General features: G+C 72.4%; 58 protein-coding genes, 1 tRNA gene and 2 pseudogenes (2 of these 61 only partly in view). 35 read left to right on the forward strand and 26 right to left on the reverse strand.

The window, feature by feature from the left end:
- The 5 genes in view from pgl to tkt are tightly spaced (each overlapping or abutting the next) and all read right to left on the reverse strand, a layout consistent with a single transcriptional unit that may run on beyond the window.
- On the reverse strand, window positions 1-1,355 hold the 5' portion of the coding sequence (pgl, locus tag FJR00_RS10885) for a 6-phosphogluconolactonase (RefSeq protein ID WP_141338752.1). 505 nt of this gene lie to the left of the window's left edge; the window shows 1,355 of its 1,860 coding nt (coding positions 1-1,355); the start codon lies at window positions 1,353-1,355; its stop codon lies off the left edge, out of view.
- Window positions 1,352-2,902: a glucose-6-phosphate dehydrogenase gene (gene zwf, locus FJR00_RS10890; RefSeq protein WP_141338753.1), complete on the reverse strand. Its 1,551-nt coding sequence runs from the start codon at window positions 2,900-2,902 to the stop codon at window positions 1,352-1,354. Before zwf ends, pgl begins: the two co-directional genes overlap by 4 nt.
- Window positions 2,902-4,605 carry a glucose-6-phosphate isomerase gene (locus FJR00_RS10895; RefSeq protein ID WP_141338754.1) on the reverse strand — a complete coding sequence of 568 codons (1,704 nt, stop codon included), beginning with the start codon at window positions 4,603-4,605 and terminating at the stop codon, window positions 2,902-2,904. The genes zwf and FJR00_RS10895 overlap by 1 nt, the downstream gene beginning before the upstream one ends.
- On the reverse strand, window positions 4,602-5,792 hold the full coding sequence (tal, locus tag FJR00_RS10900; protein WP_238330440.1) for a transaldolase: 1,191 nt from the start codon (window positions 5,790-5,792) through the stop codon (window positions 4,602-4,604). Before tal ends, FJR00_RS10895 begins: the two co-directional genes overlap by 4 nt.
- The gene (tkt, locus tag FJR00_RS10905) at window positions 5,789-8,143 is read right to left on the reverse strand and encodes a transketolase (RefSeq protein WP_141338755.1); all 2,355 of its coding nucleotides are present in this window, start codon (window positions 8,141-8,143) and stop codon (window positions 5,789-5,791) included. Before tkt ends, tal begins: the two co-directional genes overlap by 4 nt.
- 170 nt (window positions 8,144-8,313) lie before the next feature.
- On the opposite strand from tkt, the gene FJR00_RS10910 reads away from it, so the two are divergent.
- The gene (locus tag FJR00_RS10910) at window positions 8,314-9,285 is read left to right on the forward strand and encodes a heme o synthase (protein ID WP_141338756.1); all 972 of its coding nucleotides are present in this window, start codon (window positions 8,314-8,316) and stop codon (window positions 9,283-9,285) included.
- Between the two features lie 60 nt (window positions 9,286-9,345).
- The gene (locus FJR00_RS10915) at window positions 9,346-10,368 is read left to right on the forward strand and encodes a COX15/CtaA family protein (RefSeq protein ID WP_141338757.1); all 1,023 of its coding nucleotides are present in this window, start codon (window positions 9,346-9,348) and stop codon (window positions 10,366-10,368) included.
- A 155-nt stretch (window positions 10,369-10,523) separates the two neighbouring features.
- Here the strand turns inward: FJR00_RS10915 and FJR00_RS10920 are convergent, their stop codons facing one another.
- A complete protein-coding gene (locus FJR00_RS10920) occupies window positions 10,524-11,342 on the reverse strand; it encodes an ABC transporter permease (protein WP_181409598.1) in 819 nt (272 codons plus the stop codon).
- A complete protein-coding gene (locus FJR00_RS10925) occupies window positions 11,339-12,034 on the reverse strand; it encodes an ABC transporter ATP-binding protein (protein WP_238330453.1) in 696 nt (231 codons plus the stop codon). Before FJR00_RS10925 ends, FJR00_RS10920 begins: the two co-directional genes overlap by 4 nt.
- Window positions 12,035-12,131: 97 nt before the next feature.
- On the opposite strand from FJR00_RS10925, the gene FJR00_RS10930 reads away from it, so the two are divergent.
- Genes FJR00_RS10930 through FJR00_RS10970 form a run of 9 tightly spaced genes read left to right on the forward strand, consistent with a single transcriptional unit; the run spans window position 12,132 to window position 19,702 of the window.
- Window positions 12,132-12,971 carry a helix-turn-helix transcriptional regulator gene (locus FJR00_RS10930; protein ID WP_141338759.1) on the forward strand — a complete coding sequence of 280 codons (840 nt, stop codon included), beginning with the start codon at window positions 12,132-12,134 and terminating at the stop codon, window positions 12,969-12,971.
- The gene (gene sufB / locus FJR00_RS10935) at window positions 12,968-14,389 is read left to right on the forward strand and encodes a Fe-S cluster assembly protein SufB (protein ID WP_075959028.1); all 1,422 of its coding nucleotides are present in this window, start codon (window positions 12,968-12,970) and stop codon (window positions 14,387-14,389) included. Before FJR00_RS10930 ends, sufB begins: the two co-directional genes overlap by 4 nt.
- Entirely contained in the window at window positions 14,389-15,600 is a 1,212-nt protein-coding gene (gene sufD / locus FJR00_RS10940) for a Fe-S cluster assembly protein SufD (protein ID WP_141338760.1), read from the forward strand. The genes sufB and sufD overlap by 1 nt, the downstream gene beginning before the upstream one ends.
- Window positions 15,597-15,935, forward strand: coding sequence for a non-heme iron oxygenase ferredoxin subunit (locus FJR00_RS10945; protein ID WP_141338761.1), 339 nt, complete (start codon window positions 15,597-15,599; stop codon window positions 15,933-15,935). Before sufD ends, FJR00_RS10945 begins: the two co-directional genes overlap by 4 nt.
- A gap of 40 nt (window positions 15,936-15,975) precedes the next feature.
- Window positions 15,976-16,731 (forward strand): Fe-S cluster assembly ATPase SufC, encoded by a 756-nt coding sequence (gene sufC / locus FJR00_RS10950; protein WP_075959031.1) that lies wholly within the window; start codon window positions 15,976-15,978, stop codon window positions 16,729-16,731.
- A gap of 34 nt (window positions 16,732-16,765) precedes the next feature.
- Complete coding sequence (locus FJR00_RS10955; RefSeq protein WP_377465405.1) at window positions 16,766-18,136, forward strand: aminotransferase class V-fold PLP-dependent enzyme; 1,371 nt, start codon at window positions 16,766-16,768, stop codon at window positions 18,134-18,136.
- Window positions 18,136-18,648 (forward strand): Fe-S cluster assembly sulfur transfer protein SufU, encoded by a 513-nt coding sequence (sufU, locus tag FJR00_RS10960; protein WP_141338763.1) that lies wholly within the window; start codon window positions 18,136-18,138, stop codon window positions 18,646-18,648. Before FJR00_RS10955 ends, sufU begins: the two co-directional genes overlap by 1 nt.
- 57 nt (window positions 18,649-18,705) lie before the next feature.
- Complete coding sequence (locus tag FJR00_RS10965; protein ID WP_075959033.1) at window positions 18,706-19,032, forward strand: metal-sulfur cluster assembly factor; 327 nt, start codon at window positions 18,706-18,708, stop codon at window positions 19,030-19,032.
- A 4-nt stretch (window positions 19,033-19,036) separates the two neighbouring features.
- Window positions 19,037-19,702 (forward strand): acVLRF1 family peptidyl-tRNA hydrolase, encoded by a 666-nt coding sequence (locus FJR00_RS10970; RefSeq protein WP_141338764.1) that lies wholly within the window; start codon window positions 19,037-19,039, stop codon window positions 19,700-19,702.
- A gap of 24 nt (window positions 19,703-19,726) precedes the next feature.
- Here the strand turns inward: FJR00_RS10970 and FJR00_RS10975 are convergent, their stop codons facing one another.
- Entirely contained in the window at window positions 19,727-21,070 is a 1,344-nt protein-coding gene (locus tag FJR00_RS10975) for a dicarboxylate/amino acid:cation symporter (RefSeq protein ID WP_141338765.1), read from the reverse strand.
- Window positions 21,071-21,230: 160 nt separating this feature from the next.
- A complete protein-coding gene (ypfJ, locus tag FJR00_RS10980; RefSeq protein WP_141338766.1) occupies window positions 21,231-22,115 on the reverse strand; it encodes a KPN_02809 family neutral zinc metallopeptidase in 885 nt (294 codons plus the stop codon).
- Window positions 22,116-22,276: 161 nt separating this feature from the next.
- Here ypfJ and FJR00_RS10985 point away from each other — a divergent pair, with 161 nt between their 5' ends.
- Entirely contained in the window at window positions 22,277-23,875 is a 1,599-nt protein-coding gene (locus tag FJR00_RS10985) for an ABC-F family ATP-binding cassette domain-containing protein (RefSeq protein WP_141338767.1), read from the forward strand.
- Window positions 23,876-23,924: 49 nt separating this feature from the next.
- Window positions 23,925-25,793 (forward strand): ABC transporter ATP-binding protein, encoded by a 1,869-nt coding sequence (locus FJR00_RS10990; RefSeq protein WP_075959037.1) that lies wholly within the window; start codon window positions 23,925-23,927, stop codon window positions 25,791-25,793.
- A 42-nt stretch (window positions 25,794-25,835) separates the two neighbouring features.
- Here the strand turns inward: FJR00_RS10990 and FJR00_RS10995 are convergent, their stop codons facing one another.
- The 3 genes from FJR00_RS10995 to FJR00_RS11005 are packed head-to-tail and all read right to left on the reverse strand — an operon-like array spanning window position 25,836 to window position 27,305.
- Complete coding sequence (locus tag FJR00_RS10995) at window positions 25,836-26,621, reverse strand: SURF1 family cytochrome oxidase biogenesis protein (protein WP_238330442.1); 786 nt, start codon at window positions 26,619-26,621, stop codon at window positions 25,836-25,838.
- Between the two features lie 10 nt (window positions 26,622-26,631).
- On the reverse strand, window positions 26,632-26,880 hold the full coding sequence (locus FJR00_RS11000; RefSeq protein WP_238330443.1) for a hypothetical protein: 249 nt from the start codon (window positions 26,878-26,880) through the stop codon (window positions 26,632-26,634).
- Window positions 26,877-27,305 carry a DUF3099 domain-containing protein gene (locus FJR00_RS11005; protein WP_141338768.1) on the reverse strand — a complete coding sequence of 143 codons (429 nt, stop codon included), beginning with the start codon at window positions 27,303-27,305 and terminating at the stop codon, window positions 26,877-26,879. Before FJR00_RS11005 ends, FJR00_RS11000 begins: the two co-directional genes overlap by 4 nt.
- 29 nt (window positions 27,306-27,334) lie before the next feature.
- Between FJR00_RS11005 and fabG the strand changes: the two genes are divergently transcribed.
- Window positions 27,335-28,087, forward strand: coding sequence for a beta-ketoacyl-ACP reductase (gene fabG / locus FJR00_RS11010; RefSeq protein ID WP_075959067.1), 753 nt, complete (start codon window positions 27,335-27,337; stop codon window positions 28,085-28,087).
- A 54-nt stretch (window positions 28,088-28,141) separates the two neighbouring features.
- Window positions 28,142-28,897 carry an enoyl-ACP reductase FabI gene (gene fabI / locus FJR00_RS11015; RefSeq protein WP_141338770.1) on the forward strand — a complete coding sequence of 252 codons (756 nt, stop codon included), beginning with the start codon at window positions 28,142-28,144 and terminating at the stop codon, window positions 28,895-28,897.
- Between the two features lie 65 nt (window positions 28,898-28,962).
- On the opposite strand, the gene glgC is transcribed toward fabI, so the two are convergent.
- Window positions 28,963-30,219 carry a glucose-1-phosphate adenylyltransferase gene (glgC, locus tag FJR00_RS11020; RefSeq protein WP_141338771.1) on the reverse strand — a complete coding sequence of 419 codons (1,257 nt, stop codon included), beginning with the start codon at window positions 30,217-30,219 and terminating at the stop codon, window positions 28,963-28,965.
- 114 nt (window positions 30,220-30,333) lie between these two features.
- Between glgC and glgA the strand changes: the two genes are divergently transcribed.
- A complete protein-coding gene (glgA, locus tag FJR00_RS11025) occupies window positions 30,334-31,581 on the forward strand; it encodes a glycogen synthase (protein ID WP_141338772.1) in 1,248 nt (415 codons plus the stop codon).
- 119 nt (window positions 31,582-31,700) lie between these two features.
- Here the strand turns inward: glgA and FJR00_RS11030 are convergent, their stop codons facing one another.
- Window positions 31,701-32,705, reverse strand: a complete 1,005-nt coding sequence (locus FJR00_RS11030; protein ID WP_141338773.1) for a hypothetical protein — start codon at window positions 32,703-32,705, stop codon at window positions 31,701-31,703.
- A 257-nt stretch (window positions 32,706-32,962) separates the two neighbouring features.
- Window positions 32,963-33,730 carry a hypothetical protein gene (locus tag FJR00_RS11035; protein WP_181409600.1) on the reverse strand — a complete coding sequence of 256 codons (768 nt, stop codon included), beginning with the start codon at window positions 33,728-33,730 and terminating at the stop codon, window positions 32,963-32,965.
- Between the two features lie 74 nt (window positions 33,731-33,804).
- On the opposite strand from FJR00_RS11035, the gene FJR00_RS11040 reads away from it, so the two are divergent.
- From FJR00_RS11040 to FJR00_RS11055, 4 genes are all read left to right on the forward strand, one after another.
- A complete protein-coding gene (locus tag FJR00_RS11040; protein ID WP_141338775.1) occupies window positions 33,805-34,644 on the forward strand; it encodes an ABC transporter ATP-binding protein in 840 nt (279 codons plus the stop codon).
- Entirely contained in the window at window positions 34,641-35,405 is a 765-nt protein-coding gene (locus tag FJR00_RS11045; protein WP_141338776.1) for a sulfite exporter TauE/SafE family protein, read from the forward strand. The genes FJR00_RS11040 and FJR00_RS11045 overlap by 4 nt, the downstream gene beginning before the upstream one ends.
- 59 nt (window positions 35,406-35,464) lie before the next feature.
- The gene (locus FJR00_RS11050) at window positions 35,465-36,283 is read left to right on the forward strand and encodes a TrmH family RNA methyltransferase (protein WP_238330444.1); all 819 of its coding nucleotides are present in this window, start codon (window positions 35,465-35,467) and stop codon (window positions 36,281-36,283) included.
- 71 nt (window positions 36,284-36,354) lie between these two features.
- Entirely contained in the window at window positions 36,355-36,714 is a 360-nt protein-coding gene (locus tag FJR00_RS11055; RefSeq protein WP_141338778.1) for a cupin domain-containing protein, read from the forward strand.
- 18 nt (window positions 36,715-36,732) lie between these two features.
- Here FJR00_RS11055 and FJR00_RS11060 read toward each other — a convergent pair whose 3' ends face one another.
- Window positions 36,733-37,662 carry an exodeoxyribonuclease III gene (locus tag FJR00_RS11060; RefSeq protein ID WP_141338779.1) on the reverse strand — a complete coding sequence of 310 codons (930 nt, stop codon included), beginning with the start codon at window positions 37,660-37,662 and terminating at the stop codon, window positions 36,733-36,735.
- 82 nt (window positions 37,663-37,744) lie between these two features.
- Between FJR00_RS11060 and FJR00_RS11065 the strand changes: the two genes are divergently transcribed.
- Window positions 37,745-38,443: a M50 family metallopeptidase gene (locus FJR00_RS11065; protein WP_141338780.1), complete on the forward strand. Its 699-nt coding sequence runs from the start codon at window positions 37,745-37,747 to the stop codon at window positions 38,441-38,443.
- A 10-nt stretch (window positions 38,444-38,453) separates the two neighbouring features.
- Here FJR00_RS11065 and FJR00_RS11070 read toward each other — a convergent pair whose 3' ends face one another.
- From FJR00_RS11070 to FJR00_RS11080, 3 genes are all read right to left on the reverse strand, one after another.
- Window positions 38,454-39,254 (reverse strand): maleylpyruvate isomerase family mycothiol-dependent enzyme, encoded by an 801-nt coding sequence (locus tag FJR00_RS11070; protein ID WP_141338781.1) that lies wholly within the window; start codon window positions 39,252-39,254, stop codon window positions 38,454-38,456.
- A 66-nt stretch (window positions 39,255-39,320) separates the two neighbouring features.
- Complete coding sequence (locus tag FJR00_RS11075) at window positions 39,321-39,866, reverse strand: YbaK/EbsC family protein (protein ID WP_238330445.1); 546 nt, start codon at window positions 39,864-39,866, stop codon at window positions 39,321-39,323.
- Window positions 39,863-40,393: a YbhB/YbcL family Raf kinase inhibitor-like protein gene (locus FJR00_RS11080; RefSeq protein WP_141338782.1), complete on the reverse strand. Its 531-nt coding sequence runs from the start codon at window positions 40,391-40,393 to the stop codon at window positions 39,863-39,865. Before FJR00_RS11080 ends, FJR00_RS11075 begins: the two co-directional genes overlap by 4 nt.
- Before the next feature lie 68 nt (window positions 40,394-40,461).
- Between FJR00_RS11080 and FJR00_RS11085 the strand changes: the two genes are divergently transcribed.
- Both FJR00_RS11085 and FJR00_RS11090 read left to right on the forward strand, forming a co-directional pair.
- Window positions 40,462-41,838, forward strand: a complete 1,377-nt coding sequence (locus FJR00_RS11085) for a DNA polymerase IV (protein ID WP_141338783.1) — start codon at window positions 40,462-40,464, stop codon at window positions 41,836-41,838.
- 115 nt (window positions 41,839-41,953) lie between these two features.
- Window positions 41,954-42,040: transfer RNA gene (locus FJR00_RS11090), tRNA-Leu, on the forward strand.
- Between the two features lie 104 nt (window positions 42,041-42,144).
- Here FJR00_RS11090 and FJR00_RS11095 read toward each other — a convergent pair.
- Together FJR00_RS11095 and FJR00_RS11100 are read right to left on the reverse strand one after the other, a co-directional pair.
- On the reverse strand, window positions 42,145-42,396 hold the full coding sequence (locus FJR00_RS11095; RefSeq protein ID WP_141338784.1) for a cupin domain-containing protein: 252 nt from the start codon (window positions 42,394-42,396) through the stop codon (window positions 42,145-42,147).
- 81 nt (window positions 42,397-42,477) lie between these two features.
- Entirely contained in the window at window positions 42,478-42,705 is a 228-nt protein-coding gene (locus FJR00_RS11100) for a hexameric tyrosine-coordinated heme protein (protein WP_141338785.1), read from the reverse strand.
- Between the two features lie 426 nt (window positions 42,706-43,131).
- Here FJR00_RS11100 and FJR00_RS11105 point away from each other — a divergent pair, with 426 nt between their 5' ends.
- Window positions 43,132-43,926 carry a dienelactone hydrolase family protein gene (locus tag FJR00_RS11105; RefSeq protein WP_141338786.1) on the forward strand — a complete coding sequence of 265 codons (795 nt, stop codon included), beginning with the start codon at window positions 43,132-43,134 and terminating at the stop codon, window positions 43,924-43,926.
- Between the two features lie 57 nt (window positions 43,927-43,983).
- Here FJR00_RS11105 and FJR00_RS11110 read toward each other — a convergent pair whose 3' ends face one another.
- Window positions 43,984-45,087, reverse strand: coding sequence for a YihY/virulence factor BrkB family protein (locus FJR00_RS11110; protein WP_141338787.1), 1,104 nt, complete (start codon window positions 45,085-45,087; stop codon window positions 43,984-43,986).
- Window positions 45,088-45,801: 714 nt separating this feature from the next.
- Here FJR00_RS11110 and FJR00_RS16595 point away from each other — a divergent pair.
- The 7 genes and pseudogenes from FJR00_RS16595 to FJR00_RS16340 form a co-directional block, all read left to right on the forward strand.
- Window positions 45,802-46,062: a hypothetical protein gene (locus tag FJR00_RS16595; protein WP_337678392.1), complete on the forward strand. Its 261-nt coding sequence runs from the start codon at window positions 45,802-45,804 to the stop codon at window positions 46,060-46,062.
- Window positions 46,001-46,321 (forward strand): type II toxin-antitoxin system PemK/MazF family toxin, encoded by a 321-nt coding sequence (locus tag FJR00_RS11130; RefSeq protein WP_141338788.1) that lies wholly within the window; start codon window positions 46,001-46,003, stop codon window positions 46,319-46,321. The genes FJR00_RS16595 and FJR00_RS11130 overlap by 62 nt, the downstream gene beginning before the upstream one ends.
- A 123-nt stretch (window positions 46,322-46,444) precedes the next feature.
- Entirely contained in the window at window positions 46,445-46,675 is a 231-nt protein-coding gene (locus FJR00_RS11135; RefSeq protein WP_141338789.1) for a ribbon-helix-helix domain-containing protein, read from the forward strand.
- Window positions 46,662-47,009 carry a type II toxin-antitoxin system PemK/MazF family toxin gene (locus FJR00_RS11140; RefSeq protein ID WP_141338790.1) on the forward strand — a complete coding sequence of 116 codons (348 nt, stop codon included), beginning with the start codon at window positions 46,662-46,664 and terminating at the stop codon, window positions 47,007-47,009. Before FJR00_RS11135 ends, FJR00_RS11140 begins: the two co-directional genes overlap by 14 nt.
- A gap of 56 nt (window positions 47,010-47,065) precedes the next feature.
- A pseudogene (locus FJR00_RS16530) lies at window positions 47,066-47,128 on the forward strand (hypothetical protein); the annotation flags it as partial.
- The gene (locus FJR00_RS16535) at window positions 47,129-47,263 is read left to right on the forward strand and encodes a hypothetical protein (protein ID WP_256842280.1); all 135 of its coding nucleotides are present in this window, start codon (window positions 47,129-47,131) and stop codon (window positions 47,261-47,263) included.
- Window positions 47,264-47,265: 2 nt separating this feature from the next.
- Window positions 47,266-47,490: pseudogene (locus FJR00_RS16340) on the forward strand (type II toxin-antitoxin system death-on-curing family toxin); the annotation flags it as partial.
- 171 nt (window positions 47,491-47,661) lie between these two features.
- Here the strand turns inward: FJR00_RS16340 and FJR00_RS11155 are convergent.
- From FJR00_RS11155 to FJR00_RS11170, 4 genes are all read right to left on the reverse strand, one after another.
- The gene (locus FJR00_RS11155) at window positions 47,662-48,006 is read right to left on the reverse strand and encodes a type II toxin-antitoxin system HicB family antitoxin (RefSeq protein ID WP_141338792.1); all 345 of its coding nucleotides are present in this window, start codon (window positions 48,004-48,006) and stop codon (window positions 47,662-47,664) included.
- On the reverse strand, window positions 48,003-48,221 hold the full coding sequence (locus tag FJR00_RS11160; protein WP_238330446.1) for a toxin HicA: 219 nt from the start codon (window positions 48,219-48,221) through the stop codon (window positions 48,003-48,005). Before FJR00_RS11160 ends, FJR00_RS11155 begins: the two co-directional genes overlap by 4 nt.
- 113 nt (window positions 48,222-48,334) lie before the next feature.
- A complete protein-coding gene (locus tag FJR00_RS11165) occupies window positions 48,335-49,264 on the reverse strand; it encodes a tyrosine-type recombinase/integrase (RefSeq protein WP_202876651.1) in 930 nt (309 codons plus the stop codon).
- A gap of 99 nt (window positions 49,265-49,363) precedes the next feature.
- Window positions 49,364-49,939: a hypothetical protein gene (locus FJR00_RS11170; protein WP_141338793.1), complete on the reverse strand. Its 576-nt coding sequence runs from the start codon at window positions 49,937-49,939 to the stop codon at window positions 49,364-49,366.
- A gap of 948 nt (window positions 49,940-50,887) precedes the next feature.
- Between FJR00_RS11170 and FJR00_RS11175 the strand changes: the two genes are divergently transcribed.
- The 4 genes from FJR00_RS11175 to FJR00_RS11190 all read left to right on the forward strand — a co-directional run.
- Window positions 50,888-51,346, forward strand: coding sequence for a luciferase domain-containing protein (locus FJR00_RS11175; protein WP_238330447.1), 459 nt, complete (start codon window positions 50,888-50,890; stop codon window positions 51,344-51,346).
- 111 nt (window positions 51,347-51,457) lie between these two features.
- Window positions 51,458-51,970 (forward strand): hypothetical protein, encoded by a 513-nt coding sequence (locus FJR00_RS11180; protein WP_141338794.1) that lies wholly within the window; start codon window positions 51,458-51,460, stop codon window positions 51,968-51,970.
- A 201-nt stretch (window positions 51,971-52,171) separates the two neighbouring features.
- Complete coding sequence (locus FJR00_RS11185) at window positions 52,172-53,296, forward strand: OmpA family protein (RefSeq protein ID WP_141338795.1); 1,125 nt, start codon at window positions 52,172-52,174, stop codon at window positions 53,294-53,296.
- Window positions 53,293-53,910 carry the 5' portion of a hypothetical protein gene (locus tag FJR00_RS11190; protein WP_141338796.1) on the forward strand. 108 nt of this gene lie beyond the right edge of the window, so the window shows 618 of its 726 coding nt (coding positions 1-618); its start codon is at window positions 53,293-53,295; its stop codon lies beyond the right edge, outside the window. The genes FJR00_RS11185 and FJR00_RS11190 overlap by 4 nt, the downstream gene beginning before the upstream one ends.

Raw genomic sequence — 53,910 nt, forward strand, 5'->3', positions numbered from 1 at the left:
TTGCGGTCCGGGTCGCCGGCCGGCAGGTAGCGCTCGTCGCCCCACCACAGGTGCACCTTGCGCCAGGCGCTCCGGTCCAGCTCGCCGTCCCGGGCCAGCGCGGCCAGCGCGGCGACCGTGGCCCCACCCATCGACCCGCCCGTCAGACCGACGTGGGCCACGCCCCGGTCGGCCACGACCTCCTCGACCCGTCGTGCCAGCGCCGCGGCGACGGCGCCGGCGAGGGCGGTGCCGTCCGCGTGGATGCGCAGGTCGGCACGCGTGGCCTCGGTGAGCCGGTGCTCCACGTGGGCCTCCAGGTCGTCGGTGCCGGCCGGGGCGGGCGGCCGGTCCGCCAGCCGGTCGCTGCCGAGGCGGTCCCGCCCGGCCGGGTCGACCTGCGCCGGGCCCTCGGGGACGTCGCCGCGGCGCACGGCCTCCGTGCGGGACCCGCCGCTGCGCACCCGGGGCAGCCCGTCGCACAGGGCCGCGGCGTAGACCTCGTCGGCGTCCAGCCGGCGCAGCTCGTCGGCCAGCGCCTCGGCCGGGGTGGGCGTGTGCAGCGCGACGAGCCGGGGCAGGCTCCCCACGCGGGAGAGGGTGGCGGTGTCCGCGCCGTCGTCGGTGCGGACCAGGTCCACGGGCCCGGAGTCCCGGTCGAGCCGGACGCTGACCAGGCCGGTGCCGGCCGCGCTGCGCGCCCGGGCGACGGGGCAGCGCAACGCGTGGGCCAGCCAGCCGGCCAGCAGGTCGGCCCCCGGGTGCTGCCGCTCGGCCGTGACGGTGGCGGCGGTCACCGGCTCGAACGGCGCTGACTCCAGCGAGGAGGCCAGCAGCGCCCGCCAGCGGGTGATCCGGGTCCATGCCAGGTCGGTGTCGCCCGGGGCGTAGTGCCGGGCCCGCCGTCGCAGCTCGGTGGACGGACGCTCCGCCGCCACGGCGTCGGTGATCCGTCGGTGCGCCATCCGGCCCAGGTCGTCGCCGGCGACGTCCGCCGGCGCTCCGCCGGGCCACCAGGTGACGACGGGGGAGTCGGGCAGCAGCAGCGGGGTCACGACGGCGTCCTCGTGCCGGGTCAGGTCGCCGTAGAGCCGCAGGACGACGATCTCGCTGGCGCCGGCGTCCCCACCCACCCGGATCTGGCCGTCGAGCCGCCCGCGCCCGCGGGCGTTGCCGCGGACGAGCACGATGATCCGGGCCGGGTGCTGCCGGGTCGCGTCGTTGGCCGTGCGGACCGCGTCGTCGGCGCCGTCCTCGTCGACGCTGACGACGAGGGTCAGCACCCGGCCCATCGCCATGGCGCCCACGCCGTCGCGCAGGCGCAGCAGCTCCTTGACCACCTCGCGGGTGGACGTGCTGGGCAGGTCGCGGATCACGGCAGCCTCCAGGTGCGCCCGTCACGGGCCATCAACTCGTGGGCGGAGTCCGGCCCCCACGTTCCGGCGGCGTAGTCCGGCGGGGGCGTCCCGGCGCGGGCCCAGTGCTCGATGACGGGGTCGAGGATCTTCCAGGACAGCTCGACCTCCTCGTGGCGCGGGAAGAGCGGGGGCTCACCCAGGAGGACGTCGAGGATGAGACGTTCGTAGGCCTCGGGGCTGGACTCGGTGAAGGAGGCGCCGTAGCCGAAGTCCATCGTCACGTCCCGGACCTCCATCTGGCTGCCCGGCACCTTCGAGCCGAACCGCATGGTGACCCCCTCGTCCGGCTGGACCCGGATGACGACGGCGTTCTGCCCGAGCTCCTCGGTGGCGGTGTCGGTGAACGGCAGGTGGGGGGCACGCTTGAGGACCACCGCGATCTCGGTGACGCGTTTGCCCAGCCTCTTGCCGGCCCGCAGGTAGAACGGGACCCCCGCCCACCGGCGGGTGTGCACCCCGAGCCGGACCGCGGCATACGTCTCGGTCGTGGAGCCGGGGTCGACCCCGTCCTCGTCGAGGTAGCCCGGCACGCGGACGTCGCCCTGCCACCCCTCGGCGTAACGACCACGGGCGGTGGCCTCGTCGAGGTCGTCGGGCAGCCGCACGGAGGCCAGCACCTTCTCCTTCTCGGCCCGGACCGCGTCGGCGGTGAACGCCACGGGCGGTTCCATGGCGGTGAGCGCGAGCAGCTGGAGCAGATGGTTCTGGATGACGTCCCGGGCCGCGCCGACCTCGTCGTAGTAGCCGGCCCGGCCGCCGATGCCGATGTCCTCGGCCATGGTGATCTGCACGTGGTCGACGTAGTGGCTGTTCCAGATCGGCTCGAACATCTGGTTGGCGAACCGCAGGGCCAGCAGGTTCTGGACGGTCTCCTTGCCCAGGTAGTGGTCGATGCGGAAGACCGAGTCCGGGGGGAAGACGCCCTCGACGATGGCGTTGAGCTCCTGGGCGCTCTCCAGGTCGTGCCCGAAGGGCTTCTCGATCACCACGCGCCGCCAGGTGCCCGGCCGGGGGTCGGACAGCCCGCTGGCCTGCAGGCGTTCGCACACCGGCGCGAACCACGCCGGGGGGATCGACAGGTAGAACGCGTGGTTGCCGCCCGTGCCCCGGCGGTCGTCCAGCTCGCGCACGGTCCGGGCGAGCAGGTCGAAGGCGTCCGGGTCGTCGAAGGCGCCCGGGACGAACCGGAACCCCTCGGCGAGGGAGCGCCACACCTCCTCGCGGAACTCGGTGCGGGCGTGCGCCCGCACCGAGTCGTGCACCACCTTGGCGAAGTCCTGGTCGGCCCACTCCCGGCGGGCGAACCCGACGAGGGAGAAGCCCGGAGGCAGCAGCCCACGGTTGGCGAGGTCGTAGATCGCCGGCATGAGCTTGGTGCGGGCCAGGTCGCCGGTGACGCCGAACATCACCATGCTGCAGGGCCCGGCGATGCGGGGCAGCCGCTTGTCGTCGGGGTGCCGCAGCGGGTTGTGCTCCGCCGTCACCGGGGCCGGGGAGTCCGGCATCAGCCCGCCAGGGTGCGACGCAGCTGCTCCAGCCCCTGCGCCTGGTCGGTCAGGTGCAGCCGCAGCACCGGCCGGCCGTGGTCCGCCAGCACCTGGGCGTCGCCGGCGGCCTGGGCGGCGATGAACTCCCCGAAGGTGAAGTCCTTGCCGGGGACGGGAAGGTCCTCCCGGGGCTCGCCGGTCACCTGCAGGTAGACCCCCTGGGCGGGGCCGCCCTTGTGGTACTGCCCGGTGGAGTGCAGGAAGCGCGGTCCCCAGCCGAACGTCACCGGTCGGCCGGTCCGGTCGACCAGGTCGGCCTGGGCCTCGGCGAGGTCGGCGTGCTCGATCCGGTCGAGGTAGACCATGACGGCCAGGTAGCCGGTGCTGGGGTCGAGCTGTCGCAGCAGCGCACCGACCGCGTCCGTCAGGCTCGCGGAGCCCTCGGGCAGCCAGCCCGGTCCGGCCGCGCGGACCTCGACCGCCCCGTCGCGCAGGTCCGGTTCCACGGTCTCCCCGCCGCCGTCGGCCATGATCTGCCGGGCGGCGTCCTTGGCGCTCTCCACGTCCGGCTGGTCGAAGGGGTTGATGTCCAGCAGGGAGCCGGCCACCGCGGTGGCCACCTCCCACAGGAGCAGCTGGGCACCGAGCGGCCCGGCCACGGCGACGCGTGAACCGGTGCTCACGCCGGCGCCCTCCTCGGAGGTGGCGCCGGTACCGGTGGCGGAGTGGTCCTCGTCCTCCTCGTCGTCGTCGCCGGTGAGGTCGAGCTCGACCTCGTCGGCCGGCACGAGCGCGACCACCGTGCAGTCGGCGGTCTCCCGCAGCCCCTGGGCCGGGGGCCGGCCGGGCGGCGTCACGACGGGGAGGATCCCGGTGCCCTCCTTGCCCGTGGACTCGGCGATCAGCTGCTCGGCCCAGTCGGCCAGTCCCACGATGCCCGAGCCCGCGTCCGCGAAGAGCAGCTTGTCACGCAGCGGCTCGGTGCCGCCGAGCGCGGCACCCAGCCGCAGGCCAGGGTTGCCGAGGTCGTCGTCGGCGAGCAGGTCGGCGACCTCCTCGGCCTCGTCGAGCAGCGACCCCACGTCCACCCCGGCCAGGCCGGAGGGGACCAGGCCGAAGGCGGTGAGGGCCGAGTAGCGCCCGCCGACGTCCGGGTCGGCGTTGACGACCCGGTAGCCCTCCGCGCGGGACTGCTCGTCCAGGGGGCTCCCGGGGTCGGTGACCACGACGATCCGCTCGGTGGGGTCGATGCCGGCGTCGGTGAACGCCTGCACGAACGCCCGTCGCTGCGAGTCGGTCTCCAGGGTGGAGCCCGACTTGGAGGAGACGACGACGGCGGTGCGCCGGAGGTCGGTCCCGACCGCCGAGCGGACCATGTCCGGGTCCGAGGTGTCCAGCACGACGAGGGGCACGCCGGCGGTCGCGCAGATGACCTCGGGGGCCAGCGAGGAGCCGCCCATGCCGCACAGGACGATGCGGTCGGCCCCGCGCTCGCGCAGCTGCTCCCGGAGGGCCTCGACCTCCCCGACGAGGGGTCGTGAGGAACGCGGCAGGTCGACCCAGGAGAGACGCCTGGACGCCTCCTCCTCGGCCCGCGGACCCCACAGCGTCGCGTCCTGCTCGAAGAGCCGGGAGGCGAAGCGACGCTCGACGAGACCGGCCAGGTGGCGCTCCACGGCGTCGGCCGCCGCGCCGAGAGCCTCGACGGTCAGGGCGCTCATGCCCGGCCCGCCGCCTTGTCCAGCTCGGTGCTCACGGTCTCGAGGAGCTCGTCCCAGGAGGTGGCGAACTTGTCCACACCCTCGGCCTCGAGCTGCTCCACGACGTCGGTGTAGTCCACGCCGACCCGGGCCAGGGCGTCGAGGACCTCCTGGGCCTCGGCGTAGGACCCGGTGACCGTGTCCCCGGTCAGCCGGCCGTGGTCCACGGTGGCCTCGAGGGTCTTGGCGGGCATCGTGTTGACCGTGTGCGGCGCCACGAGCTCGGTGACGTACATGGTGTCGGGGTAGTCCGGGTTCTTCACCCCGGTGGAGGCCCACAGGGGACGCTGCACGTTGGCCCCGTCGTCGGCCAGGTTCTGCCAGCGGGGGGTGGAGAAGACCTCCTCGAAGGCCTGGTAGGCGAGCCGTGCGTTGGCCAGCCCCGCCTTGCCGCGCAGGGCCAGCGCCTCCTCGGTGCCGATCTCCTCCAGCCGCTTGTCGATCTCGCTGTCGACCCGCGAGACGAAGAAGGAGGCCACCGAGTAGATGGGGGACAGGTCGTGGCCCCGCTCCCGGGCCTGCTCCAGCCCGGTGAGGTAGGCACTCATCACGCCGCGGTAGCGGTCCAGGCTGAAGATGAGGGTCACGTTGACGCTGATCCCCTCGGCCAGGGCCTGGCTGATCGCCGGCAGGCCCTCCACGGTCGCCGGGATCTTGATGAGCAGGTTGGGCCGGTCGATCTCGGCCCAGAGGCGGCGGGCGACCTCGACGGTGCGCGCGGTGTCCTTGGCCAGCCGCGGGTCGACCTCGATGGAGACCCGGCCGTCGAGGCCACCGGTGCGCTCGTGCACCGGGGCGAGCACGTCGCAGGCGTCCCGGACGTCGCGGGTCGTCAGCGCGAAGACGGCCTCGTCGACCGAGGACCCGGCGAGCTCGGCCACCTGGTCGCTGTAGGAGTCGCCCTCGGCCAGCGCGCTGGCGAAGATGGTCGGGTTGGTGGTCACGCCCAGGACCCCGCGGTCCACGTAGCCCTGCAGGTCGCCGTCGGCGATCATCGGGCGGTTCAGGTCGTCCAGCCACACGGACACGCCGGCCTCGGCCAGCTCGTGCAGGATGGTGCGGGACTCGCCCTGGTCGGCGGTGGCGCCCTGCTCGGGTGCCTGGGTGGGCTTGCCGTCGTCGTGGTGGCTCATGGTGTCCTCGCTCACTTCTGGGTCTCGTCGGTGGACCGGGTGCCGCCTTCGCCGGCGTCCCCGAGGGTGCTCTCGTCGTCGGTCGGTTCCTGCGGGTCGGAGGTGCCGGGGGCGGCCGGGGCCTCGCCCCGCGCGGCCTCGATCGACTCGCGCGCGGCCTTCGCGACCGCGTCGGCGGTGAGGCCGAACTCCCGGAAGAGGGTCTCGAAGTCGGCGGAGGCGCCGAAGTGCTCCAGGCTCACGATCCGGCCGGCGTCACCGACCAGCTCGCGCCAGCCCTGGGCGACCCCCGCCTCGACCGAGACCCGCGCACGGACGGCGGGCGGCAGCACCTCGTCGCGGTAGCTCTGGTCCTGGGCGTCGAACCACTCCCGGCAGGGCATCGAGACGACACGGGTGGGCACCCCGTCGGCCTGCAGCTGGTCCCGGGCGCCCAGCGCGAGCTGGACCTCCGACCCGGTGCCGATGAGCACCACCTGCGGATCCCCGCCCTCGGCCTCGGCCAGGACGTAGCCGCCCCGGGCGACCCCGTCGGCCGGGGCCAGCACGGACCGGTCGAGGGTGGGCACGTTCTGCCGCGTGAGCGCCAGCGCGGAGGGGTGGTCGACGGTCTCCAGGATCGTCCGCCAGGCGACGGCCGTCTCGTTGGCGTCGGCCGGCCGGACGACGTCCAGCCCGGGGATCGCGCGCAGGGCGGCCAGGTGCTCCACCGGCTGGTGGGTCGGGCCGTCCTCGCCCAGGCCGATGCTGTCGTGCGTCCACACGTAGACGACCGGCAGCTGCTGGAGGGCGGCCAGCCGGACCGCGGGGCGCATGTAGTCGGAGAAGATGAGGAAGGTGCCGCCGTAGGGGCGGGTGAGGCCCTCGAGCGCGATCCCGTTGAGACTCATCCCCATGGCGTGCTCGCGGATGCCGAAGTGCAGGGTGCGGCCGTAGCGGTGTCCGGGGAAGGCCTCGGTGGCCTTGCCGTCCGGGACGAAGCTCGGCTCGCCCTCCATCGTCGTGTTGTTGGAGCCCGCGAGGTCGGCGGAGCCGCCCCACAGCTCGGGCATGACCGGGGCGAGCGCGGTCAGCACCTGGCCGGAGGCCTTGCGGGTCGCCATGCCCTTCTCGTCGGCCTCAAAGGTCGGCAGGGCGTCGTCCAGGCCCTCGGGCAGCTCCTTGGCCTGCAGCCGGTCCAGGAGACGGGCGCCCTCGGGGTTGGCCTCGCGCCACGCCTCGTAGCGCTCCTGCCACCGGGCGTGCGCCTCCTGGCCCCGCCCGACCACGGCGCGGGCGTGCTCGAGGACCTCGTCCTCGACGGGGAAGGCGGTCTCCGGGTCGAATCCCAGCAGCTTCTTGGTGGCCGCGACCTCGTCCTCCCCGAGGGCCGACCCGTGCGAGGCGCCGGTGTCCCGAGCGGTGGGCGCCGGCCAGGCGATGACCGTCCGCAGGATGACGAGGGTCGGGCGGTCGGTGCGCTCACGGGAGGCCTGCAGCGCGGCGTGAAGGGCGTCCACGTCCTCGGTGTAGGGGCCCGTCCCGTCGTCCGCGCGGGCGGCGTCGCCGCTGTCGCCGGCACGCCCGCGCCAGTCCACGGTCTCGACGTGCCAGCCGTAGGCCTCGTAGCGCTTGGCGACGTCCTCGCTGAAGGAGATGTCGGTGTCGTCCTCGATCGAGATGAAGTTCTGGTCGTAGACGACCGTGAGGTTGGACAGCTCCTGGTGGCCGGCCAGGGACGACGCCTCGGAGGACACGCCCTCCATGAGGTCGCCGTCGGAGGCCACGACCCACACGTGGTGGTCGAAGGGGGACTCGCCGGGCGCCGCGTCCGGGTCGAGCAGGCCGCGCTGGCGCCGCTGCGCCATGGCCATCCCGACCGCGGACGCCAGGCCGGAGCCCAGGGGCCCGGTCGTGATCTCCACGCCGGTGGTGTGGTGCACCTCGGGGTGGCCGGGGGTGGCGCTGCCCCAGGTCCGCAGCGCCTTGATGTCGTCCAGCTCCATGCCGTAGCCGGAGAGGTAGAGCTGGATGTACTGCGTCAGGCTTGAGTGGCCCGCGGAGAGGACGAACCGGTCCCGGCCCAGCCAGTGCGGGTCGGAGGGGTCGTGGACCATGACGTCCTGGTAGAGCAGGTAGGCCAGGGGTGCCAGGCTCATGGCCGTGCCCGGGTGCCCGTGGCCCGCGTGCTGGACGGCGTCGGCGGCCAGGACACGGACCGTGTCCACCGCCCGGACGTCCGCGTCGGTCCAGCCCACCTCGTCGGCGATCGGCCGGGTCAGGCCCTCGTCGCGGCCGGCGGTGAGGGTCGGGGCGGTCTGGCTCACGTGTACTCCTCGGGTGGGGGTCGGAGGTCGCTGGCACCGGCCCCGGGGCCGGCGCGGCATACCCCGACCTTAGCCGCTCACCTCCCGACGCGCGCCCGTTGCCGACAGTTGCCGTCGCCGCCCCGGGGGGAGGGCACGGGGGTCGCGGGTGCCGGGACGGGCCGGCCCACGGAGTACCATCGAGGGACGTCAGCGTCCCGTGGGGACGACGCCTGCCACCGAAGGACACCGTGACCACGCTCGACCCGCGCCGCGCGCCCGACGGACCCGCCGACGTCAGCGTCGGCGCCGCCCGAGGACGCACGTGGCGGGACGTGGTGCGCGACTACGTGGCCCTGACCAAGCCCCGGATCATCGAGCTGCTGCTCGTGACCACCTTCCCGGTGATGTTCCTGGCCCAGCGCGGCATCCCCCCCGTGTGGCTCATCGTGGCCACCCTCGTCGGCGGCACCCTCGCGGCCGCCTCGGCCAACGTGCTCAACTGCTACCTGGACCGGGACATCGACGCGCAGATGAACCGCACGTCCAACCGGCCGCTGGTCACCGGGACCATCAGCCCCCGGGCCTCCCTCGTCTTCGGCGGGGTCCTCGGCGTGGCCTCCGTGCTGTGGCTGGGGCTGCTCGTGAACTGGATCTCCGCCTGGCTGGGCCTGGCGGCGATCGCGCTCTACGTCGTCTTCTACACGATGATCCTCAAGCGGCGGACCAGCCAGAACATCGTCTGGGGCGGCGTCGCGGGGTGCGTGCCGGTGCTCATCGGCTGGTCGGCGGTGACCGGCTCGGTGTCCTGGGAGGCGCTGATCCTGTTCCTCGTCGTCTTCTTCTGGACGCCGCCGCACTACTGGCCGCTGTCGATGCGCTTCCGCGAGGACTACGCCGCCGCCGGGGTGCCGATGCTCCCCGTGGTCGCCGAGGACGTGGCCGTGGGACGCAAGATCGTCGGGTACGCCTGGGTGACCGTCCTGACCTCCCTCGCCCTCGTCCCGGTCGCCCCGATGGGGTGGATCTACACGGTCGTGGCCGTGGTCTCCGGCGCGCTGTTCGTCGTGGAGTCGCACCGCCTGCTGGGCCGCGCGCGCCGTGGGGTCGCCGGGCCCGCGCTGGGCGCGATGCGCCTGTTCCACTACTCGATCAGCTACCTGACCCTGCTCTTCCTCGGGGTGGCCGTCGACCCCCTGCTGCACCTGCCGCTGCCGCTGTGACCGCCGGCCTCCTGCGGCACCCGCGCCCCGCCCCCGCCAGACCCTCGGAAGCGTGACCCGATGACCACCTCCACGGCCTCGACGCCCACCCTGCTGTCCGCGCTCCGGGCGCGACTGATGCCCGAGCGTCCCGGTGCGTGGCTGCGGGCCACCGCGTGGGCCTCCCTGCTGGCCAACGCCCTGCTCGTCCTCACCGGCGGGCTGGTGCGCCTGACCGGGTCAGGGCTGGGCTGCCCCACGTGGCCGCGCTGCACCGAGGAGTCGTGGACCTCCACCCGGGAGATGGGGGTGCACGGCGCGATCGAGTTCGGCAACCGGCTGCTGACCTTCCTGCTCGTCGCCGTCGCGGTGCTGACCTTCCTCGCCGTCTGGCGCTCCCGCCGCAGCCACCCGGGGCTGCTGTCGTTGGCCCTGGTCCTGGCCGGCGGCATCGTCGTCCAGGCCGTGGTCGGGGGCGTCACCGTGCGCACCGGGCTCAACCCGTGGGTCGTCGGCGTCCACTTCATGCTCTCCGCGGTGATGATCGCGGTCGCCGCGGTGCTGGTGGGCCGGGCCCGACGGGCGTCCCTGCCGCAGGTGGCGGCCGAGCAGCGCCCCGGGCAGGTCGGCGGACCGGCGGGACGGTGGCTGCGGGGGACGGCGCTGGCCGTCGGCGGGCTGGCCTTCGTCGTGGTCTACGTCGGCACCCTGGTCACCGGGACCGGGCCGCACGCCGGCGACGCCGGCGAGGTGGCCCGGCACACCTTCGACGCCTACGTGGTCACCAGGCTGCACAGCCTCCCGGCCTACCTGCTGCTCGGCGTGACCGTGCTCAGCCTCGTGCAGGCCGCCCGCCAGGGGTGGCCCGCGACGGTCCGGCGGCCGCTGGCCCTCCTGGGAGGTGTGCTGGTGGTGCAGGGCGTCATCGGCTACTACCAGTTCTTCACCGGGCTGCCGGTCGTCGCGGTGGCCCTGCACCTGGTCGGTGCCGCGGTGCTCGTCGCGGTCGTGGGGACGGTCCTGGACCGGGCGTTCGCGGTCTCCGCGCCGGCTGGCGAGGGCATCGACGGCGGTGCCCGCGCGGGGGCGACCACCGCGGTCTGACCCGGACGGGCGGGCCGGACGGATCTGGACACGGGTCGGTCGGCGGTTGCTGCGTGTGGCGTGCTGCAGAATCCGGGCCGGGGCACGCGACACGCCGCAGTCACGAGCGCACGGTGCGCGACACGCCGGTCAGGGTGCCCGTTGGCTCGGAAGGATCAGTCGGACCAGCGCAGGGCGCGTCGGGCCACGACACCGGCGGCGAGCGCCCAGGCCAGCAGCACCAGCAGCGGGCCCAAGGCGAACCGGCCGTCGACCAGGGCGGTGCGGAGGCCGTCCCCGAGGGCCGCGGACGGCAGCAAGGAGACGAACGGCGCCACCGTGTCCGGCATGGTGCTCGGCGGCAGGAGCACGCCGCCCCCTGCGGCCAGCAGCACCCAGACCAGGTTGGCCAGGGCCAGCACGGCCTCGGCCCGCAGCGCGCCGCCCAGGGTGGCCGCGAGCAGGGCGAAAGCCGCCGCGCCCAGGACGACGACGACGAGCGCGGGCAGCAGGCCCGCCGCGGCCGGACGCCACCCGAGCACCGCCGCGACCGCACCGAGGACGACCAGCTGCAGGGCGACGACGACCAGGACCGACAACGCCTTGGCCGTGAGCAGGCCGCCGCGGCCCAGCGGCGTGGTGCCCAGCAGGCGCAGCACCCCCCACCGGCGCTCGAAGGCGAGCAGGATCGCCTGCCCGGTGAAGGCGGTCGACATCACCGCCAGCGCGAGGACTCCAGGGGTGAGCACGTCGATGCGCTCCCTCCCGGCCCAGGGACCCGACGCGAGGTCGGGGTAGGGCACCAGCGCCAGCCCGACCAGGGCCAGGAGCGGCAGGACGAGGGAGACGACGAGCTGCTCCCCGTGGCTGAGCAGGCCGCGCGTCTCGAACCCGGCCTGCGCCAGCACCCGGCGGACGGGGGAGGCGGGCGGTGAGGCAGGGGTGGCCGGGGCGGCGGGCGGAGGGGCGGCCCCGGAGGGCGCGGTCCCGCTCACCGGACGACCTCGCTGTCGGCCAGCCGGAAGTAGGTCGCCTCCAGCCCCTCGGTGCCCGCGACCTCCGCCAGCGTCCCGTCGGCGACCACCCGTCCCGCCACCACGATGACGACCCGGTCGGCGAGGCGCTCGGCCTCCTCGAAGGAGTGCGTGGTCACCACGGTCGCGCAGCCGCCGGCCGCCGTCTCGGCGATGATCGAGTGCACCTCACGACGCGCGTGCGGGTCCAGCCCGGCCGTCGGCTCGTCGAGGAAGGCCACCTCGGGACGGCCCACGAGGGCACCCGCCAGGGCGACCCGCTGGCGCTGGCCCCCGGAGAGACGGCGCACGGTCGTGCGGGCGAAGTCCTCGATGCCCAGCCGGCGCACGAGGGCGGGGACGTCGGCCGGACGCTCCCAGAACCGCGCCAGGTGCTGCAGCAGGGCCACCGGGCGGACCGACTGGGGCAGCCCACCGTCCTGGAGCATGACGCCGACCCGGGCACGGTGGGCCGCACCGGCTCCCCACGGGTCCGCACCGAGCACCCGCACGGTGCCGGCGTCCGGACGCTGCAGCCCGACGGCGATCTCGACGCCGGTGGTCTTGCCCGCGCCGTTCGGGCCGAGCACGCAGGTGACCTCCCCGGACCGGGCCGACCAGGTCAGCCCGCGCAGCGCCTCCACGGCCCCGAAGCGCCGCACGACGCCGTCCATCAGCACGGCGGGAGGTGGAGGGGTCACGGACGGCAACTCTAGTTGCTCGCCGACGGACCTCCTGCTTGGACCTGGCCGCGAAATAGGACACAATGGCATGGTGAATTTGGTGGAGGTGCAGGCCGAGTCCCGGACACGGGACCGGGTGCGTCGCGCCGTGGGGGAGCGGGGCCCGGTCTCGGCCAGTGCCCTGGCCAAGGAGCTCGGCCTCACCGCGGCCGCCGTCCGGCGCCACCTGGACGCGCTCGAGCACGACGGCGTCATCGTCGAGCACGTGCCGTCCGGCGGGGCGCCCCGCGGCCGGGGCCGCCCGGCCCGTGCCTACGTGCTGACCGCCGAGGGGCAGGACCAGTTCACCACCGCCTACGACGGGGTGGCGACCGCAGCCCTGCACTACCTCGCCGACACCGTGGGGGAGCAGGCCGTCGAGAGCTTCGCCGACCAGCAGGTCGTCGAGCTCGAGGGGCGCCTCCGCGCAGCCATGGACCGCCACCTGGCGGCGTCCGGGGCCGACCCCGACGACCTGGACGCCCGCGCCTCGGCGCTGGCCGCGGCCCTCTCCGAGGAGGGGTATGCTGCCTCGGCCCGCCCGGTCGGACCGGGTGCCGGGCCGGCCGGGATCCAGCTGTGCCAGGGCCACTGTCCCGTCCGGTCGGTGGCCTCGGAGTTCCGGCAATTCTGCGAGGCCGAGACCGAGGCGATCTCCCGGATCCTCGGGGTGCACGTGCAGCGGCTGGCCACCCTGGCCGGCGGCGAGCACGTGTGCACCACCTTCGTGCCGACGGGTGCCCTGGGCGCCCGTGAGCCCACGTCGCAGGAGCGTGCGCGGGCCCGGCCCTACGTCATACCCCGCGCGGAGCTGGACACGCCCGGGCCGCGCAGCACACCGACCACACCGACCCACGACCACCACGCCGACGAGAGGTCTGAGCGATGAGCACCAACATCGAGGAGCTGAACCCGGGTCTGAAGGACCTGGGCACCTACGAGTACGGCTGGGCCGACAGCGACGTGGCGGGAGCCACCGCGCGGCGCGGCCTGTCCGAGGAGGTCGTCCGCGGCATCTCGGCCATGAAGGACGAGCCGGCCTGGATGCTGGAGCAGCGGCTCAAGGCGCTGCGGCTGTTCGGCAAGAAGCCGATGCCGCACTGGGGCGCCGACCTGTCGGACATCGACTTCGACAACATCAAGTACTTCGTGCGCTCCACCGAGAAGCAGGCCACCAGCTGGGAGGACCTGCCCGAGGACATCAAGAACACCTACGACCGCCTGGGCATCCCCGAGGCCGAGAAGCAGCGCCTCGTCGCCGGCGTCGCCGCCCAGTACGAGTCCGAGGTCGTCTACCACCAGATCCGGGAGGACCTGGAGGAGAAGGGCGTCATCTTCGTCGACACCGACACCGGTCTGCGCGAGCACGAGGAGCTCTTCCGCGAGTACTTCGGCTCGGTCATCCCGGTGGGCGACAACAAGTTCGCCTCGCTGAACTCCGCGGTCTGGTCCGGCGGCTCCTTCATCTACGTCCCCAAGGGCGTGGAGGTGGACATCCCGCTGCAGGCCTACTTCCGGATCAACACCGAGAACATGGGCCAGTTCGAGCGGACCCTGATCATCGCCGACGAGGGCTCCTCGGTGCACTACGTCGAGGGCTGCACCGCGCCGATCTACAAGACCGACAGCCTGCACTCCGCCGTCGTCGAGATCGTCGTCAAGAAGGACGCCCGCGTCCGCTACACCACGATCCAGAACTGGTCCAACAACGTCTACAACCTGGTCACCAAGCGTGCGACCTGCGACGAGGGCGCGACCATGGAGTGGATCGACGGCAACATCGGCTCCAAGGTCACCATGAAGTACCCGGCCGTCTACCTCCTCGGCGAGCACGCCAAGGGCGAGACGCTGTCCGTCGCCTTCGCCGGCGAGGGCCAGCACCAGGACGCCGGCTCCAAGATGGTGCACGCCGCCCCGCACACCTCCTCGACCATCGTGTCCAAGTCGGTGGCCCGTGGTGGTGGCCGGTCCTCCTACCGGGGCCTGGTCCAGATCAACGAGGGGGCCCACCACAGCCGCTCCTCGGTGGTCTGCGACGCCCTGCTGGTCGACCAGATCTCCCGGTCCGACACCTACCCCTACGTCGACGTCCGCGAGGACGACGTGCAGATGGGCCACGAGGCGACCGTCTCCAAGGTGTCCGAGGACCAGATGTTCTACCTCATGTCCCGAGGCCTGTCCGAGACCGAGGCCATGGCGATGATCGTGCGCGGGTTCGTCGAGCCCATCGCCCGTGAGCTGCCCATGGAGTACGCCCTCGAGCTGAACCGCCTCATCGAGCTGCAGATGGAAGGAGCCGTCGGCTGATGTCGCTGCTCATCGACGAGAACACCCACGTGGACCCCGCCGCCCAGCTGGGTGGCGACCACCGGATCCCGGACCAGTCCCGGGCCGCCCGCACCCGGTCCTTCGACGTGCACGCCTTCGGGCTGCCCACGGGCCGGGAGGAGGAGTGGCGCTTCACCCCGGTCGACCGGCTGGGCCACGTGCTCTCCGACACCGCCACCGACGACGACGGCGACGACCACGCGGCCGAGTTCACGGTGGAGGCCCCCGAGGAGTTCGTCGCCGGCACCCTGGCCCCCGGCCAGGCCCCCCGCGGCACCGTGCTGGTCCCCGAGGACCGTGGTGCGGCCGTGGCCAGCGCCAATACCCCCGAGGCCCTGCACCTGCGGATCCCCGCCGACGTCGAGCACCCCGACCCCGTGCGCGTGCGGGTGCACGGCCGCGGCGCCGGACGACGGAGCAACGCGCACTACGTGCTCGAGGCCGAGCGGCACAGCAAGGCCCTGGTCATCCTCGACCACACCGGCAGCGCCGACCACACCGGCAACCTCGAGGTCGTCGTGGGCGACGGCGCGCAGCTGACCGTCGTCAGCCTCCAGCGCTGGGAGGACGACGCGCTCCACCTGGGCCAGCACGAGGCCCTCGTCGGCCGGGACGCGACCTACAAGCACATCGTCGTCACGCTCGGCGGCGGCATCGTGCGGGTCAACTCCAACGTCCGCTACGCCGGCCCCGGCGGGGACGCCACCCTGCTCGGCGTCTACTTCGCCGACGCCGGCCAGCACCTGGAGCACCGCTCGTTCGTGGACCACAACGCCCCGCGGTGCACCTCGCTGGTCACCTACAAGGGTGCGCTGCAGGGCGAGAGCGCCCGGACCGTGTGGGTCGGCGACGTGCTGATCCGCAAGGAGGCCGAGGGCATCGAGACCTACGAGCTCAACCGCAACCTGGTCCTCACCGACGGCGCCCGCGCCGACTCCGTGCCCAACCTGGAGATCGAGACCGGCGAGATCGCCGGCGCCGGCCACGCCAGCTCCACCGGCCGGTTCGACGACGAGCAGCTGTTCTACCTGATGTCCCGCGGCATCACCGAGGACGAGGCCCGGCGCCTGGTCGTGCGCGGCTTCTTCGCCGACGTCGTCGCCAAGATCGGCGTGCCGGAGGTCGTCGACACCGTCATGGCCGCGATCGACGAGGAGCTCGCGCTCACCGCCGAGGTGGCCACGGCATGAGCCAGCCCGCCGTCGCCGGTCCGGAACCGGTGCACGTGTGCGCCCTGGGCGACCTGCCCGAGGTCGGCGCGGTCGTGGCCGACATCGGCGGGCGCCGGGTGTCGATCGCCCGCGACTCGGCCGGCCACGTGCACGCCTTCGACGACACGTGCACGCACGCCAACGTCTCGCTGGCCGAGGGCGACGTCGAGGGCGAGCTCATCGAGTGCTGGCTGCACGGGTCCCAGTTCGACATGACGACCGGCGAGCCCAAGAGCCTGCCCGCCACCCAGCCGATCGCGGTGCACACCGTGACCCTGGAGGGCGACCAGGTCTGGGTGACCCTCGCCGACTGACCCACCCCATACCCCCTTCCTTCTCTTCCCAAGGAGCACCATGACCACCCTGGAGATCCGCGACCTGCACGTCAGCGTCGCCGACGACGACGCCACCGAGATCCTGCGCGGCGTCGACCTGACCATCAGCTCCGGCGAGACCCACGCGATCATGGGTCCCAACGGCTCGGGCAAGTCGACGCTGGCCTACGCGATCGCCGGCCACCCGAAGTACACCGTCACCAGCGGCCAGGTGCTGCTCGACGGCGAGGACGTCCTGGAGATGGGCGTCGACGAGCGCGCCCAGGCCGGGCTCTTCCTGGCCATGCAGTACCCCGTCGAGGTGCCAGGCGTCACCGTGTCCAACTTCCTGCGTACCGCCAAGACCGCGGTCGACGGCGAGGCCCCCAAGCTGCGCCACTGGGTCAAGGACATGAAGGGCGCCATGGAGGCCCTGCGGATGGACCCGGCCTTCGCCGAGCGCAACGTCAACGAGGGCTTCTCCGGCGGCGAGAAGAAGCGCCACGAGATCCTGCAGATGGAGCTGCTCCAGCCCAAGATCGCCATCCTCGACGAGACCGACTCCGGCCTGGACGTCGACGCGCTCAAGGTCGTCTCCGAGGGCGTCAACCGCGTCAAGGACGCCACCGGGCTGGGCGTCATGCTCATCACCCACTACACCCGCATCCTGCGCTACATCCAGCCGGACTACGTGCACGTGTTCATCAACGGGCGCGTGGCCGAGTCGGGCGGCAGGGACCTCGCCGACCGCCTGGAGGAGGAGGGCTACGACCGCTTCCTCACGGCCGGGGTCTGAGGACGACGGACGCCACCAGCCCCGCCGAGGAGGTATGACGATGGGCCGGTCCACCCCGCACGCGGGCACCGCGGAGCACGCCTCCGTGGCGCCGCGGCCGTTCAGCGAGGGCGAGCTCGCGCGGATCCGCGCGGACTTCCCGCTGCTGGGCCGCACGGTGCGTGAAGGCCGTCCGCTCGTCTACCTCGACAGCGGGGCGACCTCGCAGAAGCCGCGGGTCGTGCTGGACGCGGAGCGGGAGTTCTACGAGCGGCACAACGCGGCCGTGCACCGCGGCGCGCACCAGCTGGCCGAGGAGGCCACCGAGGCCTTCGAGGACGCCCGCGAGACCGTGGCCGGCTTCCTCGGCACCGACGCCGGTGAGATCGTCTTCACCAAGAACGGCACCGAGGGCCTGAACCTGCTGGCCTACGCCTTCTCCAACGCCGCCGCCCCGGGCGCGCTGGACGGCGTCGACGAGGACTGGGCCGCCCGGCTGCGGCTCGGTCCCGGCGACGAGGTCATCGTGACCGAGATGGAGCACCACGCCAACCTCGTGCCCTGGCAGGAGCTGTGCCGCCGCACCGGTGCCACGCTGCGCTGGATCGGCGTGACCGACGACGGGCACCTCAGCGACCCCGCGGAGGTGGTGGGGGAGCGGACCAGGGTCGTGGCCCTCACCCACGTGTCCAACGTCCTCGGGACGCTCAACGACCTGGGCCCCGACTCCCCGGTCGTGGCCGCCGCCCGGCGGGTGGGGGCGCTGGTGTTCGTCGACGCCTGCCAGAGCGCGCCGCACCTGGACGTCACCGCGCTGACCGCCCCGGGGTCGGGGATCGACGCCCTCGTGCTCACCGGGCACAAGACGCTGGGCCCCTCGGGCGTCGGGGTCCTGTGGGCCCGGCGCGCGCTGCTCGAGGCGATGCCGCCCTTCCTCACCGGCGGGTCGATGATCGAGGTCGTCCGCATGGAGGGCTCCACGTGGGCGCCCCCGCCGGCCAAGTTCGAGGCCGGGGTGCCGATGGCCGCCCAGGCCGTCGGCCTGGCGGCGGCGTTGCGCTACCTGTCCGGCCTCGGCCTGGACCGGGTGCACGCCCACGACCGGATGCTCACCGGGCACGCGCTGGCAGCCCTCGCCGAGCGCCCGTGGGTGCGGGTCCTGGGACCGGCCGACCCGGCCGAGCGGGTCGCCTGCGTCTCCTTCGTCGTCGACGAGGTCCACCCCCACGACGTCGGGCAGGTCCTCGACGACGCCGGGGTGGCCGTGCGGACCGGGCACCACTGCGCCTGGCCGCTGCACCGGCGGCTCCGCGTCCCGGCCTCCACGCGGGCCAGCTTCGGGGTGTACACGACCCCGGCGGAGATCGACGCCTGGCTGGAGGCCCTCGACCGGGTGCCCACGATCTTCCGGACGGGAGCGGCCTGATGGACCTCTACGGCGAGCTCATCCTCGACCACGCCAAGCGCCCCCGGCACGCCGGGCTGCGGGAGCCCTACGACGTCGAGGTCAACCACGTCAACCCCACCTGCGGCGACGAGATCAGCCTCCGGGTGCACGTGGTCGGCGAGGGTCCCGACGCGGTCCTGCAGGACGTGTCCTACGACGCCCTCGGCTGCTCGATCTCGGTGGCCTCCACCTCGGTCCTGGCCGAGGAGACCATCGGCCGGCCCGTCGCCGAGACCCTGGAGACCTACCGGCACCTGCACGACATGCTCACCAGCCGGGGTGCCGACGCGGGCGACCCGGAGCAGATCGGCGACGCCGTCGCCTTCGCCGGCGTCGCCCGCTACCCGGCCCGGGTCAAGTGCGCGCTGCTGTCCTGGTCGGCCTACCTCGACGCGCTGGCCCGGGCGGGGGCGGACATCTCGGCCGCGAGCACCGACGAGGGCAGCCGGAACGGCCGGGCCGACGCCCGGGACAGCACGCCCAGACCCTGAGAGACTGGCCCAGCAGGCCGGTCCCGACCACCACCGACCCCTTCCGATGGAGGAACCATGAGCGAGACCACCGCACCGCCGAACGTGGCGGACATCGAGGAGGCCCTGCGCGACGTCGTGGACCCCGAGCTGGGCATCAACGTCGTCGACCTCGGCCTCGTCTACGGCGTGACCGTCGACGCCGCCCACCACGTCGTCATCGACATGACGCTGACCTCGGCGGCCTGCCCGCTGACCGACGTCATCGAGGACCAGATCGCCCAGTCCCTGGAGGGCCTGGTGGCCAGCCACCGGATCAACTGGGTCTGGATGCCGCCGTGGGGCCCGGACAAGATCACCGACGACGGCCGCGAGCAGCTGCGCGCCCTCGGCTTCAACGTCTGAGCCGGTGGGCCGGCCGGACGGCCCGGACGCGACGGTCGACGTCGCGCCCGAGCGGCTGGACGGCTGGCTGAGCCGGTTCGCCGACTCCCACGGGGAGGTCACCTGGTCCGTCGTCGACGGGCCGGGGGCCTCCCCGTCGTCGTGGGCGGTCGACGCCGCCGACGGCTCCTGGGCCCGGCTGACCTGCTGGCGCGCGCCGACGGGGGAGCGGGCCACGGGCGGGTGGGCCCTGCCCCCGGCGCTGCTCGTCCTTCTCGTCCGGCGGGGAGGGTATGCCGTGGCCGTCGCCGCCCCCGACGGGTCGCTCGCCGCCAGCAAGGTGGGGACCCGCCACGTGCAGTCCCGCTCGGCCGCCGGCGGCTGGTCTCAGCAGCGCTACGCCCGCCGCCGCGCCCACCAGGCCGACGCCCTCGTCGAGGCGGTCGTCGGCCACGCCGTGCGCGTCCTGGAGGAGGGGGAGCAGGGCACCGGTCCCGTCGGGGGACTGGTGCTGGGTGGGGACCGCACGCTGGCCGCGCAGGTGCTGGACGCCGTGGCGACGGGCCCGCGGGCCCGGCTGCACGGCGTACCCCGCAGGGAGCTGTGGGACGTGGCCGACCCCCGGCGGTCGGTCCTCGAGGAGGCCGTCCGCCGGGGGCGGGCCGTGCGCGTGACGGTGCACAACGCCTGACCGGTCGGTCGGGCGGGGGAGCGGTCAGCCGCCGACGGCCACCGGCTCGTCCGCGTCGCGCTCGTCCCGGCGCCACGGGTCGCCCTGACGCGGGGCGTCGTAGCGCTCCCGGTCCAGGATTCCCTGCCGCCTGGCCACGATCGTGGGCACGAGCGCCTGCCCGGCGACGTTGGTCGCGGTGCGACCCATGTCGAGGATCGGGTCGACCGCCAGCAGCAGCCCGACGCCCTCCAGGGGCAGGCCCAGGGTGGACAGGGTCAGCGTGAGCATGACGGTGGCGCCGGTGACGCCGGCCGTGGCCGCCGACCCGAGAACCGCGACGAAGGCGATGAGCAGGTAGTCGGTCACCCCGAGGCTGACCCCGAAGAACTGGGCCACGAAGATCGCGGCGATCGCCGGGTAGACCGCCGCGCAGCCGTCCATCTTGGTCGTCGCGCCCAGCGGCACGGCGAAGGAGGAGTAGGCGCGGGGGACACCGAGGTTGCGCTCGGTGACCGCCTGGGTCACCGGCAGGGTGCCGATCGAGGAGCGGGAGACGAAGCCCAGCTGGATCGCCGGCCAGGCACCGGTGAAGAACTGCCGGACCGAGAGGCCGTGGAGGCGCAGCAGCACCGGGTAGAGCACCCCGACGACGAGCAGCAGGCCCACGTAGACCGCCAGGGTGAACCGGCCCAGCGAGCCGATGGTGGTCCAGCCGTAGGACACCACGGCGTTGCCGAGGAGGCCGACCGTGGCCAGGGGCGCCAGCAGGATGACCCACCACAGCACCTTCTGCACGACGGTCAGGGCCGACCGGGTGAAGGTGAGGAAGGGTTCGGCCTCCCGGCCGACCTTGATGACGGCGACGCCGACGGCGATGGCCAGCACGAGGATCTGCAGGACGCTGAAGGACAGCGAGACCGAGCCCTCGTCGCCGCCGCGGGCGCTCAGCCCCAGGACGTTGGCCGGCACGATGCCGGTGAGGAAGTCCAGCCAGGAGCCGGTGCGGGAGGGCTCGGCCGCGTCGGCGGCGCTGACGCCGGCGCCCCGTGCCGGGTCCACGACCCAGCCCACCACGAGGCCGATCCCGACGGAGACGAGGGCGGTGACCGCGAACCACAGCAGGGTGCTCCACGCCAGCCGGGCGGCGTCGGTCACCTCCCGCAGGTTGGCGATGCTGGAGACGATGGCGAGGAAGACCAGCGGCGGCACGATGGTGCGCAGCAGGGTGACGAAGGTGGAGCCGATGATGGACAGGGTCTGAGACAGCCAGGTCGGGTTCTCGGCGCTCGCGCCGGTGGCGCGGGCCACGAGGCCCAGCACGACACCGAGCACGAGGCCGACGAGGACCTGGGTGCCGAAGGAGACCCGGGGGAGACGGGAGAGCACGGACGAGCCTTTCGGGAGGGGCGGATCGGTATGCGGTGCCGCACCGCCCCAGGGCCCCTCGAGCTGGTCCCGGGTCGGGTGCGACACCGGGGACCAACTCCCCGCCGGCTCAGGTCATTCCGTCAACTTATGGTGATGTGCACCACTTGTTATGGGACGCTCAGGCGTCGTAGTCGTCCACGCTGCCTGCGTTGAGCACGTCGCACTGGTTCGGGTCGCCCGACTCGTAGCCGCGCATGAACCAGCCCATCCGCTGCTCGGAGGAGCCGTGCGTCCACGTGTGCGGGGTGACCTGGCCCTGCATCCGCTCCTGGATCGAGTCGTCGCCCACGGCGGCGGCCGCCGACAGCGCCGACTCGATGTCCTCACGGCTCAGCGGCTCGAGCAGCAGGTTGCCGTCGGCGTCCCGCGTGCGGGTGGCGTTGCCCGCCCAGGCCCCGGCGAAGCAGTCCGCCTGCAGCTCGACGCGGACCGCACCGGACTCCGGACCCTGCTGGTCCTGCTGGGAGGCCCGCAGCGCACCGGTCCAGTTCTGGATGTGGTGGCCGTACTCGTGGGCCAGGACGTACATCTGGCTGAAGTTGCCGCCGTCGGCCCCCAGCTGCCCCTCGAGCTGGGAGAAGAAGCCCGTGTCCAGGTAGATCGTGCGGTCCACGGGGCAGTAGAACGGGCCCACCTGGCTGCTGGCCGTCCCGCAGCCGGTGTTCACCTGGCCGGTGAAGATGATCGCCTCGGTCGTGTCGGCCTCGGGGGCCACCTGCTCCCAGTAGTCCACGAGGGAGACCATGGTGGCCTTCATCCGGCAGTCGACGTCCTCGTTGGCGTCCGCACCGGTCTGGCACTCCTCCAGCTCCACGTTCTGCGCCGAGGACGGCGCCTGGCCGCCCCCGCCGCCGAGGATCGCGCCGGGGTCGCCGCCGAAGAGCATGACGACCAGGGCGAGCAGGATGGTGCCGATGCCGCCGCCGACGGCCAGGCCGCCCCCGCCGCCACCGCCGCGTCGAACGGCGCCCGAGCCGATGTTGGCGTTCTCCCTGAAGGTCATCCGTCCCGCCTCCGCCGTGGTCCTGCGCCGGTCGGGTGAGCGGCGCCTAGCGCGTAGACTAGCCCCTGGTCACCAGGAGCACCCACGGGTAGCCGGTCGACCACCACCCCCGTTCCCCCGACCCCGTCCCGGGGTCGTCGTCGCGCCCGAGGAGAAGACGCATGATCACCGCCAGCGGCGTCGAGGTGCGCGTGGGCTCCCGGCTGCTCATGGAGGACGTCTCCTTCCGGGTCGGCCCCGGCGACCGGGTCGGCCTGGTCGGCCGCAACGGGGCCGGCAAGACGACGCTGACCCGGATCCTGGCCGGCGAGGGCGAGCCGGCCGCCGGGACCGTCGGCCGCACCGGCGACGTGGGCTACCTGCCGCAGGACCCGCGCACCGGCGACCTCGACGTCCTCGGCCGCGACCGGATCCTCTCGGCCCGCGGCCTGGACGAGGTCATCCGGGGGATGCGCCGGGCCGAGGAGGCGATGGCGCAGGGCGAGGGGGACGTGCGTGAGCAGGCGATGGCCCGCTACTCCCGGCTCGAGGCCGCGTTCACCGCCCGCGGCGGCTACGCCGCCGAGGCGGAGGCCGCCTCCGTCGCCAGCTCCCTGGGGCTGCCGGACCGCGTGCTGGGCCAGCCGCTGCGCACGCTCTCCGGCGGGCAGCGCCGCCGGATCGAGCTCGCCCGGATCCTCTTCTCCGGGGCCTCGACCCTGCTGCTGGACGAGCCGACCAACCACCTGGACGCCGACTCCGTGGTCTGGCTGCGCGACCACCTGCGCAGCTACGCCGGCGGGCTGGTCATCATCTCCCACGACGTGAACCTCATCGAGACCGTCGTCAACAAGGTCTTCTACCTGGACGCCAACCGGCAGGTGCTCGACGTCTACAACATGGGGTGGAAGGCCTACCTGGCCCAGCGGGAGGCGGACGAGCGCCGCCGGCACCGGGAGCGGGCCAACACCGAGAAGAAGGCCGCCGCCCTCATGGCCCAGGCGGACAAGATGAGGGCCAAGGCGACCAAGGCGGTGGCGGCGCAGAACATGGCCCGCCGTGCCGAGCGGATGCTCGCCGGCCTTGAGGGGGAGCGGCAGTCCGACAAGGTCGCCCGGCTGCGCTTCCCCACCCCGGCGCCGTGCGGCCGCACGCCGCTGACCGCCGAGGGCCTGTCCCGTTCCTACGGCTCGCTGGAGATCTTCACCGACGTCGACCTGGCGGTCGACCGGGGCTCCCGGGTCGTGGTCCTGGGCCTCAACGGCGCCGGCAAGACCACCCTGCTGCGCCTGCTCGCCGGGATCGACACCCCCGACACCGGCGAGGTCGTCCCGGGCCACGGGCTCAAGCTGGGCTACTACGCCCAGGAGCACGAGACCCTCGACGTGGAGCGGTCGGTCCTGGCGAACATGAAGTCCGCCGCGCCCGACCTCGACGAGACCGAGACCCGCAAGGTGCTGGGGTCCTTCCTCTTCACCGGCGACGACGTCGACAAGCCGGCCGGGGTGCTCTCCGGCGGGGAGAAGACCCGGCTGGCCCTGGCGATCCTCGTGGTGTCGGCGGCCAACGTGCTGCTCCTGGACGAGCCCACCAACAACCTCGACCCTGCCTCCCGGGAAGAAGTGCTGGCCGCGCTGCGCTCCTACGAGGGCGCGGTCGTCCTCGTCAGCCACGACGAGGGCGCGGTCCAGGCCCTGGAGCCGGAGCGGGTGCTCCTGCTCCCCGACGGGGTCGAGGACCTGTGGGGCCGGGACTACGAGGACCTGATCGCGCTGGCCTGACCGGCCACGGACGAGCGGCGCGCCCCGGCGCGCCGGAGGAGGAGCGCGGATGACCATCGGCACCGGGATGCGCGGGGGCATGACCTACCGCAGCTTCACCAAGGACCCCTCCGTGCGCGACCACCGGCTCGCCGCCGGCACCGCCCGCCGGGTGCTGGGCTACGGTCGCCCGTTCCTGCGCGAGATCGTGGTCTACCTGGCGCTGACCATCCTCGCCGGGGTCCTCGTCACCGCCGTCCCCCTGCTCCTGCGCCGGATCATCGACAACGGGGTGGAGGTCGGCGACCGCGACGTGGTGATCCGCCTCGGCCTCGTCGTCGCCGGGATCGCCTTCCTCGAGGCGCTGGTCACCGTCACCAGCCGGTGGCTGGGCTCCCGGATCGGGGAGGGGCTGATCCTCGACCTGCGCGCCGAGGTCTTCTCCCACGTCCTGCGCCAGCCGATCGCCTTCTTCACCCGGGCCCAGACCGGGGCGCTGGTCAGCCGGCTCAACAGCGACGTCATCGGGGCCCAGACCGCGTTCACCTCGATCCTGTCCGGCCTCGTCAGCAACGTGGTCCAGCTGGTCCTCATCCTGGCGGCGCTGCTGTCGATGAGCTGGCAGATCACGGTGCTGGCGCTGCTGCTGCTGCCGATCTTCCTCGTGCCGGCCCGGTTCATGGGCGCCCGGCTCTCGGCCCTGACCCGCCGGCAGATGGGCCTCAACGCCGACATGCACACCCGGATGACCGAGCGGTTCAACGTGGCCGGCGCCCTGCTCGTGCGCCTCTTCGGGCGCCCCGAGGAGGAGGACGAGCAGTATGCGGTGCGCGCCCGGGGGGTGCGGGACGCCGGGGTGGCCATCGCCGTCAACCGCGTCGTCTTCATGGCCGGCCTGGGGCTGGTCGCCTCGCTGGCCACCGCGCTCGTCTACGGGATGGGCGGGCTGATGGCCGTGGCCGGCGAGCTGACCGTGGGCACCCTCGTGGCCATGGCCGCGCTCCTGTCCCGGCTCTACGGCCCGCTCACCGCCCTGTCCAACGTCCGCGTCGACATCATGACCGCCCTGGTGTCCTTCGAGCGGATCTTCGAGGTGCTCGACCTGCAGCCGCTCGTGCGCGAGGCGCAGGACCCGGTCGACATCCCCGAGGGACCCGTCGGCGTCACCCTGGAGGACGTCTCCTTCGCCTACCCGGCGGCCGAGGAGGTGTCCCTGGCCTCGCTGGAGCAGCGTCCGGAGGCGGAGACCCTGGACGGCCGCCCGGTGCTGGAGCACCTCGACGTGCGCGTGCCGGCGGGCTCGATGGTGGCCCTGGTGGGCCCCTCGGGCGCCGGCAAGACGACGCTGACCAACCTCGTCGCCCGGCTGCACGACCCCACCTCCGGCACGGTCCGGATCGGTGGCGTGGACCTGCGCGAGGCGTCGATGGAGTCGTTGCGCCGCACCGTGGGCGTGGTCACCCAGGAGGCGCACATGTTCAACGACACCGTGCGCGTCAACCTGCTCTACGCCCGCCCCTCGGCCACCGAGGACGAGCTGTGGGAGGCCCTGCGCGGCGCCCGGATCGAGGAGCTCGTGCGCCGGCTCCCGGACGGGCTGGAGACCGTCGTGGGCGACCGGGGCCACCGGCTCTCCGGCGGCGAGAAGCAGCGGCTCGCGATCGCCCGCCTGCTGCTGAAGTCACCCTCCGTCGTGGTGCTCGACGAGGCCACCGCCCACCTGGACAGCGAGTCCGAGGCCGCCGTGCAGCGGGCCCTGGACCAGGCGCTGGCCGGCCGGACCTCGATGGTCATCGCCCACCGGCTCTCCACCGTGCGTGACGCCGACCTCATCCTCGTGCTCCAGCACGGGCGGGTGGTCCAGCGGGGCACCCACGAGCAGCTGCTCGCCGAGGGCGGTCTCTACCGCGCCCTGCACGACACCCAGTTCAGGGAGTGACCCCGCACGCGCGCCCGGCCGGCGCGGTCCGGGCCTGGCGGCTCAGGCGTCCTCCTCGTCCCAGATCCGGACCTTGCGCGGGCGTGGCTGCCGGGGCGCGGCCGTCCCGGCCGCCTCCTGCTCCTCGCGCGCCGTCTGGCGGGCCATGACGAGGACGAGCACCAGCCCCACGGGGACAGTCAGCCACCACTGCAGGGCGTACGCGAAGTGCGAGCCGAGCCGGGTGTCCGGCCGGGGGAGGGCGGCGGGCCGCTCCGCAGGGGCAGGCTCCTCGTCCTCCAGGATCAGGTAGGCCCCCACGAGCGGCTGCCCCGTCGCCTCGGCCAGCCCGGGCAGGTCGATCGAGGCCAGCTGCCCGGCGGGCAGGTCCCGGCCCAGGTCGGGCTCGGACGGGCGCAGCCACCCGGTCACCGTCACCGGCCCCGCCGGCGGGTCCGGGACCTCCGGGACGGTCGCTGCCGTCTCCGCGTTCCGGACCCACCCGCGGTCGACCGCCACCGCGGTGCCTTCGACCGTCTCCAGGGGGACGAGCACCTCGTAGCCGAAGACGCCCTGGTAGGGCCGGTTGCGCACGAGGTGCTGGTCGGACGCGGCATACCTGCCCTCCACCTCGACGCGCCGCCACTCCTGGTCCGGCGGCAGCGTCCCGCCGGGGCGCAGGACCTCGGTCAGGGGCACGGCGGGGGCGTCGTAGTTGGCCTCGACGAGGTCGCGGCGCTCGACCTTCTCCTCGTGGCGCTGCCACTGCCAGGCGCCCAGGCCGCTCGTGACCACGCCGAACAGCACGGCGAGCAGGAGGTAGGCGATCCACCGGGGTCGCCGCAGCACGGAGAGCACCTCAGCCGTCCGCCTCCGTGAGGTCCTCCACGGGGACCACGTCGATGAGGAAGCCGCGCAGCTGGACGAAGTCGCGCAGGGAGTCCCGGTGGTCGGGGCAGGCGAGCCACACCTTGCGACGGTCGGCGGTGTGCAGCCGGGGGTTGCGCCAGCGGACGGCCGCCACCGCACGGGCCCGGCAGCCCTTGGCGCTGCACACCAGCCGGTCCTCGGGGAGGTGGCCGGGCACGCGGAGGGGGCCGGTGCTCACGAGGCCTCCCGGTGCTCCGGGTCGTCCGCCGGACGCCGCGAGACCACGGTGCCCACGATCGGCCCGTCGTCGGACCTCGCGGGAGGGCGGTCGTCGTCCTCGTCGGCCGGGACGGGCCCGGCGCTCAGCCCCTGCACGGGGGACCGCGGCGCCGGTCCGGTGACCGAGGCACGCCGGTCCACCGCGTTGGCCAGCATCACCGCGATCGAGGGCAGCACGGCGGCCGCCACGACGAGCAGCGCGCCGACGACGTACCACTCCGAGACGATCGCCCACACCGCCAGCGGGAAGGAGATCGTGCGGAAGCCCATCGCCAGCAGGTAGCTGCGCATCCGCCGACGCCGGTCGGCCTCGACCGAGGGCCCGGCCGAGGTCACCGCCTGGACGGGGCGGCGCGAGGGGCCGGGGCGGGACGGGGTGGGCACCGCTCCACGATACGACTACGGTGGCGTCCGTGACTGCTCCCGCCCCCACGCCCGAGCCCGCCGACAGCTCCGCCCAGCCCCAGGCCGTCCTGGTCACCGGCGGCAACCGGGGCATCGGCCTGGCCATCGCCCGCGCCTTCGCCGAGGACGGCCACGACGTCGTCGTCACCCACCGCAGCGGCGAGCCGCCGGAGGGACTGCGGGGCGTGCGGTGCGAGGTCACCGACAGCGAGAGCGTCGACGCGGCGTTCACCGAGGCCGAGCAGCTCCTCGGCCGGCCGGTGCAGGTGCTCGTGGCCAACGCGGGCATCACCCGGGACGGGCTGCTCATGCGGATGAGCGACGAGGACTTCGAGGCGGTGGTGGACACCAACCTCGCCGGCGCCTTCCGCTGCGCCCGCCGCGCGGTCAAGGGGATGATCCGGGCCCGCGCCGGGCGGATCATCCTCGTCTCCTCCGTGGTCGGGCTCCTGGGCTCCGCGGGGCAGACCAACTACGCCGCCTCCAAGGCCGGGCTGGTCGGCCTGGCCCGGTCGATCACCCGCGAGCTGGGTGGACGCGGCATCACCGCCAACGTGGTCGCCCCCGGCTTCGTCCGCACCGAGATGACCGACGAGCTGTCCGAGGACCTGCAGAAGACCTACCTCTCGCAGATCCCGGCGGGCCGGTTCGCCACGCCCGAGGAGGTCGCGCGCGTGGTGCGCTTCCTGGCCGGCCCGGAAGCGGCATACATCAGCGGTGCGGTGATCCCCGTGGACGGCGGCCTGGGGATGGGGCACTGACGACGCCTCCGCGCCTCCGACGACCGGGGCCGGGCACGCACTAGAGTCTCGCCCATGCTCCTCGACGGCAAGAAGATCCTCGTCACCGGTGTCCTCATGGACACCTCCATCGCCTTCCACGTGGCCCGGCTGGCGCAGGAGCAGGGGGCGCAGGTCGTGCTGACCTCCTTCGGCCGCACCTTCCGGATCACCCAGACGATCGCCAAGCGGCTCCCGCAGCCGGCGCCGGTGATCGAGCTGGACGTCACCGACACCGAGCACCTCGACACGCTCGCCGAGCGGCTGGGCGAGCACGTCGACCACCTCGACGGCGTGCTGCACTCCATCGGCTTCGCCCCCAAGGGCGCCTTCGACTTCATGCAGGCGCCGTGGGAGGACGTCGCGACCGCCGTGCGGGTCAGCGCCTACTCGCTCAAGGCGCTCGCCGCCGCCTGCCTGCCGCGGATGGGGGAGGGCGGCTCGGTGGTCGGGCTGACCTTCGACGCGCAGTACGCCTGGCCGATGTACGACTGGATGGGCGTGGCCAAGGCCGCCTTCGAGGCGACCAGCCGCTACCTGGCCCGCGACCTCGGCCCGCAGGGCATCCGGTCCAACCTCGTCTCGGCCGGCCCCATCGCCACGACGGCCGCCAAGTCGATCCCGGACTTCGAGCAGTTCGCCAGGTGGGGCGAGCACGCGCCGCTGGGCTGGGACGTCAAGGACCCGGTGCCCGCTGCGCAGGCGTGCGTGGCGCTGCTGTCCGACTGGTTCCCGGCGACGACGGGCGAGATCGTGCACGTCGACGGCGGCTACCACGCCACCGGGTTCTGACCGGGGTGCTGGCCCAGGTTTCCGGCCTGGGCCGGTCGGCCTGACCGGGATCCGGTCAGGAGGCCTCAGCCCTCGATGATCGTCCCCTTGCCGACCACGGTGATCCCGGAGTCGGTGACGGTGAACCCGCGGGCCAGGTCCTGGTCGCGGTCCACGCCGATGTGCACGCCGGCGGGGACGAAGACGCCCTTGTCGAGGATCGCCCGGTGGATCTGGCAGGACCGGCCGATCTCCACCCCGTCCATGAGGACCGACCGGGTGACGTGGCTGAAGCTGTGCACCTTGACCCGCGGCGAGAGCACCGAGTCGCTGACCGTGGACCCGGAGATGACGCAGCCGGGGGAGACGGCGGAGTTGACGGCGTGGCCGATGCGGTCGCCGGAGCCGTGCACGAACTTGGCCGGCGGCTGCGGGCCGTAGTTGGTGTAGATCGGCCAGGCCTCGTTGTAGATGTTGAACACCGGGTGCACCGAGACCAGGTCCATGTGGGCGTCGTAGTAGGAGTCGATCGTCCCCACGTCGCGCCAGTAGCCGCGGTCCCGGTCGGTCGCGCCGGGGATGTCGTTGTCCTTGAAGTCGTAGACCCAGCCGTCGCCGGCCCGCACGAACGCCGGGACGATGTCCCCGCCCATGTCGTGCGAGGAGTCCTCGTCCTGGGAGTCCTCGACCACCGCGCGCTCCAGGGCGTCGGCGGTGAAGACGTAGTTGCCCATGGAGGCGAGCACCTCGTCGGGGTTGTCCGGCAGCCCCTCCGGCGACTCCGGCTTCTCCAGGAACTCCTTGATCCGGCGCGGGTCGTCGGCGTCGACCTCGATGACGCCGAACTGGTTGGCCAGCGAGATCGGCTGGCGGATCGCGGCGACCGTGCAGTCGGCCCCGCTCTCCACGTGCTGGGCCACCATCTGGGAGAAGTCCATCCGGTAGACGTGGTCGGCCCCCACGACGACAACGATGTCGGGCTTCTCGTCGTGCATGAGGTTCAGGCTCTGGTAGATCGCGTCGGCCGAGCCGGCGAACCACTGCTTGCCGACCCGCTGCTGGGCCGGCACCGGGGCGACGTAGTTGCCCAGCAGGGTCGACATGCGCCACGTCTTGGTGATGTGCGCGTCGAGGGAGTGCGACTTGTACTGCGTCAGCACGACGACCTTGAGGTAGCCGGAGTTGACGATGTTGGACAGGGCGAAGTCGATGAGCCGGTAGATCCCCCCGAAGGGGACCGCGGGCTTGGCCCGGTCGGCCGTCAGCGGCATCAGCCGCTTGCCCTCCCCGCCGGCCAGGACGATCGCCAGGACCTTGAGACGCGAACCGCGCTGCGCTGCCATGACACGACCCTATGGCCTTTGGCCGACCCTTGGCGAGGGGGGCGGCCTCCCCGGCGCGCGGACCGCATACCCGCACCCCTGTCCCCCCGCGGCCCGCACCACTAGGTTGGTGGTGTGCGCATCGACATCCTGACCCGCGAGTACCCGCCCCACATCTACGGAGGAGCCGGTGTGCATGTCGCCGAGCTCACCCGGGCCCTGCGCAGCCTGGAGGGGGTGAAGGTGCAGGTGCGTGCCTTCGACGACCCGGTGGAGGAGGAGGGCACGACGGGGTATGCCGTGCCCGCCGGCCTCGAGGAGGCCAACGGGGCGCTGCGGACCCTGGGGGTGGACCTGCTCATGGCCCGGGACGTGGCCGGGGGTGGCGCCGACCTGGTCCACTCGCACACCTGGTACGCCAACATGGGCGGCCACCTCGGCGGAATGCTGGCCGGCATCCCGCACGTGGTCAGCGCGCACAGCCTGGAGCCGCTGCGCCCATGGAAGGCCGAGCAGCTGGGGGGTGGCTACGGCATCAGCTCGATGGCCGAGAAGGTCGCCTACGAGGGGGCGGCCGGGATCGTGGCCGTCTCGGCGGGCATGCGCCGCGACATCCTGGCGGCCTACCCCTCGGTCGACCCCGACAAGGTGCACGTGGTGCACAACGGCATCGACAGCGAGCTGTGGCGGCGGGACACCTCCGAGAAGGCCGCGGAGTTCGTCCGGTCCCAGGGCCTGGACCCGCAGGCGCGCACGGCGGTGTTCCTGGGCCGGATCACCCGGCAGAAGGGGCTGCCCTACCTGCTGCGGGCCCTGCGCGCGGTCGACGACGACGTGCAGATCGTCCTGCTGGCCGGTGCCCCCGACACGAAGGAGATCGAGGCCGAGGTCGTCGGCCTGGTCGACCAGCTGCGCGCCGACCGGGGCGAGGGGGCCGCTCCCGTCGTGTGGATCGGCGAGATGCTGCCGCGGGAGAAGGTGATCGCGGTCCTCTCGCACGCGACCGTCTTCCTGTGCCCGTCGGTCTACGAGCCGCTGGGGATCGTCAACCTCGAGGCCATGGCCTGCGGGGCACCGGTCGTGGCCACGGCCACCGGCGGCATCCCCGAGGTCGTCCTCGACGGCGAGACCGGCTGGCTGGTCCCGATCGAGCAGGTCTCCGACGGCACCGGCACGCCCGTCGACGAGGACGCCTTCGTCGCCGACCTGGGCCAGGCCATGGTCGCCGCCCTGTCCGACCCCGAGGAGGCCGCCCGGCGCGGGGAGGCTGGCCGCCGGCGGGCCGTCGAGCAGTTCGCCTGGACGACCATCGCCGAGCGCACGGTCGAGGTCTACCGCGCCGTCCTGGAGGGCCGCGCCCCCCAGCTGCCCGAGCTGGGGTAGCTCCTCGCGGCCCGGGCGGCTACCGGCCCGGCGTGTCGCGCACTGTGCACGTTCAGCTGCGGCGTGTCCCGTGCCCTGGCACCGATCTCGCAACAAGGCACCGCCTCCGAGACGAACCGTCAGGCTCCGATCTCGCGCTGCCGCACGTGGATCCGGGACAGGTCGCGCCCGAGGTTCTGCCGGACGACCGTGCGGATCCGCTCCAGGACCTCCTCCGGTCGCCGGGTGATGCTCGACGGCGTCACCGGGACCACGACGATCCCGTGCTCGACGTAGGTGGCGTCCTTCTCGACCGTGGCCGACCACAGGTCCCGCCCCTCGTCGTCGTAGCCGCTGTGGTGCTGGCGGGAGTGCACCTGCACCGCCACCCCGGCGGAGGCGAAGTAGCCGTCCGGGCACCCGATCACCTGTCCGTCCGGCATCGTGAGGACCGGGTTGAGGAGATAGGGTGGCAGGTCGGCGGCAGCACGGACGAGCTCGGCGAGACCTGCCTCGGGGACGCTCCACGCGCCCTCGGTGAACTCCTGGAGTGCGGCCCGGACCGTCCGCAGACCTCTCGTCGACCGCTGGGCCAGCTCGTCGTGGAGCAGCCTCGGGTGCGTCAGCCTTCGCTGCAGCGCGGCGATCGTCGTCGACCGCAGCGCTTCTCCGGTCAGACCCTGGAGCACGGCGGCGTCGCAGAGGGCCCACGCGACCGTCGTGACCGGGAGGCCTTCCCAGTGCCGTGCCACCTGGACCGGACGGGTCGTGCGCCTCGTGGCCACGTCAGCCTGCCTGCGGGCTCGTCGGGTGCACGGCACCAGGAACAGGCAGTTCCCCAGGGGGCTGACCGGCAGGCCGTAGCGGTCCAGGGCCACCCGTCCGGTCAGCACCGCTCCGTCCCCGGCCCACAGGTGGGCGGCGACGAGGCGGTCGTCCGGACCCATCGGCCCACGGTGCGGGGCGAAGACACCCGGGTAGACGCGCTGGATGGTCCGTCCCTGCGCGTGCCGGATCGCGTCCCCCGACCAGCCGGCGTCCCGCAGCTGGAGGGAGGTCGCCAGGCCACGCTGGTGGTCCAGGTGAGGAAACGTCCGGGTCACGCCCACACGTGGCCGGGACCGGACGGGTTCGTCGTCGGGCATGACGGCGATGGTGCTGGGCCGCCTGCGGCTGGGTCAGTCTGCCGCCGACGCTGTGGAAGAGGTGCGCTGGCGTCTCGACCATGTGCAGGCCTGGCTGCTGCAGGTCCTGTGCTGCGCCGACGGTGCTCAGGCCCGCGACACGCCGCAACGCTTCCGCACAGTGCACGACACGCCGGGGCGGGGGGGCGGGATTGCTGCGGCCGACGAGACGCCGGGGCGGGATGAGGCACGGCCGCCGAGACGCCGGGCCGGTCTCCCTACGACCGGTAGGCCAGGTGCAGGGCTGCGGCGTTGGTCGCGTCGGCGAGCGCCGTGGTGGCCCGGCCCTGCAACCGGCGGAGCACCTCGGCCCGGGCGGCCGTCGTCGCCGCGTCGAGCGACCCGGTCACCGCGTCCAGGCCCGCGTCGGCCAGGCGCAGCACGGTGCCGGCCAGGTCGATCACCCGCAGGGCCCGCGGGGGCAGCCCGTCCGGGAGCCCCCAGCTGCCGGCACCGTCCCTGACCGCCCTGGCGCGGGCGGCCCCACGGTCGGCGTGGGGGCCGAAGGGCGGTGCCCCGGCACGGAGCAGCTCCTCGGTCGACCCGGCCAGGGCGGTCCGCAGCCCCAGCTCGATCTGCCCCAGGTCCAGGGCCTCGATCCGGTGGGTCGGCACCGGCTCGGCCGGGTAGGCGGTCCACCGGGCCGACCACCCCTGGTCGCCCTCGGGGCCGAACGTCTCCAGGGTCGGGACCAGCGCCCCGCCGAGCTGTGGCACGAAGACGCACTCCTGGGCCCGGGTGGCGGCGTCGACGAGCTCGACCGGGCCCCGCGGCATACCCGCCACGTCACCGGGGCGGGGGAGCGCCACGAGCACCGCCCGCTCCCCGAGGGAGGCCCACAGCCGCATCCCCTCGACCAGGCCGCTGACCTCGTCGACGTCGGGCAGGGCCCGGCGCGGCAGCTCGTCGACGGGCACCCGCCCCTGCAGGGCGCCGGTGCCCCACAGGGCGACGCGGACGCCGGCGGGCAGCTCGTGCTCGGACACGGCCCCGATGGTATGCCGCGACCACCCGCGGGGCGGCGCGGCACCGCGTTCAGGGGTGACTAGAGTGGCGCACCATGAGCGATGTCCTCGAATTCGCCGGAGTCGGCGTGCGCCGCGGGACGACCGACCTGCTCAGGGACGTCGACTGGTCGATCGAGGAGGGGGAGCGCTGGGTCGTCATCGGCCCCAACGGTGCCGGCAAGACCACCCTGCTGCAGCTGGCCGCCGCCCGGATGCACCCCACGACCGGCGTGGCCGGCGTGCTCGGCGAGGTGCTGGGCACGGTCGACGTCTTCGAGCTCCGTCCGCGGATCGGCGTCTCCAGCGCGGCCGTGGCCGACCGGATCCCCGACGAGGAGCGGGTCAGCGACGTCGTCGTCACCGCCGCCTACGGGGTGCTGGGCCGGTGGCGGGAGGAGTACGACGCCGCCGACGAGCAGCGGGCCGCCGAGCTGCTCGAGGCACTGGGCGTCGCCCACCTCTCCCGGCGTCGTTTCGGCACGCTCTCCGAGGGTGAGCGCAAGCGCGTGCAGATCGCCCGGGCGCTGATGACCGACCCCGAGCTCATGCTGCTCGACGAGCCCGCCGCCGGCCTCGACCTGCGCGGCCGGGAGGACCTCGTGGGGCGTCTGAGCCTGCTCGCCGAGGACCTCGAGGCGCCGGCCATGGTGCTGGTGACCCACCACGTCGAGGAGATCCCGCCGGGGTTCACCGACATCCTCATGCTGCGGGACGGCGGCGTGGTCGCGGCGGGGCCGATCGAGGTGACCCTGACGGCGGAGAACCTCTCGGCGACCTTCGGCATCCCGCTCGTCGTCGACCGGCACGGGCGACGCTGGTCGGCCCGGGCCCAGCAGCCGGAGGCGACCACGGACGGCCGGCAGACGCGCCCCGAGGAGCCGACCGCCCGGTGAGCGTCTGGGAGATCCTCGCCATCGTCCTGGCGGGGCTGGCCGCCGGGACCATCAACACCATCGTCGGCTCGGGCACGCTCGTGACCTTCCCGACCCTGCTGTTCTTCGGCTACCCCCCCGTGTCGGCCAACATCTCCAACAGCCTCGGCCTCGTGCCCGGCGGCATCACCGGGGCCTGGGGCTACCGGCACGAGCTGCGCACGCTCGGACCCATGCTGCGCCGGCTGGCCCCGGCCTCCCTGGTGGGCTCCGTCATGGGTGCGCTGCTGCTGCTCGTGCTGCCGCCGGCCGCGTTCGAGGCGATCGTGCCCGTCCTCATCTTCCTGGCACTGCTGCTGGTCGTCTTCGGCCCGCGACTGTCGGCCTGGGCCGCCCGGCACCACGCCGACCGGATCACCCCCGGCCGGTGGGTCGTCCTGCTGCTGGGCATCCTCGTGGCGGGGATGTACGGCGGCTACTTCGGCGCGGCCCAAGGCGTCCTGCTGCTCGGCATCATGAGCATCCTGCTGCCGCTGGGGATCCAGCAGATCAACGGGATCAAGAACGTGCTCGGCATGATCGTCAACTTCGTCGCCGCCGTCGTCTTCATCATCGTCGCCCCCGGCACGGTCAACTGGACGATCGTGCTCCTCATCAGCATCGGCTCGCTCGTCGGCGGCGTCGTCGGGGCGCGGGTCGGCCGGGCCATGCCGCCGGCGCTGCTGCGGGCCGTGATCGTCGTCATCGGCTCGGTCGCCATCGTCAACCTGCTGCTGACCTGATGACGCCCGCAGAGCCGCCCCTCGGTCCACCGGCGGAGCCACCGCACCTTCCTCCCGGCGTGACCTGGATCGAGGACCCGGACGACCCCCGCGTCCGCGACTACCTGCACCTGACCGACGTCGCCCTGCGGCGTGTCCTCGAGCCGGCCGAGGGTCTCTACCTGGCCGAGTCGGACAAGGTCATCACCCGCGCCCTCGAGGCGGGCCACCGGATGCGGTCGCTGCTGCTGACCCCCCGGTGGGTCGAGGACCTGGCCCAGCTGGTCTCCCCGGCCGTCGCCGCCGGGACCCCGGTCCTCGTGGCCAGCCCCGCCGTCGTGCGCACGATGACCGGCTTCCACCTGCACCGGGGCGCCATCGCCGCGATGCACCGCCCCCAGCTGCCGACGCTGGCGGACGTGCTGGCCGGTGCCCGCCGGGTCGCCGTGCTCGAGGACGTCGTCGACCACACCAACGTCGGGGCGGCCTTCCGCTCGGCCGCCGCCCTGGGCGTGGACGCCGTGCTCGTCACCCCACGCTGCGCCGACCCCCTCTACCGACGGTCGGTCCGGGTGTCGATGGGCACCGTCTTCCAGGTCCCGTGGACCCGGGTAGAGCCCTGGCCCGGCGGCGTCCGGAGCCTGCAGGAGGCCGGCTTCACCGTGGCCGCGCTCGCCCTCGCCGACGACGCCGTTCCCCTCGACCGGCTCGCGGCCGACCCGCCGGACCGGCTCGCCCTCGTGCTGGGCACCGAGGGCGACGGCCTGTCCCGCCGGACGGTGGAGGCCGCCGACGTGGTCGTGCGCATCCCCATGGGCGGCGGCGTGGACAGCCTCAACGTGGCCGCCGCCTCGGCCGTGGCCTTCTGGGCGCTGCGACCCGAGGAGCCGGCTCCCTGAACCCTTGACGGTGCTCCGGCGCCGGGCGGACACTGGACCGGTCGGAGCCACCCGCACCCAGGGGGTCTGCCATGGACGGCACCCGCAGCCCGGACGCTGACGACCCGGTCGTCACCGACCCGGACAAGTACCACGTGGTCCTCGAGAACGACCGTGTCCGCGTCCTGGAGTACCGCGACGACCCGGGCGCCCGGACCAGCCCGCACCGGCACCCGGACTCGGTGATGTGCACCCTGTCGACCTTCGACCGGCGCCTGCACTTCGAGGGCGGCACGCGGGACGTGCACCTGGAGACGGGGCACGTCGGCTGGCTGCCCGCCCAGGTGCACGCGGGGGAGAACACCGGCACGAGCCCGACCCACGTCCTCTTCGTCGAGCTCAAGGACTCCACGTCCACCCCGAGCACGAGTCCGGACGCCGCGCCCGCCTGACACCCGCCCCCCGCAGGCTCAGACGTCGTAGTCCACGACCACGGGGGAGTGGTCCGACAGGCGCACGCCCCGGTGGTCCCGGTCGACCACGGCCGACACCGCCGTCCGGGCCAGCCGCGGCGTGGCCAGGTGGTAGTCGATCCGCCAGCCGGCGTCCCGCTCGTAGGCCCGCCCCAGCCAGCTCCACCACGAGTACGGCCCGGCCACGTCCGGGTGCACCGAGCGCACCACGTCGACGAGCGTCCGGGGCGAGACCAAGTCCTCCATCCAGGCGCGTTCCTCCGGCAGGAACCCCTCGGAGGTCTGCGCGCGCCGCCACGCGGCCACGGCCACGTCCTGCCGCGTGTGCGCCACGTTGAGGTCGCCCAGGAGGACGAACTCCCGCCCCCGGCCGGCGGCCGCGCGCCGGCTCCTGGTCAGCTGCCGGGCGAAGGCGGCCAGAAAGCGCATCTTGCGCTCGTAGCGGGCCCCGCCGTCGGGCTTCTCCCTCATCCGGGCGGGCACCTGCAGGTGGGCGGGGAGCCCGCCCTTGGGCAGGTAGAGGCTGGCCACGGTCAGCGGCGTCCCGGGCAGGTCCAGGTCCACCTCGACGTACCGCCCCTCGTGCGCGTGCCGCGACAGCCCCCTGGCCAGGGGCACCTCGTCCGGGGCGGGCACGGTGTGCAGGTGGTCCTCGTCGGGCGCCCGGACGAGCACGTCGGCGTCCCACGTGCGCACGGCCGCCGGGGCCTCCCGGGTCAGCACCGCGACGCCGTTGCGTCCCGGCACCTGGCCCGGCTCGTAGACGACGTGGTGGTCGCCGAAGGCCCCGGCCGGCAGTGCGCCCAGCGGGCAGCGCACCTCCTGCAGGGCGACCACGTCGCAGCCCCGGGTGGCCAGCCAGTCACCGAACCCCCTCCGGTGGGAGGCCCGGATCCCGTTGATGTTCAGGGTGGCGACGCGCAGCACCGGACGAGGGTATGTCGTGCCCGTGCCGATGCCTTCCCCGGGGGCGCAGCGGCCACCCAGCCGGTGCTGACAGGCTGCCCCTGTGCTCGAGCAGATCTGGGAGAGGGCGCTGACCCCCCAGCCGGCCCCGTCGTCGACGGTCGTCCTCGTGGTGGCCCTGGCGGCGCTGCTGACGACCTGGAGCCCCGTCGGCTACCGCCTCGTGCGGCACCTGGTCACCCTGCTCCACGAGGCCGGGCACGCCGCCACCGGCGTCCTCGTGGGCCGGCGCGTGCACGGCATACGCCTGCACGCGGACACCTCCGGGCTGACGCTCTCGCGGGGCCGCCCGCGGGGGCCAGGAATGGTGCTCATGCTCCTCGCGGGCTACCCGGCTCCGGCGCTGGTCGGGCTCGCGGGCGCCGTGCTGCTGTCCCAGGGGTATGCCGCGGGGCTGCTCTGGACGCTGGTGCTCCTGTGCGCCGTCGTGCTGCTGCTCGTGCGCAACGTCTACGGCCTGCTCGTCGTGGTGGCGACCGGGGCGCTGGTGGCGCTGCTCTCCTGGACGGCCGAGCCGTGGCTGCTCTCCTGGCTGGCCACCGCCCTCGTGTGGGTGGTCGTCCTCGCCGCGCCCAGGTCGGTCGTGGAGCTGCAGCGGCAGCGCCGCCGGGGGGCCCGCGGCACGGACGTCGACCAGCTGGCCGCGCTCACCGGCGTGCCGGCGGTGCTGTGGGTCGCGGTGCTGTGGGCGGTGACGGTCGCGTGCCTCGGGCTGACGGGGTGGCTGCTGCTGCGGTGGTGAGGGCGGGAGGCTACTGGATCCCCTGATCGACCAGCCGGTCGACGGCTGCGACGGCGTCCTGGTCCCCGGAGAGCTCCACCGCCGACCGCGGCCCGCGCCCCCAGGCCCACAGGGCCAGGTCGCGGGCGGTGCCGGACACCGTGGCGGTGGGCAGGGCGGGGTCGGCGTCCTCCCCGGCACGCCGGGCACGGGCCATGTCGAACTCGGTCCCCGACTCCGGGCCCGTGCCGTGCCACCGGCCCACGTCGACCCGCCACCGGTCCCCGGTGTCGGTGGCCACGAGCTCGACGATCGCCGTCGAGTCGTCCTGGGCCCAGCCGGGCACGTAGCCCCACATGACGTCGACGCAGTGCTCCACCGCCCCGGCCGCGACCTCCGGGTCGAGGGGGGAGAGCGGCAGGCCGGCGGTCAGCTCCGCGTCGACCCGGTGCAGGGTGGCCTCGTAGGTCTGCATGCGGCGGGTGAAGCCGACGGTCTGGTCCGGCGGCCACCAGGACCAGCGGGGCTCCTCGTCGTCGAGCCGCGCGAGCTGCTCGAGCAGGGCCTCGGTGGCCCGGGCCCGGGCGTCGAGCAGCTCCTCGGTGGTTCCCGGGCGCGGGGGAGCGGCGGCCTCGACGGCCTCGGCACCCTCGTCGTCCCGGACGTCGTCGCGCAGGACGGCCGCCCAGAAGGCGTGGACCTCTCCCAGATGGTGCAGCAGCTGGGCGGCGTCCCAGCCCGGGCAGGTCGGCACGGGCGCGGCCGGGTCGGTGGAGGAGAGCACCTCCGCGAAGCGGTCGGACTCGGAGCGGATGACGGCCAGGCGGTCCATGACGGTCCACGCTAGCCCTGCCGGGCGGTGCCGTCGAGGGTCTCGACGGATGGAGGCCGGGCGGCTCTAGACCTCCACCGCCAGGCCGTCGACGACCTGCACCCCGGGCAGGTCTGCCGTCGCCGCGCCCGGCAGCCGCAGCTTGCTGCGCCGTACGCCGGAGCCGATGACGACGGCCTCCCGCTCCAGGACACGGGCGTCGACGAGCACGGGCCAGTCGCCGGGCAGACCCACGGGCGTGATCCCGCCGTACTCCATGCCGGTCCGGGCCACCGCGTCGTCCATGGACATGAAGGAGCACTTGCGCACGTCCAGGGCCTTGCGGACCGTCCGGTTGACGTCGGCCCGGGTGTGACCGAGCACGAGGACGGACGCCACCCGCTCCTCGCCGGCGCGCGACCCGGCCACGACGAGGCAGTTGGCCATGTCGCGCATCTCCATGCCCGTGCTGGCCACCAGGTCGGCGGTGTCGGCCAGGTCGGGGTCGATCTCGGCGACCTCGACCCGACCGACGTCCACGGTGCCGGCGGACCGCATACCCTCCAGCGCGGAGCGCACCGGGGCGGCCAGCAGGTCGGGGCGCTCCAGCGCCGGGACCCAGTCCAGCCTCACAGCTGGTAGGTGCCGGTGATCGAGCCCCGGGCCAGGACGTTGCCCAGCGTGCTGAACTGCGCCTTGGCGACCGACGTCTGGGCGTCCACCCCCGTGTCGGCGGCGTCCAGGGCCCACACGGTGAACACGTAGCGGTGGGCCGGGTCGCCCTGGGGCGGCGCGCAGCCGCCGTAGTCGCGGGTGCCGTAGTCGTTGGCCAGGGTGGTGGCGCCCTCGCCGACGGGCTGCCCGAACTCCCCGGCACCGGCCCGCAGGGACGTCACCTCTGCGGGGATGCCGGCCACCGCCCAGTGGCGGAAGCCGCCCAGCACGGGGGCGTCCGGGTCGTGGCACACGAGCAGGTAGGAGCGCGTGCCCTCGGGGGCACCGCTCCAGGACAGCTGGGGGGAGGTGTTGCCGAACCCGAAACCGGCCGTCTCCGGCAGCGGGGACCCGTCCTCGAAGTCCTCGCTGGTGACCGTCAGCTCGGCCGGGGCCTTCGGCAGGTTCTCGAGCGGGTGCGGGGGGAAGGTGCGTTCGAGGTTCATGAGCCGACCCTAACGACCACCCCCGACAGGTGCACCTGGGGTCGGCGGGCCCGTGGCACAGTGGCCCCATGTCCGACCCCAGGCGCTGCATCCTGCACCTGGACCTGGACGCCTTCTTCGCCGCCGTCGAGCAGCGGGACAAGCCGTCCCTGCGGGGCCGCCCCGTCGTCGTCGGGGGCACGGGGCACCGGGGCGTGGTCTCGACCGCGTCGTACGAGGCCCGGGTCTACGGGGCCCGGTCGGCCATGCCGACGGCCGAGGCACGGAGGCGCTGCCCGCCCGGCACGGCGTTCCTCTCGACCCGCTTCGCCGCATACCGGACCACCTCGACCGTCGTCATGGACATCCTGCGCACGCGCTCGCCGCTCGTGGAGCAGGTGTCGGTGGACGAGGCCTACGTCGACCTCACGGCGGGGGAGGACCCCCCGGGCTGGGAGGGGGAGGAGCTGGAGCGGTGGTGCGCCGACCTGCTCGCCGAGATCACCGGTGCCACGGGTGGGCTGACCGCGTCCGTGGGGGTGGCGACCTCGAAGATGATGGCCAAGCTGGCTAGCGAGATGGACAAGCCGGCAGGGACGACCGTCGTGCGGCCCGGGCGCGAGCTGGCCGTCCTGCACCCGCTGCCCGTGCGTGCCGTGCCCGGTGTCGGTCCGGCGACGGCCGCGCGGCTGCGCACGTTCGGGGTCGAGACCGTCGGCGATCTGGCCCGGGTCTCCCGCAGCGACCTCGTCGCGATCTTCGGGACGGCGCACGGGGAGTCGTTGCATCGCCTGGGACGGGCCGAGGACGACCGGCCCGTCGTGGTGGAGAGGGAGGCCAAGAGCATCTCCGTGGAGGAGACCTTCGAGACCGACGTGGCCGAGCGGGCGCTGCTGGACGGCGAGCTCGTCCGGATGGCGGACCGGTTGGCGGGCCGGCTGGAGGCCGCCGCGACGTTCGCGCGCACCGTCACGGTCAAGCTGCGCCGCCACGACTTCACCACGCAGACCCGGTCGGCCACGCTGCCGTTCGCCACCGGGGACGGGACGGTCGTGCTGCGGGAGGCGCGACGGCTGCTCGCCGGCGTTGACGTGTCGGCGGGCGTGCGTCTGCTCGGCCTGGGGGTCAGCGGGCTGACCGACCACGCCCAGGAGGAGCTGCTCGTGCTCGAGGGTGCGGTCCACGAGGAGCTCCTGCTCCCCGACGCCAGCTCGCCGGTCGAGACGGTGACCGAGGCGGGCCCCACGAGCACGGTCGAGACCCGGCTGGGGGGCTCCACGGGGTGGCGGACGGGGCAGGACGTGCACCATCAGGAGCACGGGCCCGGATGGGTATGGGGCAGCGGCCGGGGTCGGGTCACGGTCCGTTTCGAGGGCCCGCGGACGGCGCCGGGGCCGGTGCGCACGTTCCACGCGGACGACCCGGCCCTGGCTCCGGCGGAGCCGCCGGACTGGCGCACCGGCTGACCGCCGACGGGGCGTCCGGGACACGCCACGGATGTCACCCCAGGGGTGCAGGAGCACCGTCCCGTCCGTGGTAATCTTGTCCGTCGTTGCCCGCTCCCCGCGGGTGGCACCACCTGTCCGGGTGGCGGAATGGCAGACGCGCTAGCTTGAGGTGCTAGTGCCCTTAACGGGCGTGGGGGTTCAAGTCCCCCTCCGGACACCATGTAGGGCTATGACCTGCGGAAACGCGGTAATTTCGACGACCGGGGAGTCGAACCCCCACGCGATGGCGGGGTTGCCTGGATGCGGGGGTGGCCATCACGTGGGTCAGATCGCTTCAACGACCGCGGTCAGTTCGCCCGCCGCGTCGCCGGTGTTGACAACTCCACGTGGCTCCAGCAGGAGGGCCCTGACCTCTCCGTCCGCACGGGGGCAGTCCTCACGGGTGTGCCAGACGAAGTCACCCTGGACCTTGACCAGCTTGACCTCGTAGTCGTTGATCCTGGCCACCAGCTTCGGGGACCAGTGGTCGGAGAACCGGTTGAACTTCTCGCTGAGGTCCACGACGTCGTCACTCACGGCCACTGCCCTTCATCGTCGGGTGAGGAGATGAGCCAGGGGCGGGTGGGCGAGGACCGGACCGCGTCGCCGGCCACCGGTTCAGCGCCAGTAGTCGTTGGCGGCAGCGATCGTGGCGAACTCGATGGCGACGACCTGCGCGGCCATCGTCAGCGAGTCGGCGGCGCTCGCGTAGCCGGGGCGCAAGGCCTTGCGCATCTCTGCGTCCGGCTGGATCGCACCGACAGACTTCCGCGCCATCGCGAGCGCCAGCTCCCGGCCCTCCTGAGGGGTTGCGGTGATCAACGTGTTGCCCGGAACGAGTTCCATCGGTCAGGCCTCCTGGGTCGGGGTATGGGCAGGTGGATGTTGGAGCATCCCGTCCGGTGAACCTCTCACGGACAGGTGAGCCCGTCCAGCCCCCCGGCCACGGTTCCCGCGGTTCGGGAGTTCCACGAGCCCGACCGTGCGTCAGTCCCGGCGGCAGGTTGCCGCTTTCGACCCCGCACCGTGGGGTCGGGCGCATACAGGTGGCCAGCGGCATGGCCGGACGCGATCCGGAGGCGGCGCAGCTCGCCTTCTAGAAGGGCCGGCGGACGGGAGCGACGGGCGGTAGTGACGACACTGAGTGTCATTCGGCGTCCGGTCATCGGTACGGTGCACTCACGGTGCTTCGCCTTCGGTTCTTCGCGGCTGGGCAGTTGCGGGCAGCCGCGACCATGCTGGGCGGGTCGTTCACGGAGGAGGGCAGTCGGAATGAGCCTAGGCCAGCAGATCGGCGCGGAGTTCGAGGCCTTCGACTTTCCGCATGACACGCACACCTACGAGGTCTTCCGGGGCGGTTCGGGGCCGGCGGTTCTGGTGCTCCATGAGATCCCGGGGTTGCATCCGGGCGTCATCGACTTCGCCCGTCGGCTCGTCTCCGCCGGGTACACCGTGTTCTTGCCGTCCCTGTTCGGTCGGCCCGTGGTGCCGGCGACGGGCCGCGAGGTCGCGCGATCGACGCTGCGCGTCTGTGTGGCGCGGGAGTTCACCAAGGTGGCCGATCGCACGAGCCCGGTCGTGGGGTGGCTGCGGGCACTGGCGGCGTCGGCCTACGGCGAGTGTGGCGGGCCGGGGGTCGGTGTGGTCGGGATGTGCTTCACCGGAGGTTTTGCGCTGGCGACGGCGCTTGAGCCCTCGGTCGTCGCTTCCGTGATGAGTCAGCCGGCCATGCCGGTCCCGATCGGGCATCGTGGCCGTGCCGCCCTTGGTCTGGATCCGCAGGACCTCGCGACCATCACGGCACGAGCCGATGACGACCTGCGCGTGCTCGGGCTCCGGTTCACCAACGACCGGGGTTGCCCGCCGGAGAGGTTCGAGACCCTGCGGGCCTCGCTCGGGGCGTCCTTCGAGGCCATCGAGATCGACTCGTCGCCGGGCAATGCTGCTGGTATTTCGCCGTCGGCGCACTCGGTCCTCACGATCTCCCTGGTCGACGAACCGGGGCATCCGACGAGGGTCGCCCTCGACCGGGTCCTGACGTTCCTGGCCGAGCAGCTCCGACGTTGACCCACCCCTGGACCCGACTGCCACCTTCCCAACGCACCGCTAGCGTGCTAACGCGAGCTAAGACCTCTGCCGGTCGAAGCGCGGGTGGTCCTCAGGAATGAGTGACCCGGTGACCTGGTGGTGCGGCCAGGCGAGGGTATGCGGTGCGCTGAGGGTCACGTAGTTCGGCTGTTCCTTCGCGTGCACCGTGTCAGGATGGACAGGTACGTGCGCGGCGGGCGGGTTGGCAGTCCAGGCGGCGACGAAGAGCAGCCAGCGCAGCGCGAGGTTGAGCGTGAGCATGAGGGTCGCCACGGCGGCGAAGGTGGAGAAGAGCGGGCCTGCCGAGATGGCGCCGACGACGGAGGCACCGCCCACCCGGAGCAGACCGAATCCGACCGCACCGAGCACCATTCCCTGGCGCATGTCCGCCCAGGGGGTCCGGATCTTGCTGATGACGCGCAGGACAAGCCATACCAGCAGCGCGTCAAGGACCGCGATGAGCAGCAGGGCGGCACCAGCGAGCAGCCAGCCGGCGACTGAGCTGCGCAACCCCAGCCAGGCCATGAGGTCCTCGCCGAGCAAGGTCATCGCTGAGACGGCGGCCGAGGAGGTGAAGATCGTCAGGGTGAGGAGGAAGAAGCCCCACAGGTCGATGACCTTGCCCCGGACGAAGCGCAGCGGTGCGCCGCCGAGGCCGAACATCTGCCGCACGGTGCGGCGCAGCCCCGTCATCATGGTGATGGCGGTCCACAGGATGACCACCGTCGAGATGGCGGTCGTCCAACCCCAGGTGCCGTCCCGGAGAAGATCCTCGGCCCCGATCAGCCCGTCGTTGCTGCCGTCGTCGACGATGCCTGGCACGACGGAGTTGACGATGTCGATGACCCCCGCGACGAGCTCGGGCCGCCCCCCGAGGAAGGCCCGGGCGGTGTTGACGATGATCGTCAGTGCCGCCGTCAGCGAGAGCAGCGCCGTGAAGGTGACTCCACCGGACCCGAGGTTGCCCCAGGCGATGACGTAGCGCAGCCCGGCGCGGACGAGGCGCGGCTGACGCCCCACGTCGAGCAGGTCGTACCACCAGTCCTGCAGCCGGCCTGACCGGTGGGCCTCACGGACCCGGTCGCGCGCCGCCGCCGCTCGATCGCGACGTCTGCGGGGCTCCTGCGTGAGGGATGACATGGGCCCCATCCTGCCCCCCATCGGGGCCGGCCGAGGACGCCCAACCGGATCCAGGGGTCATCGCCCGTCTGCTTCGAGGCCGACTCCATGGGACCGTCAGGACGTGGTCAGAGGCCGCAATGACGGTCACGGGGACGAGGGCAGCGGAGCACGTCGGCTCCCAAGCACGGGGGACGCGGACATCCAGCACGCCTGGAGGAACGCCAGCGCCTGGTCGAGTACGAGTACCTCGGTGGAGGACCGCCTCCTGGTGAATCGGCCCTGACCGTCACGGGCCGGCTGCTGGAGCTGGTCGCCGTGCCCGCTCAAGCACCCGTGGGCATCATCCACGCCGACCGCCTACGACCGAAGTTCTCCGACTACCGGAGATGAGGGCAAGCAGCACATGAGCACAAGGCCCGCCCCGAGGAGACCGGCCTGGACGAGCTGGACCCGGGCACGAACTCCGCCCGCGACGCCGTCCACTTCCGCCGCATCCAGACCGCCCACGCCAACCTGAGCGCCGCCGAGGACGACCTGCGCGAATCCGTCCAGGCCGCCCGCGACGCAGGTGACTCATGAACCATCATCGGCGCCGCTCTAAACATCACTCGACAGGCAGCCCAGCAACGATTCGGGGGAAACTGACCCACTCGGGCAGCGGCAAAGTGGAGCATCCCATCATGGGATGCTCACGGCATGACGACACAGATTGCGGTACGGCTCCCTGACGAGATGGTTCGCTTTCTGGACCGGAGCGTCGCCAGTGGCAAGGCTGCCAGCCGAGCCGCGCTGGTGGCCGCGGCCCTGGAGCGCGAGATGCGCGTTCAGGCCGCGCATCAGGACGTCCAGACCCTGGAGACGAAGGGCACGTCGATGACCTTGACGATCTGGTCGCCTGGTCCGTGGGCCGCGCGACACTGGACGACTGACCTTGCGCGAGATCTGCCTGGCGCGGCTGGACAAGACGCGCCCCGTCCTGGTGCTCACTCGTGACACTGCCCGCGCCGTGATGACCAAGGTGACCGTGGCTCCCATCATGTCGACCGTCAAGGGGTTGTCCAGCGAAGTACCGGTAGGACGTGCCAACGGGCTGGACCACGACAGTGCTGTCTCGATCGACAACGTCCTGACCATCCCTGCCGACCTCCTGGGCAGGACGCTGGGGTTCCTCACGCCCGAGCAGGAGCGCCACCTTGCCAGAGCCATCGTGCTGGCGTACGACCTCGAAGTGCCGTTGCTCGAAGAGCCGTGATCGCCCCCTGAGAGACCCAGCGACGATGCTTTCCGATCGAACTGGAATGGAGAGCGACCAGCCGCATGTCCTGGTGCTGCTACTGAGGTAGCAATCATAATCTTACCCAGGTAGTATCGATGCATGAAGGTAAGCGTAAGTCTCAGCGAGGAAGACCTCGCGGCCCTCGACCGATACGTCGAAGAAGCTGGCCTCGAGTCGAGGTCAGCTGCCGTCCAGCAGGCCATCCGCCGCCTGCAGGACCCGCAACTGGAGGCGGCCTATGCCGCCGCCTGGGAGGAGTGGGCCGTGGCGGGGGACGAGGACGCGTGGGCGTCAGCGTCCTCGGACGGGCTGACCGATGCTGCGCGGTGAGATCCTTCTCGTCGATCTGGATCCAGCGCGTGGTAGCGAGGCCAACAAACGGCGTCCCGCGGTGCTCGTCAGCAATGATCGGGCGAACACCATGGCTCAACGACTCGGTCGCGGAGTAGTCACCGTCGTGCCGGTGACCAGCAACGTGGTGCGGGTCTTCCCGTTCCAGGTGTTACTGCCAGCTCACGAGACAGGACTGCGGGTGGACTCCAAGGCCCAGGCGGAGCAGGTGCGCTCGGTCGCGGTCGAGAGTGTCGGTTCTGCAGTAGGCCGGGTGCCGCCCCGCCTCATGGCTGGGGTCGACGAAGCGTTGCGAATGCATCTACAGCTATGACCGCCCGAGGCGCTGCAGAGCGTTGGATACCAAAGTGATCCCAAAACCGGATGGCGATGACTCTGCGACTGTCTCCGGAGGACGAGCGAGCCTTGGCGGCCCTGGCGGAGGCCCAGGGTGTGAGCAAGCAGGAGGCGACGGTGCGGGCGATCCGGGAGGCGGCCGCGCGGCGCGGTCACGAGGAGCGTGTGCGTGAGCTGTCTGCACGTGGACGGGAGCGGTACGCCGACCTGCTCGAGCGTCTCGGACGCTGACCTTGGAGTACCTGACCACCGAGGACCTGCTCGCGCTGGCAGCGGACCTGGGCGTAGGTCCGGTCCAGTACCTTGGCCTGCTGGACTCCGCAGCCCACCGCCCCAGCGCGAGCGTCTTCGGACGTGACGCCTACTCCGGCATCGATGCCAAGGCGGGGGCGCTGCTGGAGTCCATCGTCGTCAACCACCCGCTCGTTGATGACAACAAGCGGTTGGGGTGGCTCGCAGTGGTCGTGTTCTACAGCCTCAACGGCGTCGATCTTCAAGCACCCGAGGACGACGCGTACGACCTGGTCATCGCCCTCGCCAGCGGCACGGCCGACCACCAGGCGGCAACTCGTCACTTAGCCAAGTGGCACGAGTTCGAGCTAGCGGCTCGCGGCATGCCGGATGTTCGTTCAGGATGCGTCGCCAAGTTTGCGGATGACGTACTGGTTGAGGCTGAGGTGCTCTTCGGCTGCCTTGATGGCGAGCTGGCGGTGGAGTCGTTCACCGACGCGGAGGTTGAACTTGCCCGAGTAGCTGCGCGAGGACAGTGGGTCGGGGATCGGCTCGTCGTTGCGGTGCATGTCCTCGACGACGGTGTTCACGAGATCGCGAAGGCTGTGCAGTGCCTCGTCCTGAGTGGGTGCGAGCCAGGACAGGCAGGGCAGCTCGAGGCAGGTGGCGACGAACTCTTGGTCCTCGGGAGACCAGGTGACGCGGTAGGTGTAGTGGGTGACGTCGGGGATCGTGGTGCTCACTGGGCTTCCTCCTTCTTGTCGATCGCTGCCAGGACCTGGCGGACCTGGTAGGCCTTGGCCTTGCCGTGGTCGTTTGGATATTCACTCGCGGGTCCCCGGGCCAGGGGGTCTTGTACACGGGCGTGGGAGCCGCCGCTTGTCCGGGGCGGTCCGAAGTAGTGCTCGCACACCTTGGCCAGGTCCTCGTGCCGGATGTTGGCCGGGTCGGCCCTCATCTGAGCCAGGATCTTCACACCTGAGGGCACAACTGGATGGTACTGCCCGTAGTACCACGGAGCAAGGTTCGCGACCCGAAGCCGGGCTGGTCAAGGCGCGGACCGTCGTTCGTTTAGGTGCCGGAGGCCATGTAGGCGGCGAGGATGTAGTTGGGGTGCCGGTCGAGGTTCTTGCGTGCTCGGTCATAGCGCATGGTGGTGCGGGGATCGGCGTGGCGCGCGGCGATCTGGACGTCGCGCAGGTCCACGCCGGCGTCGAGCATGGTGGTGACGAAGGTGTGCCGAAGCATGTGCGGGTGCATCCGGGGAAAGTTGATCCCGGCGTCCTCGGCCAGGTGGTGCAGGCGACGGGTCGCGGCGTGCCGGTCCATCCGACCTCCCTGCCGGTTGCGCAGGATCGGCCCTTCCTCACGGTGGTCGACGGCGCGTTCGATCGCGCGCTGCACTGCTGGCGGCAGGGGTGTCAGGACGACCTTGCCGCCCTTGCCGCAGACCTTCAGCACCCGGTGGCCGTGCTCCTCGCGCAGGTCCTGGATGTTCGCGCCGCACGCCTCGAAGATGCGCAGGCCGAGCAGGCCGAGCATGGTGACGAGGGCGAAGTCGTTGACGTTGACGCTGGTGCGGCCGGCCTGCAGCATCGCTTCGAACTGCAGGTGGGACAGGCCCAGGGTGGGTGATTCGGGTGGAACGTGCGGGCGGCGGACGTGGTCGGCCGGGGAGGCGGTCAGGACACCGTCGATGACGGCCGTGCGGTAGAACCCGGCCACGACGGACAGCCGCCGGGAGATCGTGGACGGCTTGTAACGGCGGGTCTCCTGCATCCACCGCACGTACAGCTCGACGTGCACCCGATGGGCGGTCAGCGGGTCGACGTGACGTGCGGCGCACCAGGCCAGGAAGGCGCCCAGGTCTGACTCGGTGTGGGTGCGCGTCTGCCCGGTGTAACGGGCAAGGTGCGCCGCTATCGCCTGGCGCAGCTCGGCAACGGAGGGGTCCTCGGTCGGGACCGGAACGAGGGCGGCGGTGATCTGGAAGTTGTTCATGAACCATCCTGACCCGCAGATGATCGATGCGAACTCGAGCCGACCGACGCGCGGCACTAGCGTGCGTCCCACTCGCCATGCGGCACTTCCGGATGTTTCCTATGGCAAGGGGTCGAGCCTGACCTGTCCCAACTGTCGGCCGTCGTGGCCGAGAATCGACAGCCGTTGCGCGCGTCGCCCGGGCCAGGCGACGACGCATCGCCCATGGCAGGGAACCGCGATCTGCCGACCCTCGAGGACGAGATGGGCAACGTCTACGTTGACCCGCACGAGGACGTAGTTGATCCACCGCCCGCGGGTAGTCCACCACCTCTTGTGATGACCGTCCAGGATGCCGCCGGCGCCTTCCATCGCCAGGATCCGGGGATCATCCACACCAAGGCTTGTGCGCCCGCCGGCAGGCAGTTCTGCAGGCCGCTCGTGGAGGGCGTCGTCATCCAGTGCTCCACCGCCACCGCCGCCGAGGGTCACCCACTCCCCGTTGTGACGAGCGAAGACATGAGTTTCCTCGACGTTGCAGCCCACGCTCCTGCGCGCGAACATGGTCACCGCTACGTCGTCGGAGATGTCGACCGCCATAGCGGCATGCCGGCGACGGCGGCTCAGGCTCCTCACCGGAGTGAGCTCGCGAGACTCGATGAGTCGGAGGCTTTCTGCAACGGCGTCATAGGCCATGCCTCAACCTACGGCTAGAAGGGGCAAGACAGACCGCAGGCCGCAGCACCACCCGCGGCATGTCAGTGCATCCCTCCTTCGGACGTCGGGTCTTGCTGGTCTGCTCCTATTGGGGCCACAATGAACCTTGGACGCAGTGTCTGGCTTGCCTCCGGCCCTTCGATCGATGGGGCCCGAATACTGAAAGCTCAGGAGATGACGGAATCTCGTGGACGCTCGGGCGTCCCGCCGGGGGGCGGTCGAGCGTGGATCGACGGCGTATCCCTGATGGTTGCTTTCGCGGCGTTAGGCTTCGCCATCGTCGCTTGGTCCCGACCACTGCCGGTGGACCCGCGGAGTGTTCCGTCGCTGGGTTCTCCTGAAGCACCGCATCACATCAGCGCCCACAACGAGGCCAGGCTCGAGCTGTTCGAGTTTCTTGACGAGAATCAAGGCCGACTCGTCCGACTGAACGTGACGCTGGATGAGGACCTGCGTTCGGGCGTGATACTCCGAGATGAACCCTCCTTCTCTGGGTCTAGTTTTACCATCCCGGGCCCGGAGTGCCCTGAGGTTCCGATCGAGAACCTAACGGGGGAGTCATGCGTGAGATATGATTTGCGACTGAACGGAGCCGCGGCTGAAGGCTCGGCTCTTTTTGATGACCACGGTTGGCGTCTACGCGGCTATTTCGCCAGTGACGGATATGTCAGCACAAGGCAAGGAATTCAAACGTACGTAATCTATCCAGTGAGCTTGGCGGAAGCGGTCTTGTAGGCGGCGATAAGTAGCCGCCCGCCAAAACAGAAATCCGTACAGCACAGCGCCGACGCGGGCGGCCGATTTGAGGGGCCACTGCATCGCTGCCTATAGTTCCACCCCGCGGCAGATGCGTGTGCCGGCTCGGCGGGCCCCTTAGGGAAACGCGTGACGTCCTAAGTTCAGTCCTCGCTCGTTAAGGTTCCCCCTGTGCTGAACGAACCCCGAACTGGCGCTCGGCCAACCACGTCCGATGACGGCCCGCACCGACAGGTCGACCAGCAGGCACCGCCAACCATCTGGGGGCAGCTGATCGCCGATGTCTTCGCCCTCGAGGGCGTCGTCGAGGGGATCAGCCAGGTGTCTCCCGCATCGTCGCGGGCGGTCTACCTCAGCGACATGGCGGAGGAAGTTGCGCCTGAAACATCTCTGGCGCCAGGCAAGCGCCTCGAACCGGTGCATCTTCACGGGGTACAGGACACCAGCGTGCACCTGGTACTGCCCACGGCCCGAGGCCAAGAGCTGGTTCGTCTGGGCTGGGCAGAACCGCACCAGTACGCGGATTACGGCACAGAGTTCATGATCTACGGTCCTCGAGACACCGCCGAGCTGGCTGGTGTTCTGTCCGTCATCGAAGAGAGCCTGAACTTCGCGCGCGCCGGCGCCTAGCATTGCTGGAAACACGTGCGTCGCGGCAAATCCGGTCGTTTCCATGTCGGCTTGGCCGCCGCGTCATCCTCCGAGACGTCGATCATGTCGGGCTCAGCGAGGATGGTGCCCATGACGCACAGCTTAGGGCTCAAGGGTCGGACAGTACGGGTGGGCGGACAGCCCCGGCGCGCCCTCCTGCAATCCCTACGCGAGTTCGGCGTACGGCTCAACACCCACGCCGAGACACTGCTTGAGCACCCAGCGTTTGATAATCCGGAGAGTCAAGATCTGCAGTTTGTCGAGCGAACTGTGCAGCAGCTCGGTCTGTCGGCCGGCGGCACTCAGTCGCAGGTGTTCGAGGCGGCACGGACGCACGGCTTCCACCTCTGCCCAGTGGTCAGCGGCCCGTTCCTCCGGCTGGCAATGATGGACCAGCCAAACGCACCGGACTCCGTCTTGTCTGCGGGTCGGGCGCCAACCGGGGCCATTCACGTGGCGTCGAAACCGCTGAGTAGCGACGAGGCATACCCGAAAGGCTTCTATCTGCGCGTCGTCGACGACGAAGTCTGGCTGAGGGGGTATCGGTGCGACGACACCTATCGATGGGGTCCGGAACAGCGGCTCGCCCTCGTCGCACCGTAGAAGCGACCTGCGGCTACGTCTTTCATTGACGGCAGGAGCGGGCCTGACCGCTTCGAGCGCGAGTTCGCTGCCGAGCGGTTCTTCCTGCGCCCCCGGGCCCCGGTCAATAGTGTCGCCTGCCATCGAGCCCAAGTTGACCCAGCAGCGCTGGTCGTAGAAGGTTGACGCCGGTTTCCGACTCGGGAGGGACAAGGATCACCCATGGCCAAGGCCTCGACGATCAGCGCTGGGCTCGCCGCGCTTCTGCTCGCTGCACCGCTGGCGGCGCACGCGACCTCGCAGGAGCGACCCGCGCCGTTGACCGAGACGCCCCTGCCGGTGGTCGGCTCCCTGACGTCGCAGTCGGCCTGGGGCGGGTCGCTCAGCCGGTTCGACGAGGTGCTGCACGGCGTCTGGCGCATCGACGGGGGCACGGTCGCCTACTGGTCGGTGCGGCACCGGCCCTCCGACGGCGACCGGGGGACGCTCACCAGCGAGGCCCACCAGCTGCGGGGCGGCACCGCCAACCTGACGACGCCTCCCGGGTTCACCGAGACCTCGTTGGCGGCCCGGGAGATCGGCGAGCTCTACCCGGTCCTCCTCGACGAGACGACCCGGACGTGTCTGTGCACCAACGTGACGGAGATGGGCCTCAACGACGCCAGGGCGGCGCAGGTCTCCGACGGCTGGCAGCTGGTCTACGCCGTCTTCCCCGAGCTGCCGACCGAGGTCACCACTGTCGACATGCACGTGGACGGCTTCGGTGCGATCCTGCCCGACGTCCCGGTCCAGGACGGCCCGCTCCCCGAGCCGCAGGTCCCGGCCGACGAGTGGGTGGCCTCCGGACAAGGCTGGCCGACGCCGCCGGCCGCACAGGAGATCGCCCGCGCCGCCGAGGCCCGCACCCTGGGCGCGGTGTGGACGCTGGCCGAACGTTCGGGCGCCACCGACGGGTCGTGGACCCAGCGCGACTCCGGCACGGTCCGCGACATCGACATCGCCGCGGACGTGCTCTTCGCCTTCGACAAGTTCGAGGTCACCACCAAGGCCGACAAGGTCCTCGACCACATCGCCGAGGAGATCGGTGACGCGCAGGTGAGCTCGGCCACGATCGTGGGCCACACCGACGGCCAGGGCACCGAGGCCTACAACCAGACGCTCTCAGAGAAGCGCGCGCGGTCGGTGGAGGCCGAGCTGTCCGCGCGCCTGCCCGAGGTGAGCTTCACCGTAGAGGGCCGCGGCTGGCACGAGCCGATCGCCTCCAACAAGACCGACGAGGGCCGAGCACTCAACCGCCGCGTCACCATCACGCTCGAGGGCATCGCCAACCAGGAGGGACGTCGATGAGCCGCCGCAGCACCGCACGGTCCGCAGCACGACCCGTAGCCCTGGCCGCGGCGCTGACCCTGCTGCTCACCGCCTGCGACAACGGCGCCTCGGACCCGGAGCCCACCAGCGCCACGGCGGACGCGGCGCAGACCTCCGCCCCCACCACCACCTCTGCCCCGGCCGACGCCTCCGGCACCGACGACGCCGTCCTCACCACCGAGCCGGTCGCCGCGCCGATCATCGCCGACGACGTGGTCGCCCAGCTGGACGCGGCCGTCTCGGAGGAGACCCAGCCCGTCGCGACCACCACGGCACAGACCGAGGGCCTGCCCCCCGGGGCCACCCTCGACGTGCTCCAGCTCGACCAGACCGACTCCGGCGGCTACCTGCTGCGCGTGCGGCTCAGCTGGGGGAAGGCCACCACGCTGTCCCCCGACCAGCACCGGTCTCTGTCGCTCGACGGGGAGTCCGTCTTCGTCGACGGCATCCGGCTGTTGGACGGCGACGCCGACCGCTTCGCGCTGCCGACGGTCTACGCACCCCAGGACGACGAGCAGGTCGACGACACCGAGCGGTTCCGATGCCTGTGCTCGGACCTGGTCTCCCAGGTGCCGCCGCAGGGTCGGATCCTC

Origin of the sequence: Ornithinimicrobium kibberense, from assembly GCF_006519705.1 — a bacterium.
GTDB lineage: Bacteria > Actinomycetota > Actinomycetes > Actinomycetales > Dermatophilaceae > Ornithinicoccus > Ornithinicoccus kibberensis.

What these genes read in the sequence shown, in the direction of transcription:
- zwf (WP_141338753.1), bottom strand. Translation starts at nt 2,902, where the DNA reads ATGCCGGACTCCCCGGCCCCGGTGACGGCGGAGCACAACCCGCTGCGG.
- FJR00_RS10895 (WP_141338754.1), bottom strand. Translation starts at nt 4,605, where the DNA reads ATGAGCGCCCTGACCGTCGAGGCTCTCGGCGCGGCGGCCGACGCCGTG.
- tkt (WP_141338755.1), bottom strand. Translation starts at nt 8,143, where the DNA reads ATGCCGCGCCGGCCCCGGGGCCGGTGCCAGCGACCTCCGACCCCCACC.
- FJR00_RS10915 (WP_141338757.1), top strand. Translation starts at nt 9,346, where the DNA reads ATGACCACCTCCACGGCCTCGACGCCCACCCTGCTGTCCGCGCTCCGG.
- FJR00_RS10925 (WP_238330453.1), bottom strand. Translation starts at nt 12,034, where the DNA reads ATGGACGGCGTCGTGCGGCGCTTCGGGGCCGTGGAGGCGCTGCGCGGG.
- FJR00_RS10930 (WP_141338759.1), top strand. Translation starts at nt 12,132, where the DNA reads ATGGTGAATTTGGTGGAGGTGCAGGCCGAGTCCCGGACACGGGACCGG.
- sufB (WP_075959028.1), top strand. Translation starts at nt 12,968, where the DNA reads ATGAGCACCAACATCGAGGAGCTGAACCCGGGTCTGAAGGACCTGGGC.
- sufD (WP_141338760.1), top strand. Translation starts at nt 14,389, where the DNA reads ATGTCGCTGCTCATCGACGAGAACACCCACGTGGACCCCGCCGCCCAG.
- FJR00_RS10945 (WP_141338761.1), top strand. Translation starts at nt 15,597, where the DNA reads ATGAGCCAGCCCGCCGTCGCCGGTCCGGAACCGGTGCACGTGTGCGCC.
- sufC (WP_075959031.1), top strand. Translation starts at nt 15,976, where the DNA reads ATGACCACCCTGGAGATCCGCGACCTGCACGTCAGCGTCGCCGACGAC.
- FJR00_RS10955 (WP_377465405.1), top strand. Translation starts at nt 16,766, where the DNA reads ATGACGATGGGCCGGTCCACCCCGCACGCGGGCACCGCGGAGCACGCC.
- sufU (WP_141338763.1), top strand. Translation starts at nt 18,136, where the DNA reads ATGGACCTCTACGGCGAGCTCATCCTCGACCACGCCAAGCGCCCCCGG.
- FJR00_RS10965 (WP_075959033.1), top strand. Translation starts at nt 18,706, where the DNA reads ATGAGCGAGACCACCGCACCGCCGAACGTGGCGGACATCGAGGAGGCC.
- ypfJ (WP_141338766.1), bottom strand. Translation starts at nt 22,115, where the DNA reads ATGACCTTCAGGGAGAACGCCAACATCGGCTCGGGCGCCGTTCGACGC.
- FJR00_RS10985 (WP_141338767.1), top strand. Translation starts at nt 22,277, where the DNA reads ATGATCACCGCCAGCGGCGTCGAGGTGCGCGTGGGCTCCCGGCTGCTC.
- FJR00_RS10990 (WP_075959037.1), top strand. Translation starts at nt 23,925, where the DNA reads ATGACCATCGGCACCGGGATGCGCGGGGGCATGACCTACCGCAGCTTC.
- fabI (WP_141338770.1), top strand. Translation starts at nt 28,142, where the DNA reads ATGCTCCTCGACGGCAAGAAGATCCTCGTCACCGGTGTCCTCATGGAC.
- glgC (WP_141338771.1), bottom strand. Translation starts at nt 30,219, where the DNA reads ATGGCAGCGCAGCGCGGTTCGCGTCTCAAGGTCCTGGCGATCGTCCTG.
- FJR00_RS11030 (WP_141338773.1), bottom strand. Translation starts at nt 32,705, where the DNA reads ATGCCCGACGACGAACCCGTCCGGTCCCGGCCACGTGTGGGCGTGACC.
- FJR00_RS11040 (WP_141338775.1), top strand. Translation starts at nt 33,805, where the DNA reads ATGAGCGATGTCCTCGAATTCGCCGGAGTCGGCGTGCGCCGCGGGACG.
- FJR00_RS11055 (WP_141338778.1), top strand. Translation starts at nt 36,355, where the DNA reads ATGGACGGCACCCGCAGCCCGGACGCTGACGACCCGGTCGTCACCGAC.
- FJR00_RS11070 (WP_141338781.1), bottom strand. Translation starts at nt 39,254, where the DNA reads ATGGACCGCCTGGCCGTCATCCGCTCCGAGTCCGACCGCTTCGCGGAG.
- FJR00_RS11080 (WP_141338782.1), bottom strand. Translation starts at nt 40,393, where the DNA reads ATGAACCTCGAACGCACCTTCCCCCCGCACCCGCTCGAGAACCTGCCG.
- FJR00_RS11085 (WP_141338783.1), top strand. Translation starts at nt 40,462, where the DNA reads ATGTCCGACCCCAGGCGCTGCATCCTGCACCTGGACCTGGACGCCTTC.
- FJR00_RS11100 (WP_141338785.1), bottom strand. Translation starts at nt 42,705, where the DNA reads ATGGAACTCGTTCCGGGCAACACGTTGATCACCGCAACCCCTCAGGAG.
- FJR00_RS11105 (WP_141338786.1), top strand. Translation starts at nt 43,132, where the DNA reads ATGAGCCTAGGCCAGCAGATCGGCGCGGAGTTCGAGGCCTTCGACTTT.
- FJR00_RS11110 (WP_141338787.1), bottom strand. Translation starts at nt 45,087, where the DNA reads ATGTCATCCCTCACGCAGGAGCCCCGCAGACGTCGCGATCGAGCGGCG.
- FJR00_RS16595 (WP_337678392.1), top strand. Translation starts at nt 45,802, where the DNA reads ATGGTTCGCTTTCTGGACCGGAGCGTCGCCAGTGGCAAGGCTGCCAGC.
- FJR00_RS11135 (WP_141338789.1), top strand. Translation starts at nt 46,445, where the DNA reads ATGAAGGTAAGCGTAAGTCTCAGCGAGGAAGACCTCGCGGCCCTCGAC.
- FJR00_RS11140 (WP_141338790.1), top strand. Translation starts at nt 46,662, where the DNA reads ATGCTGCGCGGTGAGATCCTTCTCGTCGATCTGGATCCAGCGCGTGGT.
- FJR00_RS11160 (WP_238330446.1), bottom strand. Translation starts at nt 48,221, where the DNA reads ATGAGGGCCGACCCGGCCAACATCCGGCACGAGGACCTGGCCAAGGTG.
- FJR00_RS11165 (WP_202876651.1), bottom strand. Translation starts at nt 49,264, where the DNA reads ATGAACAACTTCCAGATCACCGCCGCCCTCGTTCCGGTCCCGACCGAG.
- FJR00_RS11170 (WP_141338793.1), bottom strand. Translation starts at nt 49,939, where the DNA reads ATGGCCTATGACGCCGTTGCAGAAAGCCTCCGACTCATCGAGTCTCGC.
- FJR00_RS11180 (WP_141338794.1), top strand. Translation starts at nt 51,458, where the DNA reads ATGACGCACAGCTTAGGGCTCAAGGGTCGGACAGTACGGGTGGGCGGA.
- FJR00_RS11185 (WP_141338795.1), top strand. Translation starts at nt 52,172, where the DNA reads ATGGCCAAGGCCTCGACGATCAGCGCTGGGCTCGCCGCGCTTCTGCTC.